The organism is Nocardia sp. NRRL S-836, assembly GCF_001279525.1.
Taxonomy (GTDB): Bacteria; Actinomycetota; Actinomycetes; order Mycobacteriales; family Pseudonocardiaceae; genus Lentzea.
The window spans coordinates 56,867-113,169 of the sequence record NZ_LGDY01000089.1 but is presented as its reverse complement, the minus strand read 5'-3'; the positions used below and the strand labels follow the sequence as shown (position 1 = coordinate 113,169).

The window sequence follows — 56,303 nt, the reverse complement described above, 5'->3', positions numbered from 1 at the left end:
CAGACCTACGACCCGGCCGACTTCGGCAGGGCCACCGACGAGCAGAAGCGCAACCGCGCCGTCGCCGACACCTACGAGCCCGGCTCGGTGAACAAGATCGTCACCGCCGCGGCCGCCGTCGAGTACGGGCTGTTCAAGCCCGACGACGTGCTGCAGATACCGGGTTCGCTGAAGGTCGCCGACCGCACGATCAGGGACGCGTGGACCCACGGCACGGTCCCGATGTCGTTCACCGGCATCTTCGCCAAGTCCTCGAACGTCGGCACCCTGCTCGCCGCCCAGGAGGTCGGCCAGGAGCGCTACGCCGAGATGCTGCAGAAGTTCGGCCTCGGCAAGCGCACCCAGTCCGGCGTGCCCGGCGAGGAGTCCGGCACCGTCCCGCCGCTGAACCAGTGGTCCGGCTCGACGTTCGGCAACCTGCCGATCGGCCAGGGCCTGTCGATGAACCTGCTGCAGATGACCGCGATGTACCAGACCATCGCCAACGACGGCCTGCGCGTGCCGCCGCGGCTGGTCCGCGCCGAGATCTCCGCGGACGGGTCGCGGTCGGAGAAGCAGCGCCCCGAGGGCGTGCGCGTGGTGTCGCCGGAGACCGCCAAGACCGTGCGCAACATGTTCCGCTCGGTCACCCAGAGCGACCCGCGTGACGCCAACCAGAACGGCACCGGTTCGAAGGCCGCGCTGCCCGGCTACCAGATCGCGGGCAAGACCGGCACGGCCCAGCAGATCGACCCGGCGTGCAAGTGCTACTCGAGCGTCGACTACTGGATCACGTTCGCCGGGATCCTGCCCGCCGACAACCCGCGCTACGTCGTCGGCATCATGCTCGACCGCCCGCACGGGACGCCGTTCAGCGGGTCGGCGGCGCCGTTGTTCCACGACATCGCGTCGTTCCTGACCCAGCGGTTCCAGGTGCCGCTGTCGTCCGAGCAGACGCCGTTCGTGCAGCTGCAGCTCTAGATCATTTCTCCGGACCGAATTCGCGGGGCGCGCATCATTGATGACGCGCCCCGTTTTCGCAAGTGACCTCGACCACGTCCAGGCGTGGAGGACGCAATTCTCCGCTTAACAGTGAAAATCACATTCTCGATTTCTCTTAACGACACGCAATTCGTCACGTCTAATGCTCCCGAACCGGAGTGCAAGGCGAGACGGAGTTCGGCGTGCGTTTCCCCCAATTTTCGATCTTGGTCACGGTGCTGATGGCTGCCCTCGTTCCCGCAGCTCAGGCCGGTGAGCCGGTGTCCACGACGAAGTCGTTCTGGCTGCACATGAACAGCTCGCCGGTCAGCGACGAAATGATCGCGGCCGAAGCGCGGCGGCGTCCGTACGTGGTGCTCAACGCGTGGGAAGGCGATCTTGCCGCGCGCCTGAAGAAGGCCAATCCCAAGATCCAGACCTTCGTCTACAAGGACCTGTCCTCGACCCGCAGCTACGCGTGCGAGGGTGGGGTCGACGACACCGACCTGCCCACCGGCGTCGGTTACTGCGCGGCCGACCCGTCGTGGTTCCTGCTCGACCCGAACGGTCACCGCTTCGAGTACGACGGATATCGCGGCCATTGGCAGATGGACGTCGGTAACGTCGCTTATCAGAACGCCTGGGCCGACAACGTGGTCGCGTCGTCGCGCGGCGTCTTCGACGGCGTGTTCATGGACAACGCGCTGTTCGCCTGCGACACCTACCACGACGGCGTCTGCCCGGCCGCGTACCCGACCGACGAGTCGATGCGCGACGCCTACCGCTCGATGCTCTCCGGCACCCGGCGGAAGTTCGTCGACGCCGGACTGAAGACCGTGGCGAACCTGTCCAACGCCCGCCTGCACGACGGCGCCTGGGACAGCTACACCGAGCACCTCGACGGCGGCTTCGACGAGTGGTGGCTGACCTTCGGCGACCACGACCTGCTCTCGGAGTACCCGCAGGGCTTCCGCCGCCAGCTCGCCGAGATCACCGCCAACGAGGCCAAGGGCAAGATCACCTGGGTACAGCCCCACCACAGCGGCGCCGAGCAGCCGTTCCGCTACGCCTTCGCGAGCTACCTGCTGGCCGCGGGCGGGCACGCCGCGATCTCCGAGATCGCCGAGACCGACCGCTACGACGACGCCTCGCCGTGGCGCGCCGAGTACGACTGGGACCTCGGCGAGCCGCTCGGGGCCTACCGCGCGGTGGCGTCGAACGTGTTCCAGCGCGACTTCGCCTGCGGCACCGCGATCGTCAACGCGAACCGCACCGGCAGCGCGGCCGTCACCGTGCGGCTCGACGGGGCGTTCGTGGACGAGAAGGGCGCGTCGGTCCGGTCGGTGGCCCTGCCGGGCACGACCGGGTCGGTGCTGCGCAAGACCTGCTAGAACGCCGCGCGGTCGTCGGGCCGCGGGTCCGGCCGGGCCACGAGCACCGGGCACGACGCGTGGTGCAGCGCCGCGCGGGTGATCACCCCGACCCCGTCGTGCCGCCCGCCCCGCCCGACCACGACGACGTCCGACTCCAGCGCGGCCAGGGCCTCGTGCGGGTGGCGGCACTCGACGACGACCTCGGGGGTGAGCTCGGGGGCCGTCGTGCGCAAGAACGACACGGCCTGCCGGAGCGCGGCCTCGGCGCGGGGGACGGAGGCCGCGCAGCGGGCCGGCGGGTGGACGTGCAGCAGGTGCAGGGACGCCCGGCGGGTGCGGCAGAGCTCGACCGCGCGCCGCAGCACGACCGGGTCCTCGCACCCGCCGACGGCCGCGGTGACCCGGCCGTGCTCGCCGCGGATCGCCGGGGGTCGTCCGCGCACCACCACGACACCGCACCGCGCGCGGCGCAACACCGGGAGGACGAGGGACCCCAGACCCAGGCCGCGGTGCTGTTCACCCTTGCACCCCAGGACCAGGGTCGCGCTGGAGTCCGACGCCCCCACCAGTGCGGCCACCGGGTCGTCGCCGCCGGAGCGGAAGTGGGCCGTGAGCATCGGGAGCCGGTCGAGGACGCGGTGGACGGTCGTGTCCGCGGGGTCCGCGAGGTACACCTGGAGATCGGTCCGCAGCGCCCACGCGTGCCGCGCGGCCCACTCGAACGCGTGGTACGCGGATTCGGACGTGTCGACACCGACCGTCACCGAACGACTGAAATCGGGTGCCCAGAAGGAAAACCGCCTGGGCTCGACCGTCCTGCTGCTGCTCATCCGCCGCCTCCTGCCGACCTCCACCTCACCGCGTGCGCACCGCCGGCCACAGGGCCGGAAGTCACCAAGCGGGCAGGAACCTGTTCCGCCGGACGGGCTCGCCGGTGCGGAGCGGTGCGCGCGGGCACTCGAACGGCCCATCACTGCTGATCATCACCCGATTGCCAACGCGCCGCCCGGCCACTCCGCGTGCGCCGGTAGCCTCTTGCCCGTGCCTGCCAAGCTCGAGGGCAAGGTCGCGACCGCCCCGCCCCGCCCGAACCACATCCGACCTGCATCCGTGGCTGCCCTGGCCGCGGTCGCCGACGTGCACCTGACCGGGCCGGCGCATGCCGACGTCCAGGTGACGGGGGTGACGCTGCGTGCACAGCACGTGGTGCCCGGCGACCTCTACGCCGCGCTGCCCGGAGCGCACGCGCACGGTGCCGACTTCGCCGAGACCGCTCTCGCGAACGGTGCCGTCGCCGTGCTCACGGACGAGGCGGGTGCCGCGCGCGAGAGCCTGCGGGACGTGCCCGTGCTCGTCCACCCGCGCCCGCGCGAGGTGGTGGGGCTGCTCGCCGCCCACGTCTACGGGCGGCCGTCGACGAAGGTCCGGCTCTGGGGCGTCACCGGCACGTCCGGCAAGACCACCACGACCTACATGATCGAGTCGGTGCTCAAGGCCGCGGGCCGCCACACCGGCCTGATCGGCACGGTCGGCACCCGCATCGGCGATGAGCAGCTCGGCAGCTCGCACACCACGCCGGAGGCGCCGGACCTGCAGGCGCTGTTCGCGGTGATGGCCGAGCGCGGCGTCACCGACGTGGCGATGGAGGTCTCCAGCCACGCGCTGCACCTGGGCCGGGTGGCCGCCACCGAGTTCGAGATCGGCGCGTTCACGAACCTCAGCCAGGACCACCTCGACTTCCACGCCGACATGGAGGAGTACTTCCAGGTCAAGGCGCAGCTGTTCGACGGCCGCGCGCGCCGCGAGGTCGTGTGCGTCGACGGCGACTGGGGGCCGCGGCTGGTCAAGCCGGGGACCGTCACCGTCGCCACCACCGGGCCCGCCACCTGGACCGCGAGCGGCGTCGAGGTCAGCCCGACCGGCGAGCAGACGTTCACCGCGCACGGCCCGGACGGCGACATCGAGATCCACCTGCCGCTCGCCGGCAGCTTCAACGTGGCCAACGCCCTGCTCGCGATCGCCTGCCTGCACGCGGAGGGCGTCCCGTCCGACGCGATCCAGCGCGGCCTCGCGACCGTCCAGGTGCCCGGCCGGATGCAGCGCGTCGACGAGGGGCAGGACTTCACCGCCGTCGTCGACTACTCGCACAAGCCCGCGGCCGTCGCGCTCGCGCTGGACGCCGTCCGCGCCAAGACCGACGGCCGGGTGGTCGTCGTGCTGGGCTGCGGAGGCGACCGCGACCGGGCCAAGCGCCCCCTGATGGGGCGGGCCGCCGCGGAACGCGCCGACGTGGTGATCATCACCGATGACAACCCGAGGAGCGAAGAAGCGTCCCTCATTCGGGCCGCTGTGCTCGAAGGCGCCCTCGCCACCGAGAACCGGGGCGAGGTGCTGGAGATCGGCGACCGCAGGCTCGCGATCTTCAAGGCCGTCGAGCTCGCACGTCCTGGCGACGTCGTCGTCGTGGCGGGCAAAGGACATGAGACGGGACAAGAGGTCGCCGGCGTGATCCACCCGTTCTCGGACGTCGAGACGCTGACCGCCGCGATCAGGAAGGCGCACCGTTGATCGCACTCACGCTCGCCGAGATCGCAGAGGTCGTCGGCGGACGGTTGCACGCAACCGATGGCAGCCAGGTAGTCACGGGCACGGTCGAGTTCGACTCCCGCAAGATCACTCCCGGCGGCCTGTACGTGGCGCTGCCCGGCGCACGGGTCGACGGCCACGACTTCGCGGCGCAGGTCGTCGCGGACGGCGCGGCCGGTGTGCTCGCCGGTCACGAGGTCGACGCCCCCGCGGTGATCGTGCCGCCGGTGCTGACGAAGAACGACCGCGCGTACGTGCTCGCCGCCGACACCACCGGCGAGGGCGCCGCGGTGCTCGCGGCGCTGGCGAAGCTCGCCCGGCACGTCACCGACCGGCTCGTCGCGCGGAACCTCACCGTCGTCGGCCTGACCGGCTCGTCCGGCAAGACGTCCACGAAGGACCTCATCGCGCAGGTGCTCGCCCCGACCGGCGAGACCGTCGCGCCGCCCGGCTCGTTCAACAACGAGATCGGCCACCCGTGGACCGCGTTGCGCGCCACCGAGGACACCCGCTACCTCGTGCTGGAGCTGTCCGCGCGCGGCATCGGCCACATCCGCAACCTCTGCGAGGTCGCCCCGCCGAAGATCGGCGCGGTGCTGAACGTGGGCACCTCGCACATCGGCGAGTTCGGCTCGCGCGAGAACATCGCGCTGGGCAAGGGCGAGCTGGTCGAGGCGCTGCCCGCGGACGGTGTCGCCGTGCTGAACGCCGACGACCCGCTCGTGGCCGCGATGGCGAGCCGCACGAAGGCCAAGGTCGTGCTGGCCGGTGAGGCGGCCGACGCCGACGTCCGCGCCGTCGACATCGAGCTGGACGAGCTGGCCCGCCCGAGCTTCACCCTGCGGACCGCCCGCGGTGACGCGCGGGTGCGGCTGGGCGTGCACGGCGCGCACCAGGTCAGCAACGCGCTGATCGCCGCCGCCGTCGCGCTGGAGCTGGGTGCCACGCCGGAGCAGGCCGCCGAGCGGCTCAGCGCCGCGCGCCCGGTGTCCGAGCGCCGCATGGAGGTCACCGACCGGCCCGACGGCGTGACGGTCGTGAACGACTCGTTCAACGCGAACCCGGACTCGGTGCGCGCGGCGCTGAAGTCGCTCGCGACGATGTCCCGCGCCACGAGGCCCGCACGCCGCAGCTGGGCCGTGCTCGGCCCGATGGGCGAGCTGGGCGACGACTCGGTGCGCGCGCACGACGACATCGGCCGGCTCGCGGTGCGCCTGGACATCAACAAGCTCGTCGTCGTGGACGCGGAGGGCGGCGACGCCCGCGCGATCCACCAGGGTGCGCACCTGGAAGGATCTTGGGGAGAGGAGTCCGTTCTGGTGCCGGACGTCGACGCGGCGATCGCCCTGCTGCGCGCCGAGCTCCGGCCCGGTGACGTCGTGCTGGTCAAGGCGTCGAAGGCCTATCGCCTCTGGCGTGTCGCCGAGGCCCTGCTGGAGGCAGGAACCAAGTGAAGAGCATCCTGATCGCGGCCGCGATCGCACTGGCGGTGTCGATCCTGCTGACGCCGTACCTGATCAAGATCTTCTCGCGTCAGGGCTTCGGCCAGGAGATCCGCGAGGACGGCCCGCAGCACCACAAGACCAAGCGCGGCACGCCGACCATGGGTGGCCTCGCCATCCTGGTCGCGATGTGGGCCGGCTACCTCGGCACGCACCTCGTGAACTCGATGTCGGCCTCGGCGTCCGGGCAGACCCCGTCGGCGTCGGGCCTGCTCGTGCTGATGCTGACGACGTCGCTGGGGCTCGTCGGCTTCCTCGACGACTTCATCAAGATCCGCAAGGCCCGCAACCTGGGCCTGAACAAGACCGCGAAGCTCGTCGGCCAGTTCATCGCCACGATCACGTTCGCGATCCTCGTGCTGCAGTTCCCGAACAAGGACGGCCTGACCCCCGCGTCGGTCAACCTGTCGTTCGTCCGCGACATCACCGTGGTCTCGTTCGGCACCATCGGTTTCATCGTCTTCTGCTACGGCATGGTCGCCGCGTGGTCGAACGCCGTGAACCTGACCGACGGCCTCGACGGCCTCGCCGGTGGTTCGTCGGCGATGGTGTTCGGCACCTACGTCGTGATCTCGTTCTGGCAGTTCCGCTACAACTGCACCAGCTACGCCGTGGCCGGCTGCTACGACGTGCGCGACCCGCTGGACCTCGCGGTGATCGCCGCGGCCGCGATGGCCGGCTGCATCGGCTTCCTCTGGTGGAACGCCGCCCCCGCCAAGATCTTCATGGGTGACACCGGCTCGCTCGCGCTCGGCGGCCTGGTCGCCGGTCTCGCGATCGCGACCCGCACCGAGCTGCTCATGATCGTCATCGGCGGCCTGTTCGTGGTCGAGGCGCTGTCGGTGGCGATGCAGGTCGCCGTCTTCCGGACCTCACGACGGCGCCTGTTCCGCATGGCACCGTTCCACCACCACTTCGAGCTCGCCGGGTGGGCGGAGACCACGGTCATCATCCGGTTCTGGCTGATGGCGGGCATCTGCTGCATGTTCGGCCTGGGCGTCTTCTACAGCGAGTGGTTGACGGGCGGGTTCTGATGACGAAGCTGGCCGGTTCGCGAGTACTGGTCGCCGGTGCTGGTGTGACCGGTCGGTCCGCCGCCGAGGCGTTGCTCGCGGCGGGCGCCGAGGTCGTGGTCACCGACTCGTCGCCGGAACGGCTGATGGCACTGGAGTCCCTGCTCGAAGGCGTCGAGCTGGTGCCGGGACTGATCGAACCGCCGGCCGGGACGTCCCTGGTCGTCACGAGCCCCGGCTGGCAGCCGTCGAGCCCGCTGCTGGCCGCGTCGGCCGCGGCGGGCATCGAGGTGATCGGCGAAGTCGAGCTGGCCTGGCGGATGGCCGCCGAGCTCGCCGACCCGCCGGTGTGGCTCGCGGTGACCGGCACGAACGGCAAGACCACCACCGTCGGCATGCTGGAGTCGATCCTGCGCGCGGCCGGTGCGGACGCCGTGGCGTGCGGCAACGTCGGCCTGCCCGTCGTGGACGCGCTGCTGGCCGGCCGCCGGGTGCTCGCCGTGGAGCTGTCGAGCTTCCAGCTGCACTGGGCGCCGTCGGTGCGGCCGCAGGCCGGCGCGTTGCTCAACCTCGCGGAGGACCACCTCGACTGGCACGGCGGCATGGAGGCGTACGCGCGGGCCAAGGCGCGGGTGCTGACCGGTGACGTCGCGATCGGCTGGCTGGAGGACGAGCTCGTCGTCGACCTGCTGCAGGACGCACCGGCCCGCGACAAGGTCGGCTTCACGCTGGAGGAGCCCGCCGCCGGGCAGCTCGGCGTGCGCGACGGCTGGCTGGTCGACCGCGCGTTCGCCGACGACGAGCCGCTGGTCGAGGTCGCCAAGATCCGCCCGGCCGGTCCTCCCGGCATCGCGGACGCCCTCGCCGCCACCGCGCTCGCACGTGCCTACGGCGTGCCGTCGGAGGCCGTGCGGGAAGGCCTGGAGTCGTTCGAACCGGCCGCTCACCGCGCCGTGCTCGTCGGTTCCGCCGACGACATCCGCTACGTCAACGACTCGAAGGCGACGAACCCGCACGCGGCCGTGGCGTCGCTGCGCGCGTTCGACAGCGTCGTCTGGATCGCGGGCGGGCTGCTGAAGGGCGCGTCGGTCGAGGAGATGGTCCGGTCGGAGGCGCACCGGCTGCGCGCGGTGGTGCTGATCGGCCAGGACCGCGACGTCCTCGCGGACGCACTGGCGCGACACGCGCCCGATGTCCCCGTTCGGGTCCTTGACACGGGGGACGATGAACCCATGACCGTCGCGGTACGCGCTGCCCGGGAACTGGCGAGGCCGGGTGACACCGTGTTGCTCGCCCCCGCCGCGGCCTCCATGGACATGTTCACCGACTACGCCCATCGCGGGCAGGCGTTCACCGCCGCCGTGCGGGAGCTCATCGGCTGATGAGCGTCGTCGCGGAGAAGACGGGACCGAAGCGCAAGGCGCGTCCCGCGGGACGGGGCGCGTCGGTGCGCAGCGGACTGACCGCGTGGCTGAGCCGCCCGCTGGCCGACTTCCACCTGCTGCTCGCGGTGTTCGGCATGCTGACCGTGCTCGGCCTGGTGATGGTGCTGTCGGCGTCCGCGCCGGGACAGGTCGCCTCGGGTGTGTCGGCCTACAGCGTGTTCCAGAAGCAGCTGGTCTACGTGTGCATCGGGTCGGTGCTGTTCTGGGTGGTGCTGCGGTTCCCGCTGCGGCGGCTGCGGCACCTGTCGACGGCGGCCATGGGCATCGGCGTGGTGCTGCTGGCGCTGGTGCTGACACCGCTGGGCGACGTCCGCGGTGGCGCCAAGTCGTGGTTCACGCTCGGCCCGGTCTCGTTCCAGCCGATCGAGGCGGTCAAGCTCGCGCTCGCGCTGTGGGGCGCGCACGTGCTGGTGACCAAGCGCGCGTTGCTGTCGCAGTACCGGCACCTGCTCGTGCCCGTCGTACCGGTGGCGATGCTGGTGTTCGCGCTGGTCATGCTGCAGCCCGACCTCGGCGGCACGATCACGCTCGGCGTGGTGCTGATCAGCCTGCTGTGGTTCGTGGGCGCGCCGATGCGGTTGTTCGGCGTGATCGCCGGTGGCGCCGTGGCCGGTGCCGTCGTGCTCGCGATCGGCGCCTCGTACCGGCTGGCGCGCGTGACGTCGTTCCTGGACCCGAACGCCGACCCGCAGGGCGCCGGTCTGCAGGCGCGGCAGGCGATGTTCGCGCTGGCGGAGGGCGGCCTGTTCGGCAAGGGGCTCGCGCAGGGCAGCTCGCAGTGGCGGTACCTGCCCAACGTCGAGTCGGACTTCATCTTCGCCGTGATCGGCGAGGAGCTCGGGTTCGTCGGGTGCGCGCTGGTGCTCGCGTTGTTCGGCATCCTCGCGTGGATCGGGCTGCGGGTGGCCGCGCGCAACACCGACCCGTGGATCCGGATCGTGGCCGCGACGCTGACGGTGTGGCTGGTCGCGCAGGCCGCGATCAACATCGGCTACGTCGTGCGGCTGCTGCCGGTCACCGGCATCACCCTGCCGATGATCTCCGCCGGTGGCACGTCGATCGTGACCACCATGGTGGTGTTCGGCATCCTCGCGAACTGCGCCCGGCACGAGCCGGACGCCGTGGCGGCACTGCGCTCGCTCGGTCCCGGCCGGGTCGGTGGCCTGCTGAAGCTGCCCGCACCGGAGGCCTACCGGCCGCCGCCCAAGCGCAAGCCGGTCCGCCCGTCCACGCCGCCGCGCGCACCGGGCCGCAACCGCACCGCGCAACTTCCGGTGGTGGACGAACGTCGTATGGCTGGACGCTCTGCTCCGCCCTCGGAGTACCGTCGCCGCGAGACGCGGCGGGTCAGCCAGAGCCGCTCGGAGCTCGGCCGGTCGACCCGCGGTCGCGGGCGGCACAACTGATTTCGCAGCAAAACCAACACCGGAGGAAGTCTTGACCGGGCACCCTGCCCCCAGTGGTCCGTGCGTGGTGGTCGCGGGCGGTGGCACCGCGGGACACATCGAGCCGGCACTGGCGCTGGCCGACGCGGTCATGCGGCTGCGACCGGACGCACGCGTCGTCGCGCTCGGCACCGAGCGCGGCCTGGAGAACAAGATCGTGCCGGCCCGCGGCTACCCGCTGGAGCTGATCCCGCCGGTGCCGATGCCGCGCAAGCCCACGCTGGACCTGCTGAAGCTGCCGCTGAACGTGCGCGGTGCGGTGAAGCAGACCCGCGAGGTGCTGGAGCGCGTCGGCGCGGACGTCGTCGTCGGCTTCGGCGGCTACGTGGCGCTGCCCGCCTACCTCGCCGCGCGCGGCCGCGTGCCGATCGTGGTGCACGAGGCCAACGCGAAGGCCGGTCTCGCCAACAAGGTCGGTGCCAAGTTCGCCGCGCACGTGGCGGCGGCGGTGCCGGACTCGGGCCTGGCGGACGCGGAGGTCATCGGCATCCCGCTGCGGCACTCGATCACGACGCTGAACCGCGCCGCGTTGCGCGCGGAGGCCCGCCGGTTCTTCGGGCTCGACCCGGACGCCCCGACGCTGCTGGTGTTCGGCGGCTCGCAGGGCGCGCGGTCGATCAACGAGGCCGTCGCGCCCGTGGCGGCCGAGTTCGCCCGCGCCGGCGTGGGCGTGCTGCACGCCTACGGGCCGAAGAACACCGTTGCCGTGCAACAGGTTCCGGGCGCGCCCGCGTACGTGCCGGTGCCCTACCTGGAGCGGATGGACCTGGCCTACGCCGCCGCGGACGCGGTGCTGTGCCGTTCCGGCGCGATGACCGTCGCCGAGGTCTCGGCCGTCGGCCTGCCCGCGGTGTTCGTGCCGCTGCCGCACGGCAACGGCGAGCAGGCCCTCAACGCCGGCCCGGTCGTCTCCGCCGGCGGTGGCCTGCTGGTGCCCGACGAGGAGCTGACCCCGCAGCGGGTGGCGTCGCTCGTCGTGCCGCTGGTCGCCGACCGCGCGCGGCTGGCGCAGATGAGCGAGGCGACGCTGGGCACCGGACGGCGTGAGGCCGACGAGATCCTGGCCCGCCGGGTGCTGGAGGTGATCAAGAAGTGAGCCTCGAACGCGTTCACCTCGTCGGCATCGGTGGTGCCGGCATGAGCGGCATCGCCCGCATCCTGCTGGCACGCGGCGCGCGCGTGTCCGGTTCGGACGCCAAGGACTCGCGGACCGTGCTGGCCCTGCGCGCGCAAGGCGCGCGGATCGCCGTCGGTCACGACGCGGCGAACCTCGACCAGCACGTCGGTGGTCCGACCGCGGTCGTGGTGTCGACCGCGATCAAGGAGTCGAACCCGGAGTACGCGGCGGCGCGGGAACGGGGCATCACGGTGCTGCGTCGCGCCGAAGCCCTTGCCGCGCTGATGGAAGACCACCGGGTCGTGTGTGTGGCGGGTACGCACGGCAAGACGTCGACCACGTCGATGCTGACCGTCGCGTTGCAGCACTGCCGGATCGACCCGTCGTTCGCGATCGGCGGTGACCTGAACGAGTCCGGTGCGAACGCGCACCAGGGCACGGGCGGCGTGTTCGTGGCCGAGGCCGACGAGTCCGACGGCTCGTTCCTGTTCTTCTCCCCGTCCGTCGCCGTCGTGACGAACGTCGAGGCCGACCACCTCGACCACCACGGCACGGTCGAGGCGTACACCGCCGTGTTCGACTCGTTCCTGGAGCGGATCGTGCCCGGCGGCGTGCTGGTGTCCTGTGTGGACGATCCGGGTGCGGCGCGGCTGATCGGCGAGGCCCGTGCGCGCGGCATCCGCGTGCGCGAGTACGGGCGCACGGCGTCCGACGCGCGGATCGTCGACTACAAGCCCGCGGACAACGGCGGGCTGGCGTCGGTCGAGATCGACGGCGTCGCGGTCGAGGTGCGGGTCGCCGTGCCGGGCGAGCACATGGCGTTGAACGCCGTCGCCGCGCTGCTGGCGGGCCTGGAGCTGGGTGCCGACCAGACCGGGCTGCTCGAAGGCCTGGCCGCGTTCGGTGGCGTGCGGCGGCGGTTCGAGTTCAAGGGCCGTGGCGGTGGCGTGTCCGTCTACGACGACTACGCGCATCACCCGACCGAGGTCGACGCACAGCTGCGTGCGGCACGTCCGGTCGCGGGGGCCGGCCGGGTCGTCGTGGTGTTCCAGCCGCACCTGTACTCGCGCACGCGCACGTTCGCGACGGAGTTCGCCGCGGCGTTGTCGCTGGCGGACGAGGTCGTCGTGCTGGACGTGTACGGCGCGCGCGAGGAGCCGGAACCCGGTGTCACCGGCGCGTTGATCGCCGACCAGGTCACCGCCTCCGTGCACTACGAGCCGTCGTTCGACCGGGTGCCCGCGCTGGTCGCGTCGCTGGCTCGCGAGGGCGACCTGGTCGTCACCATGGGCGCGGGCGACGTCACGATGCTCGGCCCCGAGATCGTCAGCGCGCTGTCATGAGCGCCCCGGTTCGCGGCAGGTCCCAGCGCGCTCGCCCCGCGAACCGGCGCGCGAGAGGTCCCGAGTACCGGGCGCGGCGCAGGATCATCCTGCGCCGCCGCCTGGTCGCCCTGCTGACGGTGCTGTCCGTCCTGGGCCTGACCTATGGCGTGTACTTCACGCCGTTGCTCGGCGTCCGCAACGTCGACGTGCACGGCGCCATGGTGCTCACCGACGACCAGGTGCGCGCCGCGGCGGCCATCGAGTCCGGCACCCCGCTGGTGCGCCTCGACCTGCAGGGCATCCGCGAGCGGGTCGCCGCTGTCCCGCGCATCGCCGCCATCGAGGTCGAACGCCAGCTCCCCGGCACGGTGCGGCTGCTGATCAGCGAACGCGTCCCCGTCGGGTTCGTGAAGCTCCCCGACGGCTACCACCTCATCGACTCCACCGGCAAGGACTACGCGAGCCTGCCGACGCCGGCCCCCGGCGTGCCCGAGCTCGTCCTCGCCACGCCTTCCACCGCCGACCCGGCCACCCGCGCCGTGGTCGGGGTGCTGAACGAGCTGCCGGAGAAGCTGCGGCCCGAGGTGCTGCAGGTCTCCGCCACCACCGGCGCCGACGTGCGGCTGGCGCTCACCGGTGACCGCGTCGTGAAGTGGGGCGGCTCCGAGGACACGGCGCGCAAGGCGGCCGTGCTGGTGGTGCTGCTGACCCGCAAGGGGACGACGTTCGACGTGACGTCACCCGATCTCGCGACCGTGTCCTAGCGGCGCGCCGCCACACCGCTGATCAGTGTGGCGGTCCTGCCGTCCGGCCGGGGCCGGTCACCGGCGCGGAGTGCGCGGGCGTGACGGCGTCGGGAAGCGGCGCGGGCGCCGGTGCGCGCGCGGAGTGGGCTGGGAACACACGGAAACATCTCCTGACGGTCCTTCTCAGCCCTGCGTCCTCAGCCGCGTCGCGGCGCGCACGAGCAGGCCGCCGAGCCGGCTCGTGAGGAGCTCCAACACGATCGCCTCGATGACGAGCGAACGCACGGACGCGGGTGCGGGTGCCAAGACGGGCCTCCTCGACGTGGATGACTACCGTGCTCATCGGAGTGGTCCACGCGGCATTAGCCGTCCGGGTCGTTGTCACCCGAAGGAAGTACTCGGTGAGCACCGGCGGTCCCGGCCGGGCATCGTCTACCGACCGTAGCCGCGGACCGGCCGTGAAAGCGGTGGACGGGGAGAACAGTGGGGGAGACGATCTCCAGATCCGGGGCACGACTACGCTTGTGGTGCGCAGTGCTCAGCATCCTGTGGACTGCTTGACGGCACGACCGGGGAGTAGTAGCGCACAGTGTTGGGAAACTGCGGCGTGGCTGCTGGACCGACGCACCGCCGGTGCTTACCGTCCAGCAGGAACATATGGGGTTGACATAACTCTGAGTCTCGATGAGAGGTTGAGAGTTTCAATCCGGGTGCATCACCACCCAGCACCACAGCACGGACCACGATCAGGAAGGCGGATCCGATGACGCCCCCGCACAACTACCTCGCGGTGATCAAGGTCGTCGGCATCGGTGGTGGCGGTGTCAACGCCGTCAACCGCATGATCGAGGTCGGGCTCAAGGGCGTCGAGTTCATCGCGGTGAACACCGACGCACAGGCCTTGCTGATGTCCGACGCCGACGTCAAGCTCGACATCGGCCGCGAGTTGACCCGCGGCCTCGGCGCCGGGGCGAACCCCGAGGTCGGCCACAAGGCCGCCGAAGACCACCGCGAGGAGATCGAGGAGGTCCTCAAGGGGGCCGACATGGTCTTCGTGACCGCCGGTGAGGGCGGTGGCACCGGTACCGGTGGCGCGCCCGTCGTCGCCTCGATCGCCCGCAAGCTCGGCGCGCTGACCATCGGTGTGGTGACCCGTCCGTTCTCCTTCGAGGGCAAGCGGCGTGCCAAGCAGGCCGAGGACGGCATCCAGGCGTTGCGCAACGAGTGCGACACGCTGATCGTCATCCCCAACGACCGGCTGCTCCAGCTGGGCGACATCGGTGTCAGCCTGATGGACGCGTTCCGCTCCGCGGACGAGGTCCTGCTCTCCGGTGTCCAGGGCATCACCGACCTGATCACGACCCCCGGTCTGATCAACCTGGACTTCGCGGACGTCAAGTCCGTCATGTCCGGCGCGGGCTCGGCGTTGATGGGCATCGGCTCGGCGCGCGGTGAGGGCAGAGCGGTCCAGGCCGCGCAGAAGGCGATCAACTCGCCGCTGCTGGAGGCCTCGATGGAGGGTGCGCACGGCGTGCTGCTGTCCATCGCCGGTGGCTCCGACCTGGGTCTTTTCGAGATCAACGAGTCCGCGTCGCTGGTCCAGGAGGCCGCGCACCCGGACGCCAACATCATCTTCGGTACGGTCATCGACGACTCCCTCGGCGACGAGGTGAGGGTCACGGTGATCGCGGCCGGGTTCGACAGCGGCGGCCCCACGCACAAGAAGCTGGAGCCGACGGTCCTGTCGTCCCCGCAGCGCACGGCCACGGGCCCGATCGCCACCGCCGCGGCCACGCCGGCGCCGGCCCCCCAGCCGGTCGCGCAACCGCCACAGCCGGTGGTGCAGGCTCCGCCGCCGGTGGTGCAGGCCCCGCCGCCGCCGCCGACCCCGCAGCCGGAGGTGCGCCCCGCCCCGCCGGTGCAGCCGCCGACGTCGGTGCCGCCGCAGCCCTCGCCCGTGCAGGGCAACGGCTACGCACCGTCCGTGCCGCGGTCGCTGTCGCAGAACGGCTCGCTGCCGTCGCGGCCGGTCCCGGTCACCGAGGACCCGGACGACGAGGTGGACGTGCCGCCGTTCATGCGGCGCTGAGCACGAGGAACGATCTTCACGGACCCCCTGGGCACCTCCGGGTGCACAGGGGGTTCGCTCTTGTCGCGAACTAGGCTGTCGGCGTGCGCATTCGTCGTGTTGTCACCACTCGTGCCGGTGGTGTGTCCAAGGCTCCGTACGACTCGTTCAACCTCGGTGACCACGTCGGGGACGACGCCGGGGCCGTCGAGGCGAACCGGGCGCGCCTGGCGTCCGGTGTCGGGCTGACGCCGGACCGCCTGGTCTGGATGGAACAGGTGCACGGGCGCACCGTCGCGGTGGTCGACGGGCCGCGGGCGCAGCCGTTGGAGGCGACCGACGCGGTCGTGACGAAAGAGCCCGGTCTGGCGCTCGCCGTGCTGACGGCCGACTGCGTGCCGGTGCTGCTCGGCGACGAGACGGCCGGTGTCGTCGCCGCGGTGCACGCCGGGCGGGTCGGTGCGCGGGTCGGCGTCGTGGTGGAGACCCTCAAGACCATGCTGGCGCAGGGCGCCGAGCTGGAGCGGATCGAGGTGCTGCTCGGCCCGAGCGTCTGCGGCGAGTGCTACGAGGTGCCCGCGGACATGCAGCGCGACGTCGAGAAGCACCTGCCCGGCAGCGCTTCGAAGTCGCGGAAGGGCACGCCTGCGCTGGACCTGCGGGCCGGGCTGTGGAACCAGCTCGCCAGTGCCGGTGTGGGCCGGATCGGGGTGGACCCGCGGTGCACCTTCGAGGAGAAGGACCTGTTCAGCCACCGCAGGCAGAACCCCACGGGGCGGCTCGCGTCGGTCGTCTGGATCGAACCGTGAACCGGCGCGACGAGCTGGCGGCCAACCTCGCCGAGGTGCGGGACCGCATCGAGAAGGCGTGCGCGGCGGCCCGGCGCGACCCGAGCGAGGTGATGTTGCTCGCGGTGACGAAAACCTGGCCGGCGAGCGACGTGGAGCTGCTCTACGAGCTGGGTCTGCGCGACTTCGCGGAGAACCGCGACCAGGAGGCAGGCGCGAAGGCCGCCCAGTTGGGGCACCTCGCGGACGCGCGGTGGCACATGGTCGGGCGGTTGCAGCGCAACAAGGCGAAGTCCGTCGTGGGGTGGGCCGACCAGGTCGACTCGGTCGACTCGGTGCGGCTCGCGGAGGCGCTGGCGAAGGCGGCGCGCGCGGCCGGGCGCAAACTCGACGTGTTGTTGCAGGTGAGCATCGACGGCGACACGTCCCGGGGTGGGGTGGCCGTTGCCGATGTTGCGGAAGTGGCTAACGTGATCACTCGTTCGGGTGATCTTATTCTTAGGGGTGCGATGACCGTCGCACCGCTGACGATGAAGCCGGCGCAGGCGTTTGAGGCGTTGGCATCGGTGGTATCAGGCCTACGTGATGATCATCCCACTGCTGTCGAGCTGTCAGCGGGGATGAGCGGAGACCTGGAAGATGCCATCTCGCACGGATCGACCTGTGTGCGTGTCGGAACGGCGTTGCTCGGCGGCCGGCGACTAACCTCGCCCTAGGTTGTCGGGAACCTCGGGACCGTCCGCACCGTCCCTAAGAGTGGGGCACCGCCGAGGAGGGGCTGGAATGAGCGCTTTGCACAAGCTGAAGGCCTACTTCGGGATGGTCCCCGCCGAGTACGCAGACGACCCCGGCTACGAGGACGACCGCGGCCGCTACGGCGACTACCGGTCCGAGTACGCGGCCGAGGCCGACGACTACGACTACCCGCGGCGCGGCCGCGCGTTCACGGCGGGCCGGTCGGAGCTGCAGGGCTCCGGGTACCGGGCCGACCTCGACGAGCCGGACGACTACGAGCCGGAGTCGCGGCGCGGAGCCGGTACACCCGCGGCCACGCGGCGCTGGAGCGCCGACGCGCCGGTGCACGGTGCGCTGGCGGTCGACCCGCAGCGCGAGCCCGTGAGCAGGCTGCGGCCCGTCGCCGAGCCGGTGGGCAACCCGCTGGCGCGCATCACCACGCTGCACCCCCGCAGCTACAGCGAGGCGCGCACGATCGGGGAGCACTACCGCGACGGCACGCCGGTGATATTGAACCTGACCGACATGGACGACGCGGACGCCAAGCGCCTCGTCGACTTCTCGGCCGGTCTCGCGTTCGCTCTGCGCGGGTCCATGGACAAGATCACCAGCAGGGTGTTCCTTCTCTCACCGCCCAACGTCGACGTGACGGCGGAGGACCGGAGGAAGCTGGCGGAAGGTGGGTTCGGGAACCGCGGTTAGAGTTGACCCCGTGGACCCGATCCGTCTCGTCATCTACTACGTCCTCTTCGCGTTCTCCCTGTTCCTGACCGCGCGCGTCGTGGTCGAGCTGGTGCGGACGTTCGCGAGGGAGTGGCGTCCGGCGGGCGGCGTAGCCGTGACGCTGGAAACCGTGTACACGGTCACCGACCCACCGGTCCGGACACTGCGTCGGATCATCCCGACAGTGCGGATCGGGGGCGTCGGGCTGGACCTATCGATTATTGTGCTGTGGCTGCTCGTTATCATTTTGATGCAAGTGGCAGATCCCAGGCCTTGACGGGGAAGCCGGGATGACCGCAGCCCAGGAGTGCGAGAGGTGATCCGATGCCGTTGACCCCCGCTGACGTGCACAACGTCGCGTTCAGCAAGCCGCCGATTGGCAAGCGGGGCTACAACGAGGACGAGGTGGACGCGTTCCTCGACCTGGTTGAGGGCGAGCTGGCCCGCTTGATCGAGGAGAACAACGACCTCCGTCAGCAGGTCGAGCAGCTCGACCAGCAGCTCGAGACCGCGCGCGCCGACCTCGACGACGCGCGTGCGAAGGCTTCTTCCGGCCCCGTGACGAGCCGTATGCCGGTCGAGGAGCCGCGCCGCCTGGCGCCGGTCCCGCCGCCCTCGGTGATGGAGCAGACGTCGCCCGGTGGTGGCGGAGACCACCACGTGCAGGCCGCGAAGGTCCTGGGCCTCGCCCAGGAGATGGCGGACCGGCTGACCGGCGAGGCCAAGGCCGAGGCGGACGGCATGCTGTCCGAGGCGCGCACGAAGTCCGAGCAGTTGCTGTCCGAGGCCCGTGCCAAGGCCGACACGATGGTCAACGAGGCGCGCACGCGTGCCGAGACCATGCTCAACGACGCGCGGACGCGTTCGGAGACCCTGGAGCGGCAGGCCCGTGAGAAGGCCACCGCCCTGGACCGCGACGCGCAGCGCAAGCACGCCGAGGTGATGGGCAACATCACCCAGGAGAAGAACACGCTCGAGAAGCAGATCGACAAGCTTCAGACGTTCGAGCGCGAGTACCGCACCCGGCTCAAGACGATGCTCGAGTCGTCCCTGCGCGACCTCCAGGACCGCGGCCCCGCCGCTCCGTCCGAGGGCCGTTCCCAGGGCTACTCCTTCGGCGCACGCGCCGAAGCGGGCTGAACTACTGTTCGCTAGGTGCTCTTCGTAGTTCTGCTTCTGGTGCTGGCTGCCCTCGGGCTGCTCGTTCCCGCGCTGACCACGTCCAACACGATCTGGGCATGGTCTTCCGTGGGGGCGAGCGTGCTCGCCGCCCTGGTCCTCGCGTGGGACTGGTGGCGACGACGTCCGGGGGACCCCGCGGCCGCGACCCAGAGTGTAGATCAACATGGTGTGGCCGATGATCAACAGGTGGTCGTTGCGGCGCCCGCCGACACGCCGCCCGCTGACGAGGAACCACCGGAAGAGGACACCGACGCGGCAGACCTGCTCGCGGTGACCGACCTGGTGGACGAGGTGCGGGTGCTGGACGAGCGGCCCCGGTACCACCTGAGCTCGTGTTCCTGGCTCGCCGGGAGGCCCACGCTGGGCCTCCCGGTGCAGGAAGCACGTCAGCTCGGCTTCACGCCCTGCGGTGTGTGCACCCCGGACGGTGTCCTGGTGCGCAGGAGCCGTTCCGCGTGAGCCCGATCCGCCCGCTTGGCCGGTTCCGGCCCGGTGGCGTCGTGCCGCGCGCTACAAAGGTGCGGTGCCGCTGAGAGCCGCGTTCCACGTTGCCGTCGTTGTCGTGCTCGTGCTGTTCGCCGGCGCGACCGGTGCCTCGGCGCGTCCCGAGCTGGACGAGTGCGTTCCGGCCGACCTGCGCGGGGACGCGATCACGTTCCGGACCGAGGACGACCTCGAGCTCACGGGACTGGTGCTGGGCAGCGGGTCGAGCGGCGTGCTGCTCGTGCCCGGCCTGACCGAGGGCGTCTGCGACTGGTTGCCGCTCGCCCGGCAGCTGGAGGACGGCGGCTACCGGGTGCTCGTGTACCAGGGACGCCCCGAGCTCGTCGGCCTCGACCAGAGCTTCCGGTTCGACCGCGACGTCGTCGCCGCCGCGCGTGAGCTCGAACGGCGCGGCGCCACCTCGATCGTCGCGGGCGGTGCCGGCACCGGGGCGACCGCGCTCGCCGTGGCCGCGCACGACCTCCCACGGGTGGCGGCCCTCTTCCTGCTGTCGCCGTTCGAGCGGACCACGCTCGGCGGTCACGTGCTGGACGCGGCGGCCGCGCTGACCGAGCTGGACCGGCCGGTGTTCATCGCCGCCGCCGAAGGTGACCCGGCCGGTGCCGGGCGGGAGTGGACGGCCGCGCAGGACGCGCGGCTGCTCGCGCGGGCGGCCGCGCTCGGCACCCTGGAGATCGTGCCCGGCGACGTGCAGGCGGCCGCACTGGCCGGGGCCGCCGGGCCGGTGCGCGAGAAGCTCGTGCGCTACGTCGAGGAGACCCTGCCGCCGCCGGGGTTCCCGCTCTGGCTGCCGGTGGGTGCTGTCGCCCTCGCGCTGCTCGTGGTGCCCGCGGTCATGCTCCACCGGGGACGCCGCGCCGTCCGGCGGATACCGGACCCGGGCGGTGCGCGGATCGTGGTGCTCGAGCCGCGGGACGGCGATCGTTAGCCGGCCGCGGTCAGCGGTCCAGGAACAGCAGCATGATCAGCAATCCCAGCAGCACCAGGTCGACGACGACACCGGCCGCCTTCGAGTCGTACCGCAGCCGGGTGATCGTGGCGCCGGCCATCAGCAGCCCGAGACCCACCGTCGCCGCGTGCGCCACCCACTCCCAGGCGAACGAACCGATGACCAGCCCGGCCGCGCCCGCCCACTCCAGCGCGCCGATCGTGCGCCACAGCGCCGCGCTCATGCGGAAGTGGTCGCGGGCCTCGATCGACCTCCGCGCCCCCACGAGCTTGCCGGCACCGGTCGCGACGAACAGGACGGCCAGCACGATCGACAGCGCGGTGGTCAACGTCATCGCGTGAGCATACGGTTTGCGCCCACCCGTTACCCTGTAGGCACAGGCACCGATCCGGCCATCACCGGGGAGCCTCCGGAAGAACGGGCGCGAGCCTCAGTAGAACCGGACGGGACCGGCCCGTCACAGCCGAAGAACGAGCGGCTCACCCGTGCGGTGGGCAAGCGGGGTGGTACCGCGGCTCGCCGAGCCACATCGGCGTGTCGTCCTCGCGTGTGTCGCATCTGACCGCGAGGAGCAGTGGAGATGGCCTACCCCAGGGCCGGACAGAACGAGGTCCCGGCGCAGCCGTCCTTTCCGAACCTCGAGCAGGACGTGCTCGGGTACTGGAAGGACGACGAGACCTTCCAGGCGAGCATCGACCGCAACCCGGCCGAGGACAACGAGTTCGTCTTCTACGACGGCCCGCCGTTCGCCAACGGCCTGCCGCACTACGGCCACCTGCTGACCGGCTACGTCAAGGACGTCGTGCCGCGCTACATGACCATGCGCGGCAAGCACGTCGAGCGCCGGTTCGGCTGGGACACGCACGGCATGCCGGCCGAGTACGAGGCCGAGAAGCAGCTGGGCATCACGCACAAGAACGAGATCGACGCGCTCGGCATCGAGAAGTTCAACGAGGCCTGCCGCACGTCGGTGCTGCAGTACACCGACCAGTGGCGCGACTACGTGACGCGTCAGGCCCGCTGGGTCGACTTCGACAACGACTACAAGACGCTCGACCTCGACTACATGGAAAGCGTCATGTGGGCGTTCAAGGCCTTGTGGGACAAGGGCTTGATCTACGAGGGCTTCCGGGTGCTGTGGTACTGCTGGCGCTGCGAGACGCCGCTGTCCAACACCGAGACCAAGATGGACGACGCCTACCGCGACCGGCAGGACCCGGCCGTCACGGTGGCGCTGCGCCTGGAGTCCGGTGAGAGGGCGCTGGTCTGGACGACCACGCCGTGGACGCTGCCGAGCAACCTCGCGGCCGCCGTGCACCCGGACGTCGACTACGTGACCGTGGTCGGCTCGGACGGCGAGAAGTACCTGCTGGCCGAGGCCCGCGTCGCCGCCTACGCGCGTGAGCTGGGCGAGGAGCCCGAGGTCGTCGCCCGGTACAAGGGGTCGGACCTGGTCGGCAAGAGGTACCTGCCGCCGTTCGACTTCTTCGTCGGCCGCGAGAACGCCCACCAGGTGCTGACCGCCGACTACGTGACCACCGACGACGGCACCGGCATCGTCCACATCGCACCGGCGTTCGGTGAGGACGACAAGGTCGTGACGGACGCGGCGGGCATCGAGGTCGTCGTGCCGGTCGGCTCCGACGGCACGTTCACCGCCGAGGTGCCGCCGTACGCGGGCGTGCACGTGTTCGAGGCCAACAAGCAGATCATCCGCGACCTCAAGGACGCCGGTCTGCTGCTGCGCCACGAGACCTACGACCACCCGTACCCGCATTGCTGGCGCTGTGCGAACCCGCTGATCCAGCGCGCGCTGTCGGCGTGGTTCGTCGCCGTGACGCAGTTCAAGGACCGGATGGTCGAGCTCAACCAGCAGATCAACTGGGTGCCCGGCCACATCAGGGACGGCCAGTTCGGCAAGTGGCTGGAGAACGCGCGCGACTGGAACATCTCGCGCAACCGCTACTGGGGCTCGCCGCTGCCGGTGTGGGTGTCGGACAACCCGGAGTTCCCGCGCACGGACGTGTACGGGTCGCTGGACGAGCTGGAGCGCGACTTCGGCGTGCGCCCGGCCGACCTGCACCGCCCGCACATCGACGAGCTGACCCGGCCGAACCCGGACGACCCGTCCGGCAAGTCGACGATGCGCCGCGTGCCGGACGTGCTCGACTGCTGGTTCGAGTCGGGCTCGATGCCGTTCGCGCAGGTGCACTACCCGTTCGAGAACGCGGAGTGGTTCGAGAACCACTACCCCGGCGACTTCATCGTCGAGTACAACGGGCAGACCCGCGGCTGGTTCTACACGCTGCACGTGCTCGCGACGGCGTTGTTCGACCGGCCGGCGTTCCGCGACTGCGTGGCGCACGGCATCGTGCTCGGTGACGACGGCCAGAAGATGTCCAAGTCGCTCAAGAACTACCCGGACGTCAACGAGGTCTTCGACCGCGACGGCTCCGACGCCATGCGGTGGTTCCTGATGGCCTCGCCGATCCTGCGCGGCGGAGACCTGGTGGTGACCGAGCGCGGCATCCGCGACGCGGTGCGCCAGGCCGTGCTGCCGTTGTGGAACTCCTGGTACTTCCTCGCGTTGTACGCCAACGCCGAGGGCGTCGAGGGCACCTGGCGGGTCGACTCGAAGCACGTGCTGGACCGGTACGCGCTGGCGAAGACGCACGACCTGGTGCGCGACGTCACCGCGGCGATGGACGTCTACGACATCTCCGGTGCCTGCCAGCTGGTCCGTGAGTACCTGGAGGTGCTCACGAACTGGTACGTGCGGCGGTCGCGTGGCCGGTTCTGGGCCGGTGACCAGGACGCGGTCGACACGCTGCACACGGTGCTGGAGGTCGTCACGCGCGTTGCGGCGCCGTTGCTGCCGTACACGACCGAGGTCGTGTGGCGCGGGCTGACCGGTGGCCGTTCGGTGCACCTGGCGGACTTCCCCGCCGTCGCCGACCTGCCCGCGGACGACGCGCTGGTGGCGGCGATGGACGAGGTGCGCGCGGTGTGCTCCACGGCGTTGTCGTTGCGCAAGGCGAACAAGCTGCGCGTGCGGCTCCCGTTGGCACGCTTGACGGTCGCTTCGCCCTCGGCGGCGGCGCTGGAGGACTTCGCGGAGATCGTGCGCGACGAGGTCAACGTCAAGGAGGTGTCGCTGACCCCGGACGTCGACGCGTACGGCCAGTTCCAGCTGGTCGTCAACGCGCGTGCGGCCGGTCCGCGGCTCGGGCCGAACGTGCAGAAGGTGATCAAGGCGGTCAAGGCGGGCGACTGGTCCCTTGTGGACGGTCAGGTCGTGGCCGCCGGTGTCGAGCTGTTCGAGGGCGAGTACGAACAGCGCCTGGTGGCAACGGATCCGGCCGCCACGGCGGCGCTGCCCGGTGGTGCGGGCGTGGTCGTGCTCGACACGGCGGTGACCCCGGAGCTGGAGGCCGAGGGTGTCGCGCGTGACCTGGTTCGGGTGGTGCAGCAGGCGCGCAAGGACGCGGCGCTGGACGTGTCCGACCGGATCACGCTGACGCTGGAGCTGCCGTCCGAGGTCCGCTCGGCCGTGGAACCGCACCTGGAGTTCGTGAAGTCCGAGACCCTGACGTCGGCGGTCGTGTTCGGCGCCGGTGTCGCGGAGGGCACGGTCGGCGACGGCGCCAAGGTGAAGGTGGCCGTCGCGCGCGTGTGATCTTGGCTCTGCGGGGCCGTTTCCGGGGAGGTTTCCCGGAAACGGCCCCGTGCCGCGTCCGTGGCAGCCGCATGCCACCGAGGAGACGCCCTCGCGTGCCTGCCGGGTTCACCGAATGCCTGGCGGGTTCACCGCGTGCCTGCCGCGCTCAGCGGGCGCCTGCCCGGCACCGCCTCACACCCGCACCGCCTGCCGGCGGCTGAGCAGTCCGACCACCTGCCGGACCGCCCGCACCCACGGCGACCACCGGGCCGGTCTCGCCGGCTCCCTCCCCGCGGCCCGCTCGCAGCCGTCCAGGAAGTCCTCCAGGCACGCGTCGTGCAGCCACCGCACCACGAGCGCCCACCGCAGTCGCGTGGCGAGGCGGAAGTCACCGACGAGCTCGTGTGTCAGCACGGTGCCCGACGCGGACAACGTGTGCGTTCCCTCGCCGCTGGAGAACGCGAACGTGATCGACGAGCCGGGCACGAACTCCGTGCAGTGGTACCGGATCGGGCCGTGGCCGCCGTCGGCGCCGACGCCGAGCGGGCGGTCGAACTCCTGCTTGCCCCAGGCGGGCGGCCAGAGCTCCTGGATGCGGGCGACGAACGGTCCGGCCGGCACGCCCAGGTCCCGCGAGTGCACGTTCCTGATCATGAGAACCCCCTCCATACGCTGGCGTATGTTCCGTTGACCGTACGGTAGCGTATGGAAGCGTGGTGCGGAGGACGCGGGACGACTGGACTGAGATAGCGCTGAGAGCGCTGGCGGAGGGCGGGGTCGGCGCTGTCGCGATCGAACCGCTCGCGGCCGGGGCGGGAGCGACGAAAGGCAGCGTCTACCACCACTTCGGGAGCCAGCGGGAGTTGCTCCGCGCCACGGTCGAGCGGTGGGAGCGGGAGCACACCGAGAAGGTCATCGAGCTGGTCGAGGCGCAGGACGGTCCGCGCGACCGGCTCCGGACGTTGTTCGCCACGGTGCTCGACCGGACGCGCAAGGGGTCGGTGGAGTTGGCGTTGCAGGCCGCCGCCGACCACGAGGTGGTCGCGCCGGTGCTGGAGCGGGTCAGCCAGAAGCGGCTCGGGTACCTCACGGCGTTGTTCGAGCAGCTGGGGTTCGCGCCGGGACAGGCCAGGAAGAGGGCGTTGATCGCGTTCAGCCTTTACTTGGGGCAGGCGCAGATGTCGGTGACGTTGCCGGGGCTCGTCGAACCGGTGCTCGACGAGGCGGTGCGGGTGCTGACCCAGCGGGTCACGGAAGACGGGTGAGCTGCACGGAGAGCGCCACCATCAGGCCGGCCGCCGCCAGCACGGGGGTGATCACCGTGAACGCGCCGGTGCTCACGCGTGGCGGTCGGGTGCGGGTCACGGCCGGTGGCAGCCAGCGTCGGCGCAGCGGGCGGTGCAGCGCGAAGCACACGGTGTTGGCCAGCAGCACGAGGAGCAGGACCAGCACCACCGGGAGCAGGACGGCGGGCTCGCCGCGGCCGGGCGGGTAGGCGCCGTGATCGGCCAGCACGGGGGTGTACAGGATCGAGATCGCGACACCGGTCCACAGCGCCATCAGCGTCCAGGCCGTCCAGTAGCGCCCGCGGAAGCCGGCGGCGGTGGTCGTGCGGGTGGCGACCAGGCGGTCCAGGCGCAGCAGGCACCACAGCAGTGCGGTGGCCAGTGCGCCGAGGGTCAGCGGTTGCCACTCCAGAGGGCGGAACAGCAGGCACGCCAGGGAGAACGCGACGGCGAAGGCCGGTGCCGTGCGGCAGTAGTGCGCGAACACGCGGACCTCGGGTGGCGCGAGGAAGCGGTCGGGCACGAGCGGGGTGGGGGCCATGCCGTCGCGCACCGGCTCGGCCGCGGGGGAGCGCAGTGACGACAGCAGGAACAGCAGGGTGTCGGTGCGGCGTTCGCGGAAGTCGAGCCACTGGTGGCGGCGCAGGTCCTCGTCGTCGGCGGGGAGCGGCATGGTGTCCACCAGCACGCCGATGGCCCTGGCGCCCAGCGAGCGGATGGTCTCGGCGGCGTCCGCCCAGGCGACCTGCGAGCTGACCAGCACCAGCGTCCAGCGCGGTGTGGCCGACTCGGGCAGGCCCGCTCTGCGGCAGGCCGCGCGGATCTCCCGCGCGACCGGCTCGTCGGCGGGCGCGAGGCAGCGCACGCCGACCGCCGGGGTGTCCCGCTGCCCGGACGGGGCCGCCCACTCGGCCAGGAAGTGTTCGAGCACCAGTCGCGGGTTGACGCCCTTCTGGTCGGCGGGGAGGTTCGCGTAGTAGCCGGGCCACGCCGTGAACGCCTTGACGCGTTCGCTGTAGCTGAGCACCGGCAGATGCCGGCGGCGCGGGCCGGTTGCGGTGGGCAGCCACAGGCGCACCGTGCGGGCGGCGGTCATGACCGTCAAGCCCGCCAAGGCGCACACCAGCACGGCGATGGCGAGGACCGTCGCCGTGTTCAGGGCGCCGGTCACCTCCGGGGGAGTGCCGTACAGCTCGGTCCGCAGCGGCTCCTCCACGTACCAGCCGTCGGCCACCCCCGGTAGCCGCACGGTGCCGGCCACCACCTGTGCGAGGTAGCCCAGGGCCAGCGCCGTCCCCGCGGCCGCCAGGAACGCGTACTGCACCGTGCTCGCCCTGCTGCGCCGCCGGAGCAGACCGGCGCCCGCGACCGCGACGCCGACCAGGGCCGCGATCGCCATCACGGTGAGGCTCACCAGCAGGAAGAGCAGGGCGAGCCAGTACTTCTGCCGCAGTGCGGTCAACGCGGTCTGGCGGGTCCAGCCGGTGCCGCCGAACGGGTCGAACGTGAGGCCCGCGATGCGGAGGTCCGTTGCCACGACCAGCACGCACGCCCAGCCGAGACCGGCCAGCGTCAACGCCGCCAGCACCACGGTCGCGAGCACCGGGACGGGCAGGCGCGGCAGGCCCCACCGGTTCGGGCGAGGAGCGGCGGTGGCCGGTTGGACGACCGGGGAGGCGATGGCGTCGCCGAGCGCGGCGGCCCGGCGCCAGAACCGGGTGCGCAGGTCGTGCACGGGCAGGCCGTGCAGCTCCTCCGGCAGGTCGGCGGCCTCGACCACGCCCAGGTGCACCGGGATGCCGCGGTCCAGCGCCCGCGTCCACTCGTGCCGCACGTACGCCGAGCCGATCGCGCTCGGCGACACCAGCAGCAGCAGGACGTCGGCCTGGTCGAGCCCGTCGTCCAGGGCCCGTTCCCAGTCCGTGCCCGGCCGCAGCCGTTGCACGTCGAGCCACGGGTCCAGCCCGGCGTGCTCCGCGAGCACGGCCGCGGTCTCCTCGGCGAAGGCGAACTCACGCCGTGAGTAGCTGATGAACACCCGCTGCCGCCGCGCCCCTGCCTCGCTCACCGGCACATGATCGCGGCCGGGCGCCGCCCGTGGCAGGCCCGAATGCCGCACGGCCGCGCCGGAGCAGGATCCGGCGCGGCCGTGCGGAACAGCTCAGCGGAACGGGATCAGGCCGCCGTCGCCCACAGGGTGGAGGCGATCACGTCGGCGTTGCGGTCCAGCGCCGTCGCGTTGACGTTGGACAGCGTGTCGCAGGACCGGTGGTAGCAGCGGTCGAACGCGACACCGGAGGAGCCGCCCCACTTCTGCGCCTGGGCCGCGGTCTTGATGCCCTCGGCACCGGTGAAGGTGCCGCCGACCGGGATGCCGGCACGGGCGAACGCGGCGTGGTCGGAACGGCCGCCGACGCTGGTCAGCTCGGTCTGGACGCCGATCGCGCTGAAGCCGGACTGCAGCCGCTGCTGCAGCGCGAGGGAGCCGGAGGGCTGGCCGGACGCGCTGTAGACGAAGTAGCCGGGGTTGGGCGAGCCGGTCATGTCGAAGTTCAGGTAGGTCTTGATCTTCGAACGCTCGGTGGTCGTCAACGAGTTCACGTAGTACGTGGAGCCGACCAGGCCCAGCTCCTCCGCGCCCCACCAGGCGAAGCGCAGGTGCTTGGAGGGCGCGAAACCGGTGGCCTTCACCTGGAGGGCGACCTCCAGGATCGAGGCGGAACCGGTGCCGTTGTCGTTGATGCCGGGGCCGGCGCTGACGCTGTCGAGGTGGCCGCCGAGCATGACGACGTTGTTCTCGTCGCCGCCGGGGTAGTCCGCGATCAGGTTGTAGCCGGTGGCCCCGTTGCTGGAGAACGACTGCACGCGGGTGGTGAAGCCGGCCGCGTCGAGCTTGCCCTTCACCCAGTTCACCGAGGCCAGGTAACCCGGCCGGCCGTGGGCGCGGTTGCCGCCGTTGGCGTTGGCGATCGACTGGAACTGGGACAGGTGCGCCTGCACCTTCGCGACGTCGATGTTCGGTGCGGCCAGGGCCGCCGGAGCGGCCGCGTGCGCTGACGTGGTTCCGGCCACCATCAAGGCGGCCGCCAGCGCGATCATGATCCTCATGGTTCAACTCCGTGCAGGGGGTAGGGATTGAGCCACTGATCAACATGCTGCACCGCGCATGGACCGCGCTAGGTGCGAACGTCGGGTTCGAGCCGGATTCGTCCAACCCGGTGGTGATCAACCAGAATGGTCCGGGTGGGTGATGTCACGGTTGTCCTGGGCATCGGCGCCGCTGTCCTGCTGATCTCCGTGATCGCGGTCAGGGTGTCGATCCGGCTCGGGCTGCCCTCACTCCTGCTGTACCTGGGCATCGGCGTGCTCCTGGGTGAGTCGGTGCTCGGCATCAACTTCGACGACGCCGGCCTGACCCAGTCCCTCGGCATCGCGGCGCTCGTGCTGATCCTGACCGAGGGCGGGCTCACCACCCGGTGGCACGCGGTGAAGTCGTCGCTGCGGCTGGGCGTCGCACTGTCCACAGTGGCCGTTGCCGTGAGCGTCGCGGTCACCGGCACGGCGTTGCACTACCTGCTCGGGCTCGACTGGCGGATGGCGCTGCTGTGGGGCGCGGTGCTGTCGTCCACGGACGCGGCCGCCGTGTTCAGCGTGCTGCGGTCGCTGGGGGTCGGGCCGCGGCTCACCGGCGCGCTCGAACTGGAGTCCGGCCTCAACGACGCACCGGTGTACATCGCGGTCGTGCTGCTCGCCTCGGCCGACCGGATCTCCTGGACCGCGCCGCTGCTGGTGGTCTACGAACTGGCCGCGGGCGCGCTGATCGGCGTCGCGCTCGGCTGGCTGGGCGGTGCGGGCCTGCGCCGCGCGGCCCTGCCCGCCACGGGTCTGTACCCGCTCGCGACCGTGGCCGTGTGCGTGCTCGCCTACACCGCGGGCGACCTGGCGCACGCGTCCGGGTTCCTCGCCACCTACGTCGCCGCCCTCGTGCTCGGCAACGCCCGCCTGCCGCACCGCGCCGACACGTTGTCGTTCGCGGAAGGGCTCGGGTGGCTCGCCCAGATCGGGCTCTTCGTCCTGCTGGGCCTGTACGCCTCGCCGTGGCGGCTGCTGGACGTGCTGTTCCCCGCGCTGGTCGCGGGCGTGGTGGTGACGTTCGTGGCCCGGCCGCTGTCGGTCCTGCTCGCGGCGCTGCCGTTCAAGGTGCCGTGGCGGGAGCAGGCGTTCCTCTCCTGGTCCGGCCTGCGCGGCGCGGTGCCGATCGTGTTCGCGCTGATCCCGGTGATCCAGGGCGTCGAGGGGGCGCGCCAACTCGTCGACGCGGTGTTCCTGCTGGTCATCGTGCTGACGATCGTGCAGGGGACGACGCTGCCGTTCCTCGCGCGCCGGCTCGGCCTGGTCAGCGCGAGCGAACCGCAGGAGGTCCAGGTCGACTCCTCGCCGCTGGACGAGCTCGGCGCCGAGCTGCTGCAGGTGCACATCCAGCGCGGGTCGAAGCTGCACGGCGTCTACATGACGGAGCTGCGCCTGCCCGGTGGTGCCACGGTGAGCCTCGTCGTGCGCTCCGGCAAGAGCTTCACGCCACAGCCGACGACCCGCCTGCAGACCGGTGACCAGTTGCTCATCGTGACCACCGAGGAGGCGCGTGACGGCGCTGAGCGGCGGATTCGGGCCGTGGACCGGGCCGGTCGCTACGCGCGGTGGAAGGGCGAGACCGGCGATTAGTCGGTGACCGACGCTTCTCACGATGTGATCAGGTGTCGACGGATCGTGACGCGCCCGCTAACGTCGTAGGCAGGTCATGAGAGCCAGCGTCAAGCCCAAGCTTGCTGGCCGGCAACCCTCCAACCGCGGTGGGGTGCCCTTGGTGAGGACCTGGTCCGGCGCGCAGGGCGTCGGTCAAGCGCGGGCCTCCGAGAAGGCCCCCAGGCCCAGGAGGCAGCTCGATGACGCTCGCGATCACCCCGGACGCCACCACCGCCGTTCCCGCCGTCGTCGGCTCCGACCTGCGCGTCCCGCTGGTGACCGGTGAGCGCGTCACCTACGCCAACCTCGACCACGCGGCGAGCGCGCCCTGTCTGCGCGAGGTGCGCGACGCCGTGGACGAGCTGCTGCCCTGGTACGCGAGCGTGCACCGCGGCGCCGGCTTCGCCTCCCAGATCTCGACCCGCGTCTACGAGCAGGCCCGCGACCGCGTGCGCAGGTTCGTGGGCGCCCGCTCCTCCGACGCCGTCGTCTTCACCCGCAACACCACCGACGCGCTGAACCTGCTGGCCCGCAGCGTGCCCAAGGGCACCGCGGTCGTGCTGTTCGACAGCGAGCACCACGCCGCGCTGCTGCCGTGGCGCGGGCCCAACGTGCAGCGCGTCTCCACTCCTTCCTCGTCGAGTGCGGCCCTCGCGGCACTCGACCGGGCGTTGGCCGCCGCCCCGGTCGGTCCACGGCTCGTGATCGTCACCGGGGCGTCCAACGTCACGGGGGAGCTGTGGCCGGTCAAGGAGCTCGCGAAGGTGGCCCGCTCGCACGGCGCCCGCATCGCGCTCGACGCCGCGCAGCTCGCCCCGCACCGCCCGATCGACGCCCGTGAGCTGGGCGTCGACTACCTGGCGTTCTCCGGCCACAAGATCTACGCGCCGTTCGGCGCCGGTGTGCTCGTCGGCCGGTCCGACTGGCTGCAGCAGGCCCAGCCGTACCTGGTGGGCGGTGGCGCCACGGCGAAGGTGACCGACCACGGCGACCGGCTCGGCGTGGCGTGGTCGGCGGTGCCGGAGCGGCACGAGGCGGGCAGCCCCAACGTCGTCGGCGTCCACGCGCTGGCGGCGGCGTGCGAGATCCTGTCGCGGCACTGGGAGCAGACGATCGCCCACGAGCAGGAGCTGCTGCAGCGCCTGCGCGAGGGGCTGCGCACGGTTCCGGGCTTCCGGGAGCTGTCGATCTTCAGCGACGTCGACCGCGTGGGCGTCGTGAGCTTCACGGTCTCCGGTTTCGACGCGGGCTTCCTCGCGGCGGCGTTGTCGGCCGAGTACGGCATCGGCGTGCGTGACGGGGCGTTCTGCGCGCACGTGGTCGTGGGACGCCTGGTGAAGAAGCTCGGTTCGCACGAGGAACGTGCCGTGCGCGCGTCGATCGGCCTCGGCACGACGGCGGAGCACGTGGACCGTTTGGTGGCCGCGTTGCGCGCTCTGGTCACCGAAGGTCCGAAGTGGACCTACACGCAGCGCGACGGCCGCTGGGTGCCCGAGGACGACAACCGAACCCTGCCGCCGTTCCTCGCGTAGTCCCGGTAGTGGACAATGACCTGGTGAGTGACGAGTCCAAGGCCCCGGCGAAGGCCGCTGACGCACCTGCGCAGGAGCAGGTCAGCGTGCCGTCGCCGGTCGAGGAACCCCGGGCTGAGCCTGGGGCGACCACCGAGGCCGAGGACCAGCCCGCCGCCGGGCAGGCAGCGGAAACCGAGAAGGCCGCGCGGTCCGAGCCGTCGGACGAGACCGCGGCACCGGAGCGGTCCGCAGACCTGGACGAGCCCGAGCTCTCGATCACCGGCTCGCTGCCGGAACCGCGGACCACCTACCTCGCGGTGCTGGCCGCCGGTGTGCTGGCGCTGGACGTCCTCACGAAAGTCCTCTCCGTGGCGTTCCTGGAGCGCTCCGAGCCGATCCAGCTGTTCGGCGGCGTGCTGTACCTGACGTTCGTCCGCAACCCCGGTGCCGCCTTCGGGCTGGCCGAGGGGTGGACGTGGATCCTCGCGCTGATCGCGTTCGGGGTCGTCGGGTTCATCGCCTGGATCGCGCGCAACCTGCGCTCGAAGCCCTGGGCGGTCGGCCTCGGTCTCGTGCTCGGCGGTGCCGTCGGCAACCTCGTCGACCGCCTGTTCCGCGAGCCCGGCCCCATGCGCGGCCACGTGGTGGACTTCCTGTCGCTGTTCGACCCGTTCGGCCAGGTGTGGCCGGTGTTCAACGTCGCCGACATGGCGATCGTCAGCGGAGGCGCGACGATCATCATCCTCGCGCTGATGCAGCACGACTACGACGGGACGGTTCACAAGGAGAAGATCGACGCGTGAGCGGATACCGAACGCTGCCCATTCCCGACGGACTGGACGGCATGCGCGTCGACGCGGGCCTCGCGAAGCTGCTGGGCCTGTCCCGCACCGTGGTGGTCGCGATCGCCGACGCCGGCGACGTGCTGATCGACGGGCGGGTCGTGGGCAAGTCCGACCGGCTGACGGCGGGCGCGATGCTGGAGATCACGCTGCCCGCGCCGCCGCAGGCGGTGACCGTGCAGGCCATCCCGGTCGAGGGCCTGATCGTGATCCACGAGGACGACGACATCATCGTCGTCGACAAGCCCGTCGGCGTCGCCGTGCACCCCTCGCCCGGCTGGACCGGCCCGACCGTGGTGGGCGGCCTCGCCGCCGCGGGCCACCGGGTCGCGACCTCGGGTGCGGAGGAACGGCAGGGCGTCGTGCACCGCCTCGACGTCGGCACCACCGGCGTGATGGTCGTCGCGAAGTCCGAGTCGGCGTACTCGGCGCTCAAGCACGCGTTCAAGGAACGGACCGTCGACAAGGTCTACCACGCGATCGTCCAGGGCCACCCCGACCCGATCAAGGGCACCATCGACGCGCCGATCGACCGGCACCCCAAGCACGACTACAAGTTCGCCGTGATGAACTCCGGCAAGCCGTCGATCACCCACTACGAGGTGATGGAGGCGTTCCGGGCGGCCTCGCTCGTCGAGGTCCACCTGGAGACCGGTCGCACGCACCAGATCCGGGTGCACTTCTCGGCGCTGCACCACCCGTGCGTGGGCGATCTGACCTACGGCGCCGACCCGACGCTGGCCAAGCGCCTCGGGGTGACGCGGCAGTGGCTGCACGCGCGGCAGCTCGGGTTCCACCACCCCGGTTCCGGCGAGTGGGTCTCCTACACCTCGGAGTACCCGGACGACCTGGCCTCGGCGCTGGAGAAGCTGCGCGACGAAGGCTGATCGCAGCTCAATTGCGTCTGGGTAAATCACCGGTTGACGAGCTTTCATTTGATGTTAATCGGTGCCGGTCCTAGCGTTGCGGGCATGAACCTCACAGTGCTCGCGGCCTCCGGACGAACCGGTCTCGCACTCACCCGGCAGGCGCTGGAACGCGGCCACACCGTCACGGCGATCGCCCGCGACCCCGCCAAGATCGCGCTCGACCACCCGGACCTGCGCAAGGTCGCGGGCGACGTGGCCGACCCCGCGGGCATGGCGGTGGCCGAGGGTGCCGTCGTCCTCTCCGGCCTCGGGACGGACCGGGCGGGCGTGCTCCTCGACGGCGCGAAGGCGGTCGTCGCCGCCCGGCCGGAGCGGATCATCTGGCTCGGGGCGTACGGCACCGGCCCGTCCTCCGCGGCGGCCGGTGAAGGCGCACTCGTGCTGGAGAAGTTCCTCGGCGACCGGATCGCGGACAAGGTCGCGGCCGACGAGACCGTGCTCGCCGCCGGTGGCACGGTCTTCCACGCCGGGTTCCTCTCCGACGACCCGGAGAGCCCGCGGCGGCGCACGGTCGGCCTGGACGCCGCACCGCCGTTCGACCTCTCCGCCGCGGTGAGCCGCGAGACCGTGGCCGCGGCCATGCTCGACGAGGCCGAGTCACCGCGTTTTCCCGGCGCCGTCGCGGTGCCGCTGACCGGCTGACTCAGCCGGCGAGGGCCGCGAACGCCGCCCGCACCCGGTCGCGCAGCCAGGCGTGGGCGAGGTCGGAGTCGTAGCGCTGGTGCCAGTTGCAGTTGACCGGTGCCTGCGGTGACGGCGCCGGCAGCGGCCGGGTGACGAGCCCGAACGCGTCGATCAACGGGCGGCACAGGATCGCCGTGGTGGTGACCAGCGCGTCGCTCGCGGCCGCGATCTGCAGTGCGGAGTGGACAGTCGCCACGGTGGCGATCACCCTGCGGTGCAAGCCTTCCGCAGCCAGTAGATCGTCGATCGGCGCGGTGAGCCGGCCACGCCGGGAGACCACCACGTGCGGATGTGCCGCGTACGCCGCGAGGTCGAGGTCGTCGGCGCACGGGTGGTCCGGGCGCATCGCCACGGCGAGCGGGTCGTGGCCCAGCGTCTCGGAGCGGAACTCGGGCAACGCCGGGGCGCCGCCACCGAGCTCCAGGTCGACCCGGCCGTGCCGCAGGTCGTCGGTGTCGCCGGAGTGCTCGGCGAGCACCCGCAGCCGCACACCGGGCGCCTGCTCGGCGATCGTGGCGACCAGCACCGGCACCAGCGACGACGCCAGTGCGTCGTGGCACTGGACGGTGAAGGTGCGGTCCAGCTCGGCGAGGTCGAGCTCACGGCTCGGTGACAGCACGGCGTTGGCCTGCCGCACCAGCCGGTGCACCTCGTCGGCGATCCCCAACGCGTACGGCGTCGGCGTCATCGAGTGGCCGGTGCGGACCAGGATGTCGTCGCCGGTCACCTTCCTGATCCGGCCGAGCGTGCGGCTGACCGCCGGTGAGGACAGGTGCAGCCGTTCGGCCGCGCCCATCACGCTGCCCTCTTCGAGCAGCGCGTCCAGCACGGTCAGCAGGTTCAGATCCGCTTGCATGAACGTAAATCGTACTGATCACAAGATGTCCCGGAATCAATTGGAGCACCCATGAGCACGGACCTGCTGCCCGCCACCGTCACCGCCGTCCGCCGCGCCGGTGAGCGGATGCTGAAGCGGTACTCGCCCGAGTCGCGCACCGCGAGCCTCACCGAGGTCATCGCGGGCGTCCGCGCCAACGACGCCGCCGTCGTGGAGGTGCTGCGCCCCGCGCTCGCCGAAATCCGCCCGAGCGCGCGCTGGCTCGACGACGAACACGGCTCCGGCCCGCTGGAACCGGGCGAGTGGTGGCTGGTGGACCCGGTGGGCGGCAACATGAACGCCGTCCACGGCATGACCGACTGGAACATCGGCGTGAGCCTGGTCCGCGACGGCCGCCCGGTGCTCGCCGTCGTGTACTTCCCGTTGTTCGAGGAGGTGTTCACCGCGACCGAGGGCGGCGGCACGTTCCTCAACGGCGTGCCGGTGCGGGTGTCGGAGAAGACGTCACTGGACGGCGCGCTCACCGGCACCGGTCAGGCCCAGGCGGGGCAGGGACCGGAGATGGCCGACCGGGTCGGCGCCTCCTACAGCGCGATGGCGAAGGAGGCGCTGTACGTGCGGATCTCGGTGCCGGTGACCCATCAGCTCGCCCAGGTCGCCGCCGGGCGGATGGACGTGCACTGGCAGTACGACAACGTGCGCGCGCACGCGTCCGGTGTGTTGCTGGTGCAGGAAGCCGGCGGTGTCGTCACCGACCTCGACGGCGAGCCGTGGGAGCTGACCACGCGCGAGTACGTGGCCGCCGCACCCGGCGTGCACGCGGCGGCGTTGAAGGTCCTGCGCCAGCCTGCGCCAGCCGGTGCTAGGCAGTGCTAGGCAGCGTCAGTCCTCGACGGTCCACACGAGCGTGTTGACGTCCACCTCGGGCCGCACGCTCCAGCGCACCTGGATGATCTCCGTCGTGTCCGGCAGCACGAACACCGTGTGCCCGCCGGCGGTCTCACCCGGCTGCACGCCGAGCTTGTGCGCGGGCCGCGACGACAGCGACACCGGCGCCTTCGTGACGGACTCGCCGGTCTTGGTCACCAGCACCAGGTACATGTCCGGCAACGAGGTGTACGGCACCTTCGACGCGTTCGTGACCTCGGTGTGCACGACCACGGCCCGTTCGCCCTCGGCCAGCTTGTACCCGGCCGCGGTGAACAGGAAGTCGGCCGGGTCGACGACCTCGACCAGCTGGATCGACAGGCGGGCGCCTTCGAGGCTGTCCGCCTCCAGCACCGTGCCGACCTTGCCGGTGCGCACGACCGGCCGGGGCTGCGGAGGCTGCGGCTGCTCGGTGCGGACCCACCCGGCTGACTGGGGCGGGCCCCAGGTGGCCTGCTGCGGCTGGGCCGGGAAGGGCTGCGACTGCGGGTTCTGCGGACCGTACGGCACCGGGTGCGGACCGCTGACGTGGTGCGGGCCGCTCTGCTGCACGGCGTAGGCGCCGGACGGCGGCGGACCCTGGTAGCTGCCGTAGGCGGCCGCGTTCGCCAGCGCTCTGCGGATGCCGTTGGGGTCGCACTCGACGCCCACGAGCAACGGCAGACCGCTGCCGGACAACGTGATCAGGCGCATGGCGGCCTCGCGCGGGTCCATGCCGAGCCGCTGGGCGATCTCGTGCACGGCGGCACGACCAGAGTCGGCGAGCATGGCCAGCAAACGGGCGTCAACGGGATCAGGGGCCACCACGAATTGAACGCTACCCCGCGCTCCTGATCTCCCCATCACCGCCCGGCCGCAGCACGATCACGGGTGCCGCCCGGCGAATCCGATGTGGACGGTCCGGTCCTTGCGACCGGCGGTGACGAGGTCTCCTTCGCGGCCGGCGCGGAAATAGTGGCGAGAGTCGAGTTAACGGGGTTAACTGGGTGGGGTGACGACACTCACCCGGTTGCCCGACGACTACGTCCAGAACCCGCACGAGGTCCACGACCTGCTGCGCGCCGAGGGCCCCGTGCAGGAGCTCCAGCTGCCGCGCGGGCTCAAGGTGTGGCTCGTGACCCGGTACGACGAGGCGAAGCTCGCCCTCACCGCGCCGCAGGTCAGCAAGAACGTCCTGGAGGGCGGCCACCTGATGGCGGCGCACTCGTCCGGCGAGGTCGAGAACCGCGAGATCGAGCCCACGCTGTCGGTCCACATGCTCAACATGGACCCGCCCGGCCACACCCGCCTGCGCAAGCTCGTGACCAAGGCGTTCACCGCCCGCCGCGTCGAGCTGATGCGCCCCCGCGTGCAGGAGATCGCCGCCGAGCTGCTCGCGAAGCTGGCCGACGGTGACGAGGTCGACCTGCTGGAGGCGTTCGCGTTCCCGCTGCCGATCACGGTGATCTGCGAGCTGCTCGGCATCCCGATCGACAACCGCGCCGACTTCCGCGAGTGGTCGAACCAGCTGCTGACCTTCGGCACGGCCGAGCAGGTCCAGGCCGCGGCCTCCGCGATGGCCGCCTTCCTGCACCAGCACGTCACGGCGATCGCCGAGGCCGAGCCGAACGACACCTTCTTCTCCGCCCTGGTGCACGCCGACGACTCCGGCGACCGGCTGAGCACCGAAGAGCTCATCTCGATGGCGTTCCTGCTGCTCGTGGCCGGCCACGAGACCACGGTGAACCTCATCGGCAACGCCGTGCTGGCGCTGCTGAGGAACCCGGAGCAGCTGCGGGTGCTGAAGGACCGGCCGGAGCTGATCCCGGCCAGCACCGAGGAGTTCCTGCGGCTGGAGGGCCCGGTCAACGTCGCGACCTTCCGCTACACCAAGGAGCCGCTCGACCTGGGCGGTGTCACGGTGCCGGCCGGCGAGATCGTGATGGTGTCGCTGATCGCGGCCAACCGGGACCCGGAGAAGTACGAGAACCCCGCGCAGCTCGACGTCACCCGGTCCGCGCAGGGCCACCTGGCGTTCGGTCACGGCATCCACTTCTGCCTGGGCGCGCCGCTGGCCAGGCTGGAGTTCGACGTGGCGCTCACGCAGCTGCTCGCCCGGTTCCCGAACCTCTCGCTGGCCGCCGAGCCGGAGACGCTGGTGTGGCGGGACAGCACGCTCATCCGCGGCCTGCACACCCTGCCCGTGCGCCTGGCCTAACCTTCGGCGGGTGGACGACCTGCTGAAGCTCGACCAGGCGCACGTCTGGCACCCGTACGGCCCGATGCCGGGCACCCAGGAGCCGTTGCTCGTCGAGTCGGCCTCCGGTGTCCGGCTCACCCTCGCCGACGGCCGCGAGCTGGTCGACGGCATGTCGTCGTGGTGGGCGGCGATCCACGGCTACCGGCACCCGGTGCTCGACGCGGCCGTCACCGGGCAGCTGGGCCGGATGAGCCACGTGATGTTCGGCGGGCTCACGCACGAGCCCGCCGTGCGGCTCTGCGCGAAGCTCGTCGACATCACCCCGGCCGAGCTGCGGCACGTGTTCCTGTGCGACTCCGGCTCGGTGGCGGTCGAGGTCGCCGTCAAGATGTGCCTGCAGTACTGGCGTTCGCGCGACCGGCCGGAGAAGCGGCGGCTGCTCACGTGGCGCGGCGGGTACCACGGCGACACGTTCAACCCGATGTCCGTGTGCGACCCCGAGGGCGGGATGCACGCGCTGTGGCGGGGAATCCTGCCGGTGCAGGTCTTCGCGGACGCACCACCCGCGGAGCTCGACACCGCGTACGTGCAGCACCTCGCCGACCTGGTCGAGGCGCACGCCGACGAGCTGGCCGCGATCATCGTGGAACCGGTGGTGCAGGGCGCGGGCGGAATGCGCTTCCACGACCCCCGCTACCTGCACGTGCTGCGCGAGCTGGCGTACACGCACGACGTGCTGCTGGTGTTCGACGAGATCGCCACGGGCTTCGGGCGCACCGGCGAGCTGTTCGCCGCCGACCACGCGAACGTCAGCCCGGACGTCCTGTGCGTCGGCAAGGCCCTGACCGGCGGCTACCTGTCGATGGCCGCCACCCTGTGCACGCCGCGGGTCGCGGACGGGATCAGCCGGGGAGAGGTGCCGGTGCTCGCGCACGGGCCGACGTTCATGGGCAACCCGCTCGCGTCGGCGGTGTCGCTGGCCTCGATCGACCTGCTGCTGTCCCAGGACTGGAAGCGCGAGGTCGCGCGCATCTCGGCCGGGCTGTCGACCGGCCTCGAACCCGCGCGCGCGTTGCCGGGCGTGAAGGACGTGCGCGTGCTGGGCGCCATCGGTGTCGTGCAGCTGCACGAGCCCGTGGACATGGCACGGGCGACGAAGGCGGCGGTGGACGCGGGTGTGTGGCTGCGGCCGTTCCGCGACCTGGTCTACACGATGCCGCCGTTCGTCAGCACGGACGACGACATCGCGCAGATCGCTCAGGGCGTGATCGCGGCGGCGAGCTGAGTGTCGGACGGCTCGACCAGGAACTCGCCGTTCGGCAGCACCACGACCGGGATGTTCTTGCGGCCGGAGATCTCGACCGCCCTGTCCCGCGCGGCGTCGTCGTGCTCGACGTCGACGTAGGTGAAGGGCACGTTGTTGCGGGTCAGCCACGCCTTGGCGCGGCGGCAGTCACCACACCACTCGGCGCCGTACATCACGATCGGTTGCTCAGTCATGTGGTCACGGTAGGTCACGCTCTAAGGTGAGGATTCGTGAGCGTGCTGGTGATCACCGGAACGGGAACCGAAGTCGGCAAGACCGCCGTCACGGCGGGCATCGCCGCGCTGGCCAGGGCAGGCGGCAGACGGGTCGCGGTGCTCAAGCCCGCGCAGACCGGCCTGCTGCCCGGCGAGCCCGGCGACGTGGCGGAGGTGGCGCGGCTGGCGGGTGACGTGACGACCCGTGAGCTGGCCAGGTACCCCGACCCGCTGGCACCGGCCACCGCGGCCAGACGCGCGGGCATGGCCACCGTGCACCCCAGGGACGTCGCCGCCGAGGTGACCGCGCTCGACGAGACGCACGACCTGGTGCTGGTCGAGGGCGCGGGCGGGCTGCTGGTGCGGTTCGACGAGGGCGGCTCGACGCTGGCGGACATCGCGTGGGCGGTGAACGCGCCGGTGCTCATCGTCGCGCAGGCGGGCCTGGGCACGCTGAACGCCACCGCCCTGACCGCGGAGGCGTTGCAACGGCGCGGCCTGGAGTGCATCGGTGTCGTGGTGGGCAGCTGGCCCGCGCACCCCGACCTCGCGTCCCTCACGAACCTCGCCGACCTGCCGGAGGCGGCCGGCGGTCCGCTGCTCGGAGCGCTGCCCCAGGGTGTGACGAAGCTCGGCTCCGTGGACTTCCTGGCGGTGGCCAGGAGATCGTTCTCACCCTGGTTCGGCGGTGAGTTCGACCCGGACACGTTCGCCGCTCAGTTCGCGGTCCAGTGACCTACGTCGCTCCACGCTGAAGGATTCAGTGCGGCATAGTGCACGCCAGGCCACAGGAGGAGGAGAGACAGTGACCGCGGCTCCGGAACAGATCGACGTGCTCGACGAGGCTCGTGAGCAGGTGCTCGAACGAGGTGTCGGCCTGTCCGAGGCACAGGTCCTGCAGGTGCTCGAACTCCCCGACGACCGCATCCCCGAGCTGCTCGCGCTGGCCCACGAGGTCCGCGAGCGCTGGTGCGGCCCGGAGGTCGAGGTCGAGGGCATCGTCTCGCTCAAGACCGGCGGCTGCCCGGAGGACTGCCACTTCTGCTCGCAGTCCGGCCAGTTCCCCTCGCCGGTGCGCTCGGCGTGGCTCGACATCCCCGGCCTGGTCCGCGCGGCCCGGCAGACCCGTGACACCGGCGCGACCGAGTTCTGCATCGTCGCGGCCGTGCGCGGCCCGGACAAGCGGCTGCTCTCGCAGGTCCGCGACGGCGTCAAGGCCATCCGCGCGGACGGCAACGACATCCAGATCGCCTGCTCGCTCGGCATGCTCACGCAGGAGCAGGTAGACGAGCTCGTGGCGATGGGCGTGCACCGCTACAACCACAACCTCGAGACGGCTCGCTCGCACTTCCCGAACGTCGTCACCACGCACTCCTGGGAGGAGCGCTGGGACACGCTGACGATGATCCGCGCCGCGGGCATGGAGGTCTGCTGCGGCGGCATCATCGGCATGGGGGAGACGCTGGCGCAGCGCGCGGAGTTCGCCGTGCAGCTGGCCGAGCTGGAGCCCGACGAGGTGCCGCTCAACTTCCTCATCCCGAACCCCGGCACGCCGTACGAGAACTACCCGGTCGTCGAGGGCGCGGAGGCGTTGCGCACGGTCGGCGCGTTCCGGCTGGCCCTGCCCCGCACGATCCTGCGGTTCGCCGGCGGCCGTGAGCTGACCTTCGGCGACCTGGGCGCGAAGCAGGGCATGCTCGGCGGCATCAACGCGATCATCGTCGGCAACTACCTGACGAACCTCGGCCGCCCGGCCCAGCAGGACCTCGACATGCTCGAAGAGCTGTCGATGCCCATCAAGGCACTGAGCCAGACGCTGTGACGGTCACGACCGTGTACTGCTCGTTCTGCGGCAAAGAGGAAGCTGACGGCGACCACGCCCTGTGCCGTCAGCGGCTGTCCGTGATCGACCCGCCGCGGTACTGCTCGCAGTGCGCGCGCCGGATGGTCGTCCAGGTGACCCCGGACGGCTGGACGGCGCGCTGCAGCCGCCACGGGGAGATCGGTTCCGCGCGGTAGTAACCTTCCGCGACATGGACGAGATCGCAGCGCCGGTGCGCGTCGACACCGTGCCGGAGCCGCAGTACGTCTACCACTACGTCCGGCCGCGGCCGAGGGTCGTGGTGAAGCGGGACCTGCTGCCGGCCCTGTCGGTGCTGCTCACGACGTCGGTCTTCGGCATGGGCGCCGCGTTCCTCTGGGCGTGGCTCGCCCCGCCGCAGACGAAGGTCGCCTCGCCGCAGGAGGGCGTCGGGTTCCAGCCGTTCGGGGTGGAGAGCTACCACCGGATGGACGCCCTGATGGTGTTCGTCGTCATCGGCCTGGGCGCGGGCGTGGTCACCGGCGTCGCGGTGTGGATGCTGCGCCAGCGGCGCGGCCCGGTCGTGATGGTCGCGATGACGCTCGGCTCGCTCGCGGCGGCGGCGCTGATGCAGTGGCAGGGCGGCAAGACGGTCGAGGGCATGTACCCGACCGGTGGCGTGGCCAAGCCCCTCGACACGCTGCAGTTCCCGCCGCAGCTGGAGACGTGGTGGGGAATTCTGGCGTGGCCGCTGGCCGCGGCGCTCACCTACGGCTGCTGCGCGGCGTGGAACGGCCTGGACGACCTGGGGCGGCGCCTCGGCTGAGGCACCGCCCTCGCGGCCGCCTACCCGACCCGGTAAGCGAAGTCCGGCATGTCGGTCACGAACATCTGACCCGGCGCGTGCGTGATCGCGAACGGCGGCCTCGACCGCATCAGCACCGCCTGCGGTGTCACGCCGCATGCCCAGAACATCGGCACGTCACCGGGTTCCGGCTCGACCGCGTCGCCGAAGTCGGGTGCGCCGACGTCCGCGATGCCCAGCAGCCGCGGGTCACCGGCGCCGACCGGTGCCCCGTGCACCGACGGCATCAGCGCCGTGACCTTGTGCGCGATGTCCACAAGGGACTCCGGCACCCAGCGCATCGACACGACCATCGGCCCGTGCAGCCGCCCGGCCGGCCGGCACTGGACGTCCGTGACGAACATGGCGACGTTGCGGCCCTGTTCGACGTGCCGCAACGGCACACCCGCGCTCCGCAGCGCCGTCTCGAACGTGAAGCTGCACCCGATCAGGAACGTCACCAGGTCGTCGCGCCAGTGGCCGGTGGCGTCCTCCGGTTCCGCGGTCAGCTCGCCGTGCTCCCAGATCCGGTACCGCGGCGCGTGGGTGCGCACGTCCGCGTCCGGCTTGAGCGAGCTGACCGTCTCGCCCGCGTCCAGCACGTCGAGCACCGGGCACGGTTTGGGGTTGCGGTGGGTGAAGAGCAGGAAGTCGTACGCCCAGTCCTTCGGGATGGCGATCAGGTTGGCCTGCGCGAGGCCCGGTGCCTTGCCCGCTGTCGTCATTCCAGCTCCTTGTTCACCGTCTCCGGCAGCCAGAAGAGCGCGACGACCGCGATCCCGTAGGCAGCCGCTCCGAACAGCATGGCACCGCCGGTGCCCATCCGGTCGGCCATGAACCCGACCAGGCCGGGGAACACGGCGCCGAACGCGCGCCCGAGGTTGTACGTGAAGCCCTGCCCGGTGCCGCGCAGGTGCGTGGGGTAGAGCTCGCTCAGGTAGCTGCCGAACCCGCTGAAGATGGCCGACATGCAGAACCCGAGCGGGAAGCCGAGGAACATCACCAAGGTGTTGGCGCCGTTGGGGATCTGCGTGTACGCCACGATCAGCAGCGCGCTCGCGACGGCGAACAGCGTGAAGGTCTTCTTGCGCCCCAGGCGGTCGGTGAGGTAGCCGCCGCTCACGTACCCGATCCACGCGCCGGTGATGAGGAACGCGAGGTACCCGCCGGTGCCGATGGTCGTCAGCTTGCGCTCGGTCTGCAGGAACAGCGGCAGCCACTGCGCGAGCGTGTAGTAGCCGCCCTGCACGCCGGTCGCGAGCAGGGCCGCGAACAGGGTGGTCTTGAGGATGGGCCCCTGGAAGATCTTGGGGAACGTGCCGCGCGGCCGGGGTTGTGCCGTGACCGCCGGGGCGTCGTCGACGTTGCGCCGCACGTAGAAGATGAGGACCGCCGGCAGCGCACCGGTCCAGAACATGATCCGCCACGACCAGCTCGGCGCCGCGAACGAGCTGACCAGCGTGTTGACGATGACCGCCAGGCCCCAGCCCACGGCCCACGCGCTCTGGACGAACGCCACCGTCCGCCCGCGGTACCTCGGCTTGCAGTACTCCGCCACGAGGATCGCGCCCGCCGCCCACTCACCACCGAAGCCCAGGCCCTGCAACGCGCGGAACACCAGCAACGTCTCGTAGTTCGTCGCGAAGCCGCACAGCACGGTGAAGAACGCGTACGCCGCGACCGTGATGACCAGCGTCTTCGACCGCCCGAACCGGTCGGCCATGACACCGGCCACCGCGCCGCCGATGGCGCTCATCAGCAGCGTGCTGGTGCCCAGCAGCCCGGCTTCGGCCTTGGTGAGGCCGAAGTAGCCGGTGATCGCGACCAGGCTCAGCGGCAGGACCCAGTAGTCGTAGGAGTCCAGCCCGTACCCGCCGAACGCGCCGACGAAGGCGCGCCTGCCCTTCGCGCCGAGACTGCGGAACCAGGCGGCGCGCCCTGTCTCCTCGGTCGTGGTCGTGCTCATGCGACACCTCGCAGCGTGGTGGAGGAGCGGTGGAGTGTGATGTGGCACTCACTGTAAGGATTGTTCAACAATCCCACAAGACCACAATCCAACGATCCGTCGCCGCGCAGCCCGAAGCGTGATCACGACATCTGAGCTGTGAGCGCATGGCGAGGAGCCCACCGGGGCAGGCTGAGCTGCTGCTGCCGGCTAGTTCGGGTTCGGGACGTGGCCGAACTCGGTCAGCGGCACCGGAACCGCCTTCAACGCGCTGAGGATGCCGGTCTCGCGGTGCAGCATCCGCCGCACCAGCCGCAGCCGCCGCGCCGGCGAGGTCTCCTCCAGCAGGCGCTGCCGGTCGTCCACGGGCAGCAGGCAGTCGGCGGCGAGCAGGTAGGACAGCGTGCCGAGGTCGACGTCGTCGGCGGGGGCCGACCAGTCCTCGCGGTGCCACGCGGCGCCGCAGTACCGCTCGTGGGCCGCCCGCGCGCCGCGTTCCAGGATCGGCACGACCTCCAGTGCCGCGTCCGGGACCGGTGAGTCGTCCAGGTACTCGACGGTGCCCAGCAGGTACGGCGCGGTCGTCGCGTCGACGTCCAGCAACCGGAACCGGCGCACGCCGCGCGTGACGATGTCGAAGCGGCCCTCCGGCAGCGGGCGGGCGTCGAGGAGGTCCGCGGAACAGCCGATGTCCTGCAACGACTGGACGTTGTCGGCACCGACCTCCCAGCCCTCCTTGATGCAGACCACGCCGAAGGTGCGGCCGAAGAGGGTGCCGGTCATCAGGTCCACGACGAGCTGCCGGTAGCGGGGCTCGAAGATGTGCAACGGCATAGACGCCCCCGGCAACAGGACTGTGCCCAGGGGGAAAAGCGGAAGCGTCTCTGCCACGCCGCTTACGTTACGGGGTGCCACCCGCGCCTGCTGGACGGCCGGAGCCCGGCGGTCTCAGCACGGCGAACGGATCGGTCACTTTGATTCCCCTTGCGCTGAACCGGAACAGGGCGGCGGGGCGGCCGCCGGACGGTCCCGGAGGGGCGGTGCCACCGGTCGGTTCGAGCAGCAACCGGCGTGCCAGCACGCGTTGGAGGTTCGTTGCGGAGACCCGGTAACCGAGCGCGGCGGAGTAGTGGTCGCGCAGCAGGGAGATCGTGAACTCCGGTGGTGCCAGCGCGAAGCCGAGGTTCGTGTAGGACAGCTTCGAGGCCAGGCGGTGCCGGGCCCGGTGCACGATCGCGGAGTGGTCGAACGCCGTGGCGGGCAGCGTGTCCACGCAGTGCCACGCGGTGTCCGGCGGCACCACCGGGTCGACGTCGGAGGGGACCAGGCTGAGGAACGCCGTCGCCACCACGCGCGGTCCGGGGACGCGGTCGGGTGCGCTGAAGACGGCGAGCTGCTCGACGTGTGACAACTGTCGCACGTCGACCTTCTCCGCCAGCTGCCGGCGGATGGACGTCTCCACGTCCTCGTCGACCCGCAGGCCGCCGCCGGGCAGCGACCAGCGGTGAGCGTGCGGTTCCCGAGCGCGTTCCCACAGCATGACCTGGAGTGACGCACCTCTCACCCGCAGCACAGCTGCCAGAACTTCATGCCCCACGCCCGCCACTCGGCTGATACTATCGGCCACGTTTTCGACCAGTAGGCGAAAACCTGGGAACCGAGGAGGCAGCGATGGTCGCTACCGCAACCGTGGAGCGAACCGCGTCAGGTGTGTTCGGCGGAGTCGAGCCGGACGCGGCGTGGCGGGACGAGGTGTTGCGGCTCGCGAAGGAGCGGGACGCGGTCATCCTGGCGCACAACTACCAGCTCCCCGAGATCCAGGACATCGCCCACCACACCGGCGACTCGCTCGCGTTGTCCCGCATCGCCGCGCAGTCCGACGCGCAGACCATCATCTTCTGCGGCGTGCACTTCATGGCCGAGACCGCGAAGATCCTCGCGCCGGCGAAGACCGTGCTGATCCCGGACGAGCGCGCGGGCTGCTCGCTCGCCGACTCGATCACCGGCGCGCAGCTGCGCGAGTGGAAGGCGCAGCACCCCGGCGCGGTCGTGGTGTCCTACGTCAACACCACCGCCGAGGTGAAGGCGGAGACGGACATCTGCTGCACGTCGTCGAACGCCGTCGACGTGGTGCGCTCGATCCCGGCCGACCGCGAGGTGCTGTTCTGCCCCGACCAGTTCCTGGGCGCGCACGTCAAGCGCGAGACCGGCCGCGAGAACCTGCACATCTGGGCGGGCGAGTGCCACGTGCACGCCGGCATCAACGGCCCCGAGCTGGCCGAGCGCGCCGCCGCCAACCCGGACGCGGACCTGTTCATCCACCCGGAGTGCGGCTGCGCCACGAGCGCGCTCTACCTCAGCGGCGAGGGCATCGTCCCGGCGGAGAAGGTCAAGATCCTCTCGACCGGCGACATGATCACCGCCGCGCGCAGCACGAACGCCCGCAAGGTGCTCGTCGCGACCGAGGTCGGCATGCTGCACCAGCTGCGCAAGGCCGCGCCGGAGATCGACTTCCGCGCCGTCAACGACCGCGCGTCCTGCACCTACATGAAGATGATCACGCCGGCCGCGCTGCTGCGGTGCGTGCGCGAAGGCTTGGACGAGGTGCACGTGGACCTGGAGACCGCCAAGCGCGCCCAGGGCGCCGTGCAGCGCATGATCGAGATCGGTCAGCCCGGCGGCGGTGAGTGATGGCCGTGCGCTGGGAGGCGCGGGCCGACCTGATCGTGGTCGGCACGGGCGTGGCGGGGCTGACGGCCGCGCTGCGGGCCCGTGAGCTGGGACTGCGCGTCCTGGTCGTCACGAAGGCGGCCGGCGACGACGGCAACACCCGGTGGGCGCAGGGCGGCGTCGCGGTCGTCATGGCGGACCAGCACGACCCCGGCGACTCGGTGCACCGGCACGTCGAGGACACGCTGACGGCCGGCGCGGGCCTGTGCGACGACGCCGCCGTCGCCGCGATCATCACGGACGGGCCCGCGGCGGTGGCGCGGCTGCGCGAGCGCGGTGCCGTGTTCGACGCCCACCCCGACGGCCTGCTGGAGCGCACCCGCGAGGGCGGCCACAGCGCGTTCCGGGTCGTGCACGCCGGTGGTGACGCGACCGGTGCCGAGGTCGAGCGCGCCCTGCTCAAGGCCACTGTGGACGGTCGAGTTCCGCTGCTGGAGAACCACGTCGCGGTCGACGCGGTGAAGACGCCGCTCGGTGCGGTCGGCGGTCTGCTGGTGCTCGACGGCAACGGCGTGCCCGGCGTGCTGACCGCGCCCGCCGTGCTGCTCGCGACCGGCGGTCTCGGCCAGATGTACCAGGCGACCTCGAACCCGTCCGTGGCGACGGGCGACGGGCTGGCGCTGGCGTTGCGCGCCGGTGCGCTGGCCGCGGACGTCGAGTTCATCCAGTTCCACCCGACCGTGCTCTACACCGGTCGCGGTGCGCGGGGCCGGTGCCCGCTCGTCACCGAGGCCGTGCGCGGCGAGGGTGCCGTGCTGGTCGACGCGACCGGCGCACGCGTGATGAAGGGCGTGCACCCGCTGGAGGACCTGGCCCCGCGCGACGTCGTGGCGGCCGCGATCACCCGGCACATGGCGGCCGCGCCCGGTGGCGTCGACGACCACGTCTTCCTGGACGCGACCTCGTTGCACGACATGGCTTCCCGCTTCCCGACCGTGCACGCGGCCTGCGCGTCGGTCGGCATCGACCCGGCCGCGGACCCGATCCCGGTGGCTCCCGCGGCGCACTTCGCCTGCGGTGGCGTCGTGTCCACAGTGGACGGCCGCACCGGCGTGACCGGTCTGTACGCCGTCGGCGAGGTGGCGCGCACGGGCCTGCACGGCGCGAACCGGCTGGCCTCCAACAGCCTGCTCGAAGGCCTGGTCTGCGGCACCCGTGCCGCGGAGGCCGTCGCCTCCGACCTGGCACTGGGCCTGGTCGCCCCGGCCCGTTCCGCCGAACCGGCGCTGCCCACCGCTCCGGTGGCGGACCGCGACCTGTTGCAGCGGGTGATGTCCCGCTACGCCGCGATCGGCCGTGACGCGGAGGGCCTCGCCGTCGTCGGCTCGGTGCTCGACGTGTCCACTGTGGACAAGCAGCTGGAGTCGCGCGAGCTCGTCGAGGACGCGGCCCTCACCATGGCCGCCCGCGCGCTGATCGCCGCGGCGCAGGAACGCACCGAGTCACGCGGCTGCCACGTGCGCACCGACCACACGGCGCGTTCGCAGGCGTGGCAACGCAGTCAGCTCGTCCGGCTCACCCCGACCGGCCAGCCCGTGCTGGCCGATCCCGTTCTCGCGGAGGGTGTCGCATGACCGACATCGACTGGGACGACGCGAACCGCGTCATCCAGCTGGCACTGGAGGAGGACCTCCGCTACGGCCTGGACGCCACGACGCTGGCGACCGTGCCGGAGAAGGCCGTCGCGACCGCGGAGATCACCCCGCGCGCGGCTGGCGTGCTGTGCGGCGTGTCCGTGGCGCGTGCCGCTTTCCAGCGCTACCTGCCCGAGGTCGAGGTGCTCTCCGAGGCCTCCGACGGCGACAAGGCCGTGCCCGGCGAACCGGCACTGGTGCTGAGCGGCCCGACCCGCGGCCTGCTGACCGTCGAGCGCACGGCGCTGAACCTGGTCTGCCACCTGTCCGGCATCGCCACCCAGACCGCACGCTGGGTCGGCGCCGTCGAGGGCACCGGCGCCCGGATCCGCGACAGCCGCAAGACGTTGCCGGGCCTGCGGTCGCTGCAGAAGTACGCGGTCCGCTGCGGCGGCGGCGTGAACCACCGGATGGGCCTCGGCGACGCGATCCTGATCAAGGACAACCACGTCGCCGCCGCCGGTTCGGTCGCCGCGGCGATCCGCGCGGCCCGCGCCCACGCACCGGACCTGCCGATGGAGGTCGAGGTCGACAGCCTCGCACAGCTCGACGAGGCCATCGCCGAGGGCGCGGAACTGGTGCTGCTGGACAACTTCACGCCCGAGCAGTGCTCCGAGGCGGTCCAGCGCCGCCCGGACGGCGTGCTGCTGGAGGCGTCCGGCGGACTCACGCTGGACGTGGCCCGCCGGTACGCCGAGACCGGCGTCGACTACCTCGCGGTCGGCGGTCTCACGCACTCCAGCCCGTCACTCGACCTCGGCCTGGACCTTCGCTAGCGGCGCGTAGCGGACGAAACCGCCGTGCTGGACGCCGGGGAACTCCACCACCCGCTTCCAGTCGGCGGTCTCGGACCCGACCCCGCCCCGCGGCGTGCGGGACACGGCGTCCTCGTGGTCGGCCGCACTGACCCACTCCGCGTAGTTGACCACCCGCTTGCCGTCCGCGCGGATGTGGAACGCCGCAGAGATCCCACCGGGGTGCGGGTTCGGCTCGCTGGCGAGCGCGGCGAACACCGCGTCCACCCAGCCGCGGGCGGTGGCCTCGTCCTCGGTGTCGACCGTGACGAGCACGACGCAGCCCGGCTCCCGGTCGTCGCGCGGGCCGCCGGAGCGGTAGAGCGCGTAGCCGTCGAGGTCGTGGCGGTCGCGGACGAACGAGGGCAGCTGTGGAAGTGTCATGCCCCGATCCTGGGAGCTCGACCTAGCTTGAGGTCAAGCGCTCAGTCGAAGCCGCACCCGCGCAGCTCCCGCATCAACCAGAGGACGCCCTCCAAGATTCGATCAGCCGGCCCCGCACACGCCTGGCACAGCAGTTCGCGCATCGCCCGTCGCTGCCGGCCGGCAACTCGGAGGTGTAGCCGAGGCCGTCTCGACGCACCGTCAGGCCGCATTCCAGATGGTGCTCGGCGGAACGCCTTCGGGCGCGGGACGTTCAAGGCGTGAACGACCAGCCACGCCACGCCTGCACGTCGACCCAGACCACCGGTCCGGCGGGAACGTTCCCCCGGTACTGGGGGTACTTCGCACACAACCAGCCGAGCGTGCGGCTCCGCTCCTCGTCTTCGACCGGCACTCGCGCGACACCATCCGCGCGAACCCACCACAGCCGGGACCAGTCCTCGTCGTACTCGTCCACGAGCAAGGACACCCGTGGGTTGGCTTCGATGTTGTGCAACCGCTTCAAGCTCGTCGTGGTCTTCGGCTTGTGGTCGACGGCGAAGACCACGACGTCGTCGTGCACCGCGAAGGTGACCGGCACGAGGTGCGGGACCGACCTCGCGTCGGTCGTCGCCAGCCGGGCGACCCGTGCGCCGGCGAACCGGTGTCGTGCCTGGTCCTGCGAGAAAGCCACGGCAGGAACCTAACGCAGGTGGCTCAGTCGAACGAGCAGCCCGGGTTCGGCTCGTCGCGCGACAACGGCGTGCCCGCGGGGTTGACGTACAGCACCTCCAGCACCATCGGCGCGGTGCCGAGGTTGCGGCCGATGTGCACGTGGTTCGGTTCCTCCACGAGGACGTCGCCGCGGTGGTGCACGAACGTCGTGGTGCAGTCGCCCAGCGTCCTGGTCAGCACGCCCGCCTTCACCACGGCGTACACCGTGCCGTCGTGGTTGTGCCAGCCGGTGCTGCCGCCGGGGTCGATGGTGAGCTCCCGCAACGTGTAGTCGCGGCCGGCGGCCGACCACTGGGCGATGACGTGCGCGGTCACGCCGCGCGAAGGCGTTGCCGAGGCGACGCCGGAGAACAACAACAACGCGGCCACCACGGCCGTGACGAGGCGCATGGAACTCAACGTAGCCGTCGGTTGGCCAGCACCGGCAGCACCTCGCGTGCCTGTTCCACCGACGCCAGGTCGAGGTCGGCCACCGCCACCTCCGGCCGGTCGGACAGCTGGAGCACGACCTCCCCGAACGGGCTGGCGACGGTCGAGTGGCCGATGCCGGTCGGCGCCGACGAACCCAGGTCGCCGGGGTAGGCCTGGCCGCACGCCACGATGAACGACGTGCAGTCCAACGCGCGCGCTCGCACCAGGAGCTCCCACTGTTCCTTCTTGCCCGGCCCGGCGCCCCACGACGCACCGACCAGCACCGCCGACGCGCCCTTGTCCGCCAGCGCCGTGAACAGCGCCGGGAAGCGGATGTCGTAGCAGGTGGCCACGCCCAGCGTGACGCCGTCGACGTCGAATGTCACCACGTCCGAACCGGGGGCGACCGTGCGCGACTCCTGGAACCCGAAGGCGTCGAACAGGTGGATCTTGTCGTAGCCGGTGTGCACGTCCGGGCCGGTCACCAGCATCGTGTTCGCCACCCGGTCGCCGGACGGTGTGAACATGCCCGCCACGACCACCACGTCGTGCGCGGCGGCGATCTCGTGCACGGCGGAGGCCCACGGGCCGTCCAGCGGTTCCGCGACCGGGCCCAGCGGCACGCCGAAGCGGCACATCGTCGCCTCGGGCAGCAGGACCACCCGCGCGCCGTCGGCCCTGCGCACCGCGTCGCGGACGAGCTCCAGGTTGGACCGGGGGTCGGTGGTGGAGCTGATCTGACTCACGGCGATGCGCATGAGCACCACTGTAGGGTCGCGGACTGTGTCGCGTTACCCACTGCTCCTCGTCGCGTTGCTGGTCCTCGCGGGCTGCACGGAGACCGCCGCCCCCAGCCCGGACGGTGGGGCGAACGGCACGTCGATCGTGCTCGCCGACCGCGACGAGCCGACGACGCTGAACCCGCTGCTCGGTTACGGCGCGCAGGGCGTGTCGAAGATCTACGACGGGCTCGTCGAGCACCGCCAGGACGGCTCGCTCGCGCCGCAGCTGGCCGCCGACCTGCCCCAGCCCGCGCCGGACGGGCTGAGCTGGACGGTGAAGCTGCGCGGTGACGTGAAGTTCACCGACGGCAGCACGTTCGGCGCCGAGGACGTCGTCGCGACCTACACCGCCGCGCTGCAGAGCCAGGTCAGGGACCGGTTCGCCACGCTGAAGACCGTCGAGCGGCTCGACCCGTCCACCGTCCGGTTCCAGCTCAACCAGCAGCACGCCGCGTTCCCGCACCTGCTCGTGCTCGGCATCCTCCCGAGCGAGCAGGCGAACCCGAACGGGCAGCCCGTCGGCACCGGCCCGTACAAGGTCGTGGACTGGAAGAAGGGCGACCGGCTGCTGCTGGCGGCCAACGAGGGCTACTTCGGCGGCGCGCCGAAGATCAAGCGGCTGACCGTCGTCTTCGTCACCGACGACAACCAGCGCGTGCGCCGCATGCAGGACGGCGAGTTCGACGGCACGGTGCTGCCGCCCAAGCTGGCCGCCGGGTTCGCCAACCGGTCGGGACTGCGGGTGCAGTACCACCGCAGCGCCGACTACCGGGCCGTCGCGCTGCCGGCGGGCCACCCGGTCACCGGCAACGCCGGCATCCGGCTCGCGCTGAACTACGCGGTCAACCGCCAGGGCATGATCGACAGCCTGCTGGAGGGCAAGGGCACCGTCGGCTTCACACCGGTGCCGGACGCGCTCGCGGAGGACTTCGACCCGACGGTGAAGTTCCGCTACGACAAGACCGAGGCCGCCCGCCAGCTCGACGCCGCGGGCTGGGTGCCCGGACCCGACGGCATCCGGGTCCGCGAGGGCGTGGCCGCCCGCTTCACGCTGATGTACCCGCTCGGCGACGACCTGCGCGCCGACCTCGCCACCGCGTTCGCCGCCGACGCCAAGGCCGTCGGCGTGGAGGTGCAGCTCGCGGGCCTGTCGTGGGAGGCGATCCGGCCGCGCATCGGCCAGGACGCGCTGCTGTCGGGCGAGGGCTCGCCGTTCGACCCGGACCTGATGCTCTACGGCCTGCGCGGCCAGGGCAGCCCGGCCGCTGACGCCGCGCTGGAGAACGGCCGCAAGCTCATCGACCCGGCCCAGCGCGCGGTGGCCTACAAGCTCTTCCAGCAGGCGTACGCGGCCGTGCCGACGATGACCGTGCTGGTGTTCCCCGAGCACGCGTACGTGCTGCGCGACTCGTGGAACGGCTACCAGCCCGTGGTCGACCCGAACTCCTACGGCGCGCTGTCGTGGGGCCCGTGGTGGAACATCGAGCGGTGGGAACCTAAGTGAGGCGTGCGTTGATCTCGCGCACGGCCGCTTCCGGGTCGTCCGCCCAGAACTCCACCCGCCGCACCTGCTTCGCCCCGGTCCGGCCGAGGTCGACCAGCTGCGGCTCGCGGAACGGCACCGACACGTTCGTCTTGGCCAGCGACTGGATGACGACCGCGTCCCCGACCACCTCGACGGTGCGCCGGCCCTGGTGACCGCGCTCGGCGACCTGCGCCGCGGCCAGGTCCGCGGTCGGCAGCCGCCAGTCGAAGAACCCGAGCTGCCGCAGCCGCAGCTCGTCGCCGGACACCGAGTGCGGCTGCTTGTGCAGCACGTACAGGGCACCCACGCACACGACCAGGTTCAGCACCCCGACCAGCAGCAGCACGACCTGCAGCCACCAGACGTGCAGCGCGAACGCGACCAGCCCGATCCCGACCGCCGTGATGATCAGGAACCGCCAGTACCGCGGCCGCATGCGCTTGCCGTAGGGGATCTCCACCATGGCGCAGAGCCTATTTCCGCAGCGCACGCACCACGGCCCCGGGGTTGCCGGTCCGGAACCGGGCCCTCGCGCCCACGGGTGGTGGCAGAGTGGGGCGGGTGAGCGACCTGATCTTCCTCGACAGCGCCGGTTCGTCCATCCCGCCCGCCTGCGTCGTGGACGAGGTGGTCGGGCACCTGCGGCGGGAGACCGAGATCGGCGGCTACCGGGCCGCCGCGGAACGCCGTGACGACCTGGAAGCCGGCTACGGCGTGCTCGCCGAGCTGTTCGGCGTGGCGCCCACCGAGATCGCGTTCACCGACAGCGCCACCCGCTCGTGGCTCACCGCGTTCGACGCCGTTCCGCTGGCGAAGGGCGACCGCGTGCTGGTCACGGAGGTCGAGTACGGCGGCAACGCGGTCCCGATGCTGCGCCGCGCGGAGGAGACCGGCGCGACGGTCGAGGTCATGCGCTCCGACCGGCACGGCCAGGTCGACGTCGGCGCGCTGGAGCTCGACGAACGGGTCAAGCTGGTCTCGCTGGTGCACGTGCCCACGAACGGCGGCCTGGTCAACCCGGTGAACGAGGTGACCGCGAAGGCGCACGAGGTCGGCGCGCTGGTGCTGCTCGACGCGTGCCAGTCCACGGGCCAGCTCGACCTGCGCGGCCTCGACTACGACCTGCTCGTCTGCACCGGCCGCAAGTGGCTGCGCGGACCGCGCGGCACGGGCGCGCTCGTCGTGAGGGACGCCGTGCGGGAGAGGCTGCGGCCGCGGCTGTTCGACCACAGCGGTGCCGAGTGGACCGGCCGCACCGAGTACCGGCCGCGCGACGACGCGCGGTGGTTCGAGCTGTGGGAGTACAGCGTCGCCGACCGGCTCGGGCTGATCGCCGCCGTGAAGTACGCGCTGGCCAAGGGGCTCGACGTGATCGAGGCCGAGGTCACCGCCCGTGCCAAGCGCTTGCGCGACGGGCTCGCGGACCTGCCCGGCATCACCGTGCACGACCTCGGTGAGCGGCAGTCGGGCATCGTCACGTTCACGAGCGAGCGGGTGCCGCCGATGGAGCTGAAGGACCGGCTCTGGGAGCAGCGGGTGGCCGTGACCGTGTCCCAGAGCGCGTCCACGCTGATCGACATGACCCGCCGTGGCCTGGACGAGGTAGTGCGGGCCTCCCCGCACTACTTCGTCACTCCCGACGAGGTCGACCAGGCGCTGGAACGGATCAGCAGGTCTGGTTGATGACCCGCTTCACGCAGTCCGAGTAGCCGACGAACAGGTCGACGGCGCGGTCGTTGCGCGAGGTCTGCTGCGCGATGACCGTGTCACGCGGGTAGAAGCCGTTGAGGCCGCCGCTACCGCTCGGGTACATCTCGAAGGTGTACGACCAGATCTTGTGCTGGCCCCACATCCAGTCGTCGATGCTGCCGTCGGTGATGTACAGGTCGCTCGCCTGCTCCGGCGTGTAGCCGTTGGTGGCGGCCATCTGCCGGCCGAGCGTCTGGAACGCGCGCGCCTCGTCGGCGTTCAGACCGGTGTCGGTGTCCGAGTTGGTGTAGCCGTACGGCCACAGCACGAGCTCCGAGTACGAGTGGAAGTCGATGTTCGTCTTGATCTGCTGGACGCCACCGACGACGCGCGAGTTCACGAAGTTGCGCAGGACGTTGGTCTCCGGCGCGGAGAACGCCGCCGTGCCGCGGTAGGTGTCCGACGTGCTGCTGCCGCTGGAACCGCCGCAGCAGCCCCACTTGTAACCCCAGTTGCGGTTGAGGTCGGTGCCGTTGCCCTGGCGGTTCTTGCGCCAGCCGCGGAACGACCCGGTCGCGATGTCGTACTCGACGCCGTCCGGGTTGACCATCGGGACGAACCAGATCTCCCGGCTGTCCACCAGGTTCTTGATCGCCGGGTTGGCGTAGTCGTCGGTGTAGCGCTTGATGATCTGCAAGCACTGCTCGACGGTCAGGTGCTCACGGGCGTGCTGGTTGCAGGTGAACAGCACCTCCGGCTCGTTCTCGTCGGTCGCGACGTTGTCGCTGATCTTCAGCGCGTAGATGTCGCGGTTCTGGTAGCTCTTGCCGATGCTGCGCAGGCTCGCCAGCGCCGGGTGGTCGCGCACCGTCTGCTGCAGCTCCGCCGTCATCTCGGCGTAGTTGTGGTAGCCGGTGTAGCCGGACGGGAAGTCCTGGGTGCCGACCTGGCCGGGTGCGGGGTCGGTGAAGTCGACCTTGCCCAGGCTCTTGAGCTGCTGCTCGAAGTCGCCGACGTACTTGATCGGCAGACCGGTCGCCTGCAGGGCGCGGTACTGGGACTTGTCCGCGACGACCGAGACCGTCGTGAGCTTCGTGGCGCCGAGCACGTCGACGCCGATCTGGGCGACCTGGGTGCGTTCGGCGGACGTGTTCGCCGTGACCTCCAGCAGGTACCGGCCGGAGTCGGCGGTGCTGGGCACCGCCATGCCCGCGACCAGCACGGGCAGGCAGACGGCGAGCACTGCGGCGATCTTGCCGCGGCGCTTGGTGGACATCGTTCCTCCATCATCAGCAGGGGTTTGCGACGGAGTGGTGCTCGACCGAGCGTGGCCGGGCGGTCACGGCGTGAGGTAGCGCCGATAGCGGGCTGACCGTTGACAGAATTCGGCAGGAACTACGCTGTGGGCATGCTCAGCCGCATCGACCTGCGAGGTCGCGCCATGACCCCCGCTCAGCTGCGCGCAGTC

At 71.3% G+C, this 56,303-nt stretch carries 57 protein-coding genes and 1 riboswitch (2 of these 58 running past the window's edge); of the genes, 38 read left to right on the top strand and 19 right to left on the bottom strand.

All coding sequences use genetic code 11. The features are described 5' to 3' along the window. Both ADL03_RS10015 and ADL03_RS10010 read left to right on the top strand, forming a co-directional pair. Positions 1–960 carry the final stretch of a penicillin-binding protein 2 gene (locus tag ADL03_RS10015; protein ID WP_053733091.1) on the top strand. The gene continues 963 nt to the left of window position 1, outside the view, so the window shows 960 of its 1,923 coding nt (coding positions 964–1,923); the start codon falls outside the window, past its left edge; its stop codon occupies positions 958–960. 242 nt (positions 961–1,202) lie between these two features. Continuing rightward, a complete protein-coding gene (locus ADL03_RS10010) occupies positions 1,203–2,351 on the top strand; it encodes a putative glycoside hydrolase (protein WP_157528433.1) in 1,149 nt (382 codons plus the stop codon). Here ADL03_RS10010 and ADL03_RS10005 read toward each other — a convergent pair. Further along, positions 2,348–3,097, bottom strand: a complete 750-nt coding sequence (locus ADL03_RS10005; protein ID WP_053733089.1) for a universal stress protein — start codon at positions 3,095–3,097, stop codon at positions 2,348–2,350. The genes ADL03_RS10010 and ADL03_RS10005 overlap by 4 nt on opposite strands. 271 nt (positions 3,098–3,368) lie before the next feature. Between ADL03_RS10005 and ADL03_RS10000 the strand changes: the two genes are divergently transcribed. The 8 genes from ADL03_RS10000 (at position 3,369) to ADL03_RS09965 (ending at position 13,530) form a co-directional block, all read left to right on the top strand. Beyond that, complete coding sequence (locus ADL03_RS10000; protein WP_369808960.1) at positions 3,369–4,901, top strand: UDP-N-acetylmuramoyl-L-alanyl-D-glutamate--2,6-diaminopimelate ligase; 1,533 nt, start codon at positions 3,369–3,371, stop codon at positions 4,899–4,901. Continuing rightward, complete coding sequence (gene murF, locus ADL03_RS09995) at positions 4,898–6,373, top strand: UDP-N-acetylmuramoyl-tripeptide--D-alanyl-D-alanine ligase (protein ID WP_053733088.1); 1,476 nt, start codon at positions 4,898–4,900, stop codon at positions 6,371–6,373. Before ADL03_RS10000 ends, murF begins: the two co-directional genes overlap by 4 nt. Further along, positions 6,370–7,455 carry a phospho-N-acetylmuramoyl-pentapeptide-transferase gene (gene mraY, locus ADL03_RS09990; protein ID WP_053733087.1) on the top strand — a complete coding sequence of 362 codons (1,086 nt, stop codon included), beginning with the start codon at positions 6,370–6,372 and terminating at the stop codon, positions 7,453–7,455. Before murF ends, mraY begins: the two co-directional genes overlap by 4 nt. Next, entirely contained in the window at positions 7,455–8,816 is a 1,362-nt protein-coding gene (gene murD, locus ADL03_RS09985) for a UDP-N-acetylmuramoyl-L-alanine--D-glutamate ligase (protein WP_053733086.1), read from the top strand. Before mraY ends, murD begins: the two co-directional genes overlap by 1 nt. Next, positions 8,816–10,285 carry a putative lipid II flippase FtsW gene (gene ftsW / locus ADL03_RS09980; protein WP_053733085.1) on the top strand — a complete coding sequence of 490 codons (1,470 nt, stop codon included), beginning with the start codon at positions 8,816–8,818 and terminating at the stop codon, positions 10,283–10,285. The genes murD and ftsW overlap by 1 nt, the downstream gene beginning before the upstream one ends. A 64-nt stretch (positions 10,286–10,349) precedes the next feature. Continuing rightward, positions 10,350–11,420, top strand: coding sequence for an undecaprenyldiphospho-muramoylpentapeptide beta-N-acetylglucosaminyltransferase (gene murG, locus ADL03_RS09975; RefSeq protein WP_231641712.1), 1,071 nt, complete (start codon positions 10,350–10,352; stop codon positions 11,418–11,420). Between the two features lie 41 nt (positions 11,421–11,461). Next, the gene (murC, locus tag ADL03_RS09970; protein WP_157528436.1) at positions 11,462–12,784 is read left to right on the top strand and encodes a UDP-N-acetylmuramate--L-alanine ligase; all 1,323 of its coding nucleotides are present in this window, start codon (positions 11,462–11,464) and stop codon (positions 12,782–12,784) included. Further along, positions 12,781–13,530 carry a cell division protein FtsQ/DivIB gene (locus tag ADL03_RS09965; RefSeq protein WP_053733082.1) on the top strand — a complete coding sequence of 250 codons (750 nt, stop codon included), beginning with the start codon at positions 12,781–12,783 and terminating at the stop codon, positions 13,528–13,530. The genes murC and ADL03_RS09965 overlap by 4 nt, the downstream gene beginning before the upstream one ends. A 165-nt stretch (positions 13,531–13,695) precedes the next feature. On the opposite strand, the gene ADL03_RS50165 is transcribed toward ADL03_RS09965, so the two are convergent. Next, positions 13,696–13,818 (bottom strand): hypothetical protein, encoded by a 123-nt coding sequence (locus ADL03_RS50165; protein WP_255353349.1) that lies wholly within the window; start codon positions 13,816–13,818, stop codon positions 13,696–13,698. A gap of 457 nt (positions 13,819–14,275) precedes the next feature. On the opposite strand from ADL03_RS50165, the gene ftsZ reads away from it, so the two are divergent. From ftsZ to ADL03_RS09925, 8 genes are all read left to right on the top strand, one after another. Next, a complete protein-coding gene (ftsZ, locus tag ADL03_RS09960) occupies positions 14,276–15,601 on the top strand; it encodes a cell division protein FtsZ (protein WP_053733081.1) in 1,326 nt (441 codons plus the stop codon). A gap of 83 nt (positions 15,602–15,684) precedes the next feature. After that, positions 15,685–16,389: a peptidoglycan editing factor PgeF gene (pgeF, locus tag ADL03_RS09955; RefSeq protein ID WP_053733080.1), complete on the top strand. Its 705-nt coding sequence runs from the start codon at positions 15,685–15,687 to the stop codon at positions 16,387–16,389. Beyond that, entirely contained in the window at positions 16,386–17,084 is a 699-nt protein-coding gene (locus ADL03_RS09950; protein WP_053733079.1) for a YggS family pyridoxal phosphate-dependent enzyme, read from the top strand. The genes pgeF and ADL03_RS09950 overlap by 4 nt, the downstream gene beginning before the upstream one ends. A 67-nt stretch (positions 17,085–17,151) precedes the next feature. Further along, the gene (locus ADL03_RS09945) at positions 17,152–17,805 is read left to right on the top strand and encodes a cell division protein SepF (RefSeq protein ID WP_053733078.1); all 654 of its coding nucleotides are present in this window, start codon (positions 17,152–17,154) and stop codon (positions 17,803–17,805) included. A gap of 10 nt (positions 17,806–17,815) precedes the next feature. Continuing rightward, positions 17,816–18,103 carry a YggT family protein gene (locus ADL03_RS09940; RefSeq protein WP_231641710.1) on the top strand — a complete coding sequence of 96 codons (288 nt, stop codon included), beginning with the start codon at positions 17,816–17,818 and terminating at the stop codon, positions 18,101–18,103. 47 nt (positions 18,104–18,150) lie between these two features. Then, entirely contained in the window at positions 18,151–18,966 is an 816-nt protein-coding gene (locus ADL03_RS09935; protein WP_053733077.1) for a DivIVA domain-containing protein, read from the top strand. Positions 18,967–18,981: 15 nt separating this feature from the next. After that, positions 18,982–19,467, top strand: coding sequence for a hypothetical protein (locus ADL03_RS09930; protein WP_053733076.1), 486 nt, complete (start codon positions 18,982–18,984; stop codon positions 19,465–19,467). A gap of 64 nt (positions 19,468–19,531) precedes the next feature. Then, positions 19,532–20,440 carry an alpha/beta hydrolase gene (locus ADL03_RS09925; protein WP_053733075.1) on the top strand — a complete coding sequence of 303 codons (909 nt, stop codon included), beginning with the start codon at positions 19,532–19,534 and terminating at the stop codon, positions 20,438–20,440. Between the two features lie 10 nt (positions 20,441–20,450). Here ADL03_RS09925 and ADL03_RS09920 read toward each other — a convergent pair whose 3' ends face one another. Further along, the gene (locus ADL03_RS09920; protein WP_053733074.1) at positions 20,451–20,795 is read right to left on the bottom strand and encodes a DoxX family protein; all 345 of its coding nucleotides are present in this window, start codon (positions 20,793–20,795) and stop codon (positions 20,451–20,453) included. A gap of 246 nt (positions 20,796–21,041) precedes the next feature. On the opposite strand from ADL03_RS09920, the gene ileS reads away from it, so the two are divergent. Next, positions 21,042–24,137: an isoleucine--tRNA ligase gene (gene ileS / locus ADL03_RS09915; protein WP_053733117.1), complete on the top strand. Its 3,096-nt coding sequence runs from the start codon at positions 21,042–21,044 to the stop codon at positions 24,135–24,137. 174 nt (positions 24,138–24,311) lie between these two features. Here ileS and ADL03_RS09910 read toward each other — a convergent pair whose 3' ends face one another. Continuing rightward, the gene (locus ADL03_RS09910; protein WP_053733073.1) at positions 24,312–24,773 is read right to left on the bottom strand and encodes a hypothetical protein; all 462 of its coding nucleotides are present in this window, start codon (positions 24,771–24,773) and stop codon (positions 24,312–24,314) included. Between the two features lie 59 nt (positions 24,774–24,832). On the opposite strand from ADL03_RS09910, the gene ADL03_RS09905 reads away from it, so the two are divergent. Continuing rightward, a complete protein-coding gene (locus ADL03_RS09905) occupies positions 24,833–25,384 on the top strand; it encodes a TetR/AcrR family transcriptional regulator (RefSeq protein WP_053733072.1) in 552 nt (183 codons plus the stop codon). Here ADL03_RS09905 and ADL03_RS46810 read toward each other — a convergent pair. Further along, positions 25,368–27,473: a toll/interleukin-1 receptor domain-containing protein gene (locus ADL03_RS46810; protein WP_197288236.1), complete on the bottom strand. Its 2,106-nt coding sequence runs from the start codon at positions 27,471–27,473 to the stop codon at positions 25,368–25,370. The two genes, ADL03_RS09905 and ADL03_RS46810, sit on opposite strands and share 17 nt — an antisense overlap. A gap of 107 nt (positions 27,474–27,580) precedes the next feature. Next, positions 27,581–28,513 carry a M28 family metallopeptidase gene (locus tag ADL03_RS09895; RefSeq protein ID WP_053733070.1) on the bottom strand — a complete coding sequence of 311 codons (933 nt, stop codon included), beginning with the start codon at positions 28,511–28,513 and terminating at the stop codon, positions 27,581–27,583. A gap of 135 nt (positions 28,514–28,648) precedes the next feature. Here ADL03_RS09895 and ADL03_RS09890 point away from each other — a divergent pair, with 135 nt between their 5' ends. The 5 genes from ADL03_RS09890 (at position 28,649) to ADL03_RS09870 (ending at position 34,075) form a co-directional block, all read left to right on the top strand. Beyond that, a complete protein-coding gene (locus ADL03_RS09890) occupies positions 28,649–30,127 on the top strand; it encodes a potassium/proton antiporter (protein WP_157528427.1) in 1,479 nt (492 codons plus the stop codon). A gap of 72 nt (positions 30,128–30,199) precedes the next feature. Further along, a riboswitch (SAM riboswitch) is annotated at positions 30,200–30,314 on the top strand. 34 nt (positions 30,315–30,348) lie between these two features. Then, a complete protein-coding gene (locus tag ADL03_RS09885; protein ID WP_053733068.1) occupies positions 30,349–31,680 on the top strand; it encodes an aminotransferase class V-fold PLP-dependent enzyme in 1,332 nt (443 codons plus the stop codon). A gap of 236 nt (positions 31,681–31,916) precedes the next feature. Next, the gene (gene lspA, locus ADL03_RS09880) at positions 31,917–32,465 is read left to right on the top strand and encodes a signal peptidase II (RefSeq protein WP_369808961.1); all 549 of its coding nucleotides are present in this window, start codon (positions 31,917–31,919) and stop codon (positions 32,463–32,465) included. Positions 32,466–32,506: 41 nt separating this feature from the next. Continuing rightward, positions 32,507–33,391 (top strand): RluA family pseudouridine synthase, encoded by an 885-nt coding sequence (locus ADL03_RS09875; RefSeq protein ID WP_053733115.1) that lies wholly within the window; start codon positions 32,507–32,509, stop codon positions 33,389–33,391. Between the two features lie 84 nt (positions 33,392–33,475). Further along, on the top strand, positions 33,476–34,075 hold the full coding sequence (locus ADL03_RS09870; RefSeq protein ID WP_053733067.1) for an NAD(P)-dependent oxidoreductase: 600 nt from the start codon (positions 33,476–33,478) through the stop codon (positions 34,073–34,075). A 1-nt stretch (position 34,076) separates the two neighbouring features. On the opposite strand, the gene ADL03_RS09865 is transcribed toward ADL03_RS09870, so the two are convergent. Continuing rightward, entirely contained in the window at positions 34,077–34,973 is an 897-nt protein-coding gene (locus ADL03_RS09865) for a LysR family transcriptional regulator (protein WP_053733066.1), read from the bottom strand. Positions 34,974–35,024: 51 nt separating this feature from the next. On the opposite strand from ADL03_RS09865, the gene ADL03_RS09860 reads away from it, so the two are divergent. Beyond that, positions 35,025–35,831 carry an inositol monophosphatase family protein gene (locus tag ADL03_RS09860; RefSeq protein WP_053733065.1) on the top strand — a complete coding sequence of 269 codons (807 nt, stop codon included), beginning with the start codon at positions 35,025–35,027 and terminating at the stop codon, positions 35,829–35,831. Positions 35,832–35,837: 6 nt separating this feature from the next. On the opposite strand, the gene ADL03_RS09855 is transcribed toward ADL03_RS09860, so the two are convergent. Next, positions 35,838–36,689 (bottom strand): AsnC family protein, encoded by an 852-nt coding sequence (locus ADL03_RS09855; protein WP_157528425.1) that lies wholly within the window; start codon positions 36,687–36,689, stop codon positions 35,838–35,840. A 184-nt stretch (positions 36,690–36,873) separates the two neighbouring features. On the opposite strand from ADL03_RS09855, the gene ADL03_RS09850 reads away from it, so the two are divergent. Continuing rightward, positions 36,874–38,079, top strand: coding sequence for a cytochrome P450 (locus ADL03_RS09850; RefSeq protein ID WP_053733063.1), 1,206 nt, complete (start codon positions 36,874–36,876; stop codon positions 38,077–38,079). A gap of 64 nt (positions 38,080–38,143) precedes the next feature. Next, a complete protein-coding gene (locus ADL03_RS09845; RefSeq protein WP_231641717.1) occupies positions 38,144–39,346 on the top strand; it encodes an adenosylmethionine--8-amino-7-oxononanoate transaminase in 1,203 nt (400 codons plus the stop codon). Here ADL03_RS09845 and ADL03_RS09840 read toward each other — a convergent pair. After that, entirely contained in the window at positions 39,319–39,561 is a 243-nt protein-coding gene (locus ADL03_RS09840; RefSeq protein ID WP_053733114.1) for a glutaredoxin family protein, read from the bottom strand. The genes ADL03_RS09845 and ADL03_RS09840 overlap by 28 nt on opposite strands. A 36-nt stretch (positions 39,562–39,597) precedes the next feature. Between ADL03_RS09840 and bioD the strand changes: the two genes are divergently transcribed. From bioD to ADL03_RS09820, 4 genes are all read left to right on the top strand, one after another. Further along, positions 39,598–40,317 carry a dethiobiotin synthase gene (gene bioD, locus ADL03_RS09835; RefSeq protein ID WP_053733061.1) on the top strand — a complete coding sequence of 240 codons (720 nt, stop codon included), beginning with the start codon at positions 39,598–39,600 and terminating at the stop codon, positions 40,315–40,317. Between the two features lie 70 nt (positions 40,318–40,387). Next, positions 40,388–41,404: a biotin synthase BioB gene (gene bioB / locus ADL03_RS09830; RefSeq protein WP_053733060.1), complete on the top strand. Its 1,017-nt coding sequence runs from the start codon at positions 40,388–40,390 to the stop codon at positions 41,402–41,404. Then, positions 41,401–41,601: a hypothetical protein gene (locus ADL03_RS50750; protein WP_157528423.1), complete on the top strand. Its 201-nt coding sequence runs from the start codon at positions 41,401–41,403 to the stop codon at positions 41,599–41,601. The genes bioB and ADL03_RS50750 overlap by 4 nt, the downstream gene beginning before the upstream one ends. A gap of 14 nt (positions 41,602–41,615) precedes the next feature. Continuing rightward, positions 41,616–42,209: a DUF2567 domain-containing protein gene (locus tag ADL03_RS09820; protein WP_053733059.1), complete on the top strand. Its 594-nt coding sequence runs from the start codon at positions 41,616–41,618 to the stop codon at positions 42,207–42,209. Between the two features lie 20 nt (positions 42,210–42,229). Here ADL03_RS09820 and ADL03_RS09815 read toward each other — a convergent pair whose 3' ends face one another. The 4 genes from ADL03_RS09815 to ADL03_RS09800 all read right to left on the bottom strand — a co-directional run bounded on the left by ADL03_RS09815 (position 42,230) and on the right by ADL03_RS09800 (position 45,778). Then, on the bottom strand, positions 42,230–42,952 hold the full coding sequence (locus ADL03_RS09815; RefSeq protein ID WP_053733058.1) for a putative hydro-lyase: 723 nt from the start codon (positions 42,950–42,952) through the stop codon (positions 42,230–42,232). Further along, positions 42,949–44,193 (bottom strand): MFS transporter, encoded by a 1,245-nt coding sequence (locus ADL03_RS09810; protein ID WP_053733057.1) that lies wholly within the window; start codon positions 44,191–44,193, stop codon positions 42,949–42,951. Before ADL03_RS09810 ends, ADL03_RS09815 begins: the two co-directional genes overlap by 4 nt. 189 nt (positions 44,194–44,382) lie before the next feature. Beyond that, complete coding sequence (locus tag ADL03_RS09805; RefSeq protein ID WP_053733056.1) at positions 44,383–45,063, bottom strand: LON peptidase substrate-binding domain-containing protein; 681 nt, start codon at positions 45,061–45,063, stop codon at positions 44,383–44,385. A 10-nt stretch (positions 45,064–45,073) separates the two neighbouring features. Further along, positions 45,074–45,778, bottom strand: coding sequence for an NUDIX domain-containing protein (locus ADL03_RS09800; RefSeq protein WP_304438797.1), 705 nt, complete (start codon positions 45,776–45,778; stop codon positions 45,074–45,076). Between the two features lie 65 nt (positions 45,779–45,843). On the opposite strand from ADL03_RS09800, the gene nadA reads away from it, so the two are divergent. From nadA to nadC, 3 genes are read left to right on the top strand one after another with little or no spacing between them, the layout of a single operon-like run. Continuing rightward, positions 45,844–46,863 (top strand): quinolinate synthase NadA, encoded by a 1,020-nt coding sequence (gene nadA / locus ADL03_RS09795; protein ID WP_053733055.1) that lies wholly within the window; start codon positions 45,844–45,846, stop codon positions 46,861–46,863. Next, positions 46,863–48,476: an L-aspartate oxidase gene (locus tag ADL03_RS09790; RefSeq protein ID WP_082373019.1), complete on the top strand. Its 1,614-nt coding sequence runs from the start codon at positions 46,863–46,865 to the stop codon at positions 48,474–48,476. Before nadA ends, ADL03_RS09790 begins: the two co-directional genes overlap by 1 nt. Beyond that, positions 48,473–49,312 carry a carboxylating nicotinate-nucleotide diphosphorylase gene (nadC, locus tag ADL03_RS09785; protein ID WP_053733054.1) on the top strand — a complete coding sequence of 280 codons (840 nt, stop codon included), beginning with the start codon at positions 48,473–48,475 and terminating at the stop codon, positions 49,310–49,312. The genes ADL03_RS09790 and nadC overlap by 4 nt, the downstream gene beginning before the upstream one ends. Here nadC and ADL03_RS09780 read toward each other — a convergent pair. The 4 genes from ADL03_RS09780 to ADL03_RS09765 all read right to left on the bottom strand — a co-directional run bounded on the left by ADL03_RS09780 (position 49,283) and on the right by ADL03_RS09765 (position 51,597). Continuing rightward, on the bottom strand, positions 49,283–49,714 hold the full coding sequence (locus tag ADL03_RS09780) for an antibiotic biosynthesis monooxygenase (RefSeq protein ID WP_053733053.1): 432 nt from the start codon (positions 49,712–49,714) through the stop codon (positions 49,283–49,285). The genes nadC and ADL03_RS09780 overlap by 30 nt on opposite strands. Positions 49,715–49,967: 253 nt before the next feature. Next, on the bottom strand, positions 49,968–50,387 hold the full coding sequence (locus tag ADL03_RS09775) for a TIGR03668 family PPOX class F420-dependent oxidoreductase (RefSeq protein WP_053733052.1): 420 nt from the start codon (positions 50,385–50,387) through the stop codon (positions 49,968–49,970). 23 nt (positions 50,388–50,410) lie between these two features. Continuing rightward, positions 50,411–50,818, bottom strand: a complete 408-nt coding sequence (locus tag ADL03_RS09770; protein ID WP_053733051.1) for a cupin domain-containing protein — start codon at positions 50,816–50,818, stop codon at positions 50,411–50,413. 5 nt (positions 50,819–50,823) lie between these two features. Then, the gene (locus ADL03_RS09765; protein ID WP_053733110.1) at positions 50,824–51,597 is read right to left on the bottom strand and encodes a carbon-nitrogen hydrolase family protein; all 774 of its coding nucleotides are present in this window, start codon (positions 51,595–51,597) and stop codon (positions 50,824–50,826) included. Positions 51,598–51,622: 25 nt separating this feature from the next. On the opposite strand from ADL03_RS09765, the gene ADL03_RS09760 reads away from it, so the two are divergent. Then, positions 51,623–53,125 (top strand): ABC transporter substrate-binding protein, encoded by a 1,503-nt coding sequence (locus tag ADL03_RS09760; protein ID WP_197288233.1) that lies wholly within the window; start codon positions 51,623–51,625, stop codon positions 53,123–53,125. Here the strand turns inward: ADL03_RS09760 and ADL03_RS09755 are convergent. Beyond that, entirely contained in the window at positions 53,118–53,609 is a 492-nt protein-coding gene (locus tag ADL03_RS09755; protein WP_053733049.1) for a hypothetical protein, read from the bottom strand. The genes ADL03_RS09760 and ADL03_RS09755 overlap by 8 nt on opposite strands. 98 nt (positions 53,610–53,707) lie before the next feature. Between ADL03_RS09755 and ADL03_RS09750 the strand changes: the two genes are divergently transcribed. Continuing rightward, positions 53,708–54,829 carry an aminotransferase class V-fold PLP-dependent enzyme gene (locus ADL03_RS09750; protein ID WP_231641706.1) on the top strand — a complete coding sequence of 374 codons (1,122 nt, stop codon included), beginning with the start codon at positions 53,708–53,710 and terminating at the stop codon, positions 54,827–54,829. Here ADL03_RS09750 and ADL03_RS09745 read toward each other — a convergent pair. Beyond that, entirely contained in the window at positions 54,813–56,111 is a 1,299-nt protein-coding gene (locus tag ADL03_RS09745; RefSeq protein WP_157528421.1) for a M14 family metallopeptidase, read from the bottom strand. The genes ADL03_RS09750 and ADL03_RS09745 overlap by 17 nt on opposite strands. A gap of 132 nt (positions 56,112–56,243) precedes the next feature. Here ADL03_RS09745 and hisD point away from each other — a divergent pair, with 132 nt between their 5' ends. Next, positions 56,244–56,303, top strand: partial view of a histidinol dehydrogenase gene (gene hisD, locus ADL03_RS09740; protein ID WP_053733108.1) — the beginning only. Its footprint extends 1,257 nt past the window's final position; the window shows 60 of its 1,317 coding nt (coding positions 1–60); the start codon lies at positions 56,244–56,246; its stop codon lies off the right edge, out of view.

Bases quoted from the DNA above. Each gene is read 5' to 3' on its own strand.
- murD (WP_053733086.1), top strand. From the start codon at position 7,455: ATGACGAAGCTGGCCGGTTCGCGAGTACTGGTCGCCGGTGCTGGTGTG.
- ADL03_RS09965 (WP_053733082.1), top strand. From the start codon at position 12,781: ATGAGCGCCCCGGTTCGCGGCAGGTCCCAGCGCGCTCGCCCCGCGAAC.
- ADL03_RS09780 (WP_053733053.1), bottom strand. From the start codon at position 49,714: ATGACACTTCCACAGCTGCCCTCGTTCGTCCGCGACCGCCACGACCTC.
- ADL03_RS09860 (WP_053733065.1), top strand. From the start codon at position 35,025: ATGAGCACGGACCTGCTGCCCGCCACCGTCACCGCCGTCCGCCGCGCC.
- ADL03_RS09920 (WP_053733074.1), bottom strand. From the start codon at position 20,795: ATGACGTTGACCACCGCGCTGTCGATCGTGCTGGCCGTCCTGTTCGTC.
- ADL03_RS09870 (WP_053733067.1), top strand. From the start codon at position 33,476: ATGAACCTCACAGTGCTCGCGGCCTCCGGACGAACCGGTCTCGCACTC.
- ADL03_RS09865 (WP_053733066.1), bottom strand. From the start codon at position 34,973: ATGCAAGCGGATCTGAACCTGCTGACCGTGCTGGACGCGCTGCTCGAA.
- ADL03_RS09790 (WP_082373019.1), top strand. From the start codon at position 46,863: ATGGCCGTGCGCTGGGAGGCGCGGGCCGACCTGATCGTGGTCGGCACG.
- nadA (WP_053733055.1), top strand. From the start codon at position 45,844: ATGGTCGCTACCGCAACCGTGGAGCGAACCGCGTCAGGTGTGTTCGGC.
- nadC (WP_053733054.1), top strand. From the start codon at position 48,473: ATGACCGACATCGACTGGGACGACGCGAACCGCGTCATCCAGCTGGCA.
- ADL03_RS09910 (WP_053733073.1), bottom strand. From the start codon at position 24,773: ATGATCAGGAACGTGCACTCGCGGGACCTGGGCGTGCCGGCCGGACCG.
- ADL03_RS09935 (WP_053733077.1), top strand. From the start codon at position 18,151: ATGCCGTTGACCCCCGCTGACGTGCACAACGTCGCGTTCAGCAAGCCG.
- ADL03_RS09810 (WP_053733057.1), bottom strand. From the start codon at position 44,193: ATGAGCACGACCACGACCGAGGAGACAGGGCGCGCCGCCTGGTTCCGC.
- ileS (WP_053733117.1), top strand. From the start codon at position 21,042: ATGGCCTACCCCAGGGCCGGACAGAACGAGGTCCCGGCGCAGCCGTCC.
- murC (WP_157528436.1), top strand. From the start codon at position 11,462: ATGAGCGGCATCGCCCGCATCCTGCTGGCACGCGGCGCGCGCGTGTCC.
- ADL03_RS09875 (WP_053733115.1), top strand. From the start codon at position 32,507: ATGCGCGTCGACGCGGGCCTCGCGAAGCTGCTGGGCCTGTCCCGCACC.
- ADL03_RS10010 (WP_157528433.1), top strand. From the start codon at position 1,203: ATGGCTGCCCTCGTTCCCGCAGCTCAGGCCGGTGAGCCGGTGTCCACG.
- ADL03_RS09820 (WP_053733059.1), top strand. From the start codon at position 41,616: ATGGACGAGATCGCAGCGCCGGTGCGCGTCGACACCGTGCCGGAGCCG.
- ftsW (WP_053733085.1), top strand. From the start codon at position 8,816: ATGAGCGTCGTCGCGGAGAAGACGGGACCGAAGCGCAAGGCGCGTCCC.
- ADL03_RS09840 (WP_053733114.1), bottom strand. From the start codon at position 39,561: ATGACTGAGCAACCGATCGTGATGTACGGCGCCGAGTGGTGTGGTGAC.
- ADL03_RS09765 (WP_053733110.1), bottom strand. From the start codon at position 51,597: ATGCGCATCGCCGTGAGTCAGATCAGCTCCACCACCGACCCCCGGTCC.
- ftsZ (WP_053733081.1), top strand. From the start codon at position 14,276: ATGACGCCCCCGCACAACTACCTCGCGGTGATCAAGGTCGTCGGCATC.
- ADL03_RS09815 (WP_053733058.1), bottom strand. From the start codon at position 42,952: ATGACGACAGCGGGCAAGGCACCGGGCCTCGCGCAGGCCAACCTGATC.
- ADL03_RS09885 (WP_053733068.1), top strand. From the start codon at position 30,349: ATGACGCTCGCGATCACCCCGGACGCCACCACCGCCGTTCCCGCCGTC.
- ADL03_RS09895 (WP_053733070.1), bottom strand. From the start codon at position 28,513: ATGAGGATCATGATCGCGCTGGCGGCCGCCTTGATGGTGGCCGGAACC.
- ADL03_RS09945 (WP_053733078.1), top strand. From the start codon at position 17,152: ATGAGCGCTTTGCACAAGCTGAAGGCCTACTTCGGGATGGTCCCCGCC.
- ADL03_RS09770 (WP_053733051.1), bottom strand. From the start codon at position 50,818: ATGCGCCTCGTCACGGCCGTGGTGGCCGCGTTGTTGTTGTTCTCCGGC.
- ADL03_RS09745 (WP_157528421.1), bottom strand. From the start codon at position 56,111: ATGTCCACCAAGCGCCGCGGCAAGATCGCCGCAGTGCTCGCCGTCTGC.
- ADL03_RS09755 (WP_053733049.1), bottom strand. From the start codon at position 53,609: ATGGTGGAGATCCCCTACGGCAAGCGCATGCGGCCGCGGTACTGGCGG.
- ADL03_RS09845 (WP_231641717.1), top strand. From the start codon at position 38,144: ATGCCGGGCACCCAGGAGCCGTTGCTCGTCGAGTCGGCCTCCGGTGTC.